The following is a 56,224-nucleotide window of genomic DNA, read 5'->3' on the forward strand; positions in this document are numbered from 1 at the left end:
CGGGATGCCGACGCGTTCGGGCTTGAGGGCGTTTTCGGGCCGGACGGGGTGTTCGGGCCGCAAGGTCTGTTCGGTCCCGGCGGGCTGTTCGGTCAGGTGGGCCGCCGCAGCGGCATCAACATCAATCTGAACGGCGGCAGGGGCGAGCATCGCGGGCCTCGGCATGGCCGTGGCGGCGATCAAGGTGGTCGGCGCAGGCGCAAGATGTTCGCGCCGGGCGAGCTGCGGCTGGTGCTGCTCGCGTTGATCGCTGAGGAACCGCGCCACGGCTACGACTGTATCCGCGCGATGGATGAGGCCACCGATGGGGCCTATACGCCGAGCCCCGGCGTGATTTACCCGACGCTGGCCATGCTCGCCGACGAGGGCCTGATCGTCGCGCAACCGAGCGAGGACGCGCGCAAGGTGTTCGAGGCGACTGAAGCGGGCCACGCCGAACTGGCCGATAATGCCGACGAGATCGCGGCGTTGCTCGAGCGGCTCGGCACGCGCGGCGAGCGGGCGCGGGCGGCCAAGTCGTCGGATATGATGCGCGCGCTCGGCAACCTTGCCAGCGTGCTCACCAACCGCGCGGCGGCGGGCCGGTTCAATTCGGAGAACAAGGAGCAGATCGTCGACCTGATCGACGAACTCGCGCGCAAGATCGAGAAGCTTTAAACCTTAAGCGGCGGCGCGCTCTGCCAGCAATTGCCGGTAGATCGCGCCGACCGCGAGGTTGATCCGCTCCCAATCGTAGGCCGAGGACGCTTCGGCAGCAGCGGCTCCGTGCGCCTTGCCCAGCGCCGGGTCTTCGCAATAGGCGGCCAGCGCATCGGCAAAGCCTGCAATGTCGGTCGGATCGACCAGTCGCCCGGTGCGGCCATCGTCGACCAGTCCGCTGGAGCCGGTCGCCTTTGCGGCCACCACCGGAACGCCTGCCGCCATCGCTTCGAGCGTGACATTGCCGAAAGTCTCGGTGACGCTCGGGTTGAACAGCATGTCCATGCTGGCAACGGTGCGCCCGAGGTCTTCCCCGGCGAGGAAGCCAGCGAAGGCGGCGCCGGGGGTATGGTCGGCAAACCAGCTTTTTGCGGGGCCTTCGCCCACCACCATTACCTGATGCGGCACGCCGCGCTTGCGCAGTTCGGCCAGCGTCTCGGCAAATACGCTGAGCCCTTTTTCGAGCACGAGCCGCCCGAGGAAGCCGATTACCGGCGGTTCGTCGGCCAGCCCGATGCTGCGCCGCCATTCCAGATCACGCGCGCCGGGATTGAAGATCTGCTTTTCCACCCCGCGCGACCATACTTCGACGCGATCGTTCATCCCCTGCTCTTTCAGGACACCGATCATCGTCGGGCTGGGGCAGAGCAGAATGTCGCAGCGGCGATAAAGCTTGCGCAGCCAGGCCTCGACCAGCCCCTCGGCAAAGCCGAAGCCGTAGTAGCGCGGGTAGGTCTCGAAGCGGGTGTGGATGGTGCAGACCACCGGCTTGCCGCGCTTGCGGCCCCAGGCGGCGGCCTGCCGTGCGGCCCGGTCGGGGCTGGAGATATGGATGACGTGCGGATCGAACTTTTCGAGATCGGCCCGCACCTTTGCCGAAAGGCCGATTGGAATGTGATACTCGCTGCGACCGGGGATAGCGAAGCTGGGCAGCGAGACCAGCGGGCCGGTCGGCGGGAACGGCGGGTTGGCGATGGTGGGCGAATAGACGCGCATATCTGCGCCATGCTCCATCAGCGTCCCGACAAGGCGGTTCTGTGCCTTGTTCGCGCCATCGCGCACGTAATTGTAATTGCCGCTGAACAGAGCCACGCGCAGGCCGGCAAGGTCGGGTCGGGTATCTGCCATTGCCACAGGCCTTAGGCGACGCGGCAGGATATGGCGAGAGGGGGCTAACACCTGTGCAATGCGATTTGCGGCATATCCACCGATCACAGCGCAAATGGCTCGCCAACAAAAAAGGCCCCCACCCGGTTGGGAGGGGGCCTTTGTAAAGAGTCGCCGAACGATTAGTCTTCGTTCTTGCGCGCGTGACGCTTGCGCTCGTGCGGATCAAGGTAGCGCTTGCGCAGGCGGATCGACTGCGGGGTGACTTCGACCAGCTCGTCGTTCTGGATGTAGGCGATGGCCTGTTCCAGCGTCATCCGGCGGGGCGGGGTCAGGCGGATGCCTTCATCCTTGCCGCTGGCGCGGAAGTTGGTCAGCTGCTTCGACTTGAGCGGGTTGACCTCCATGTCCTGCGGCTTGGCGTTTTCGCCGATGATCATGCCCTCGTAGAGCTTCTCGCCTGGCTTCACGAACAGGACGCCGCGCTCTTCGATCATGTTGAGTGCGTAGGCCTGCGCTTCGCCCTGTTCCATCGAGATCAGCACGCCGTTCTGGCGGCCTTCGATCTTGCCCTTGTGCGGGCCATACTTCTCGAACAGGCGGTTCATGATGCCGGTGCCGCGCGTGTCACTCAGGAACTCGCCGTGGTAGCCGATCAGGCCGCGCGACGGGGCCGAGAAGATGATGCGGGTCTTGCCGCCGCCGCTCGGGCGCATGTCGGTCAGTTCGGCTTTGCGCTGCGCCATCTTGTCGACGACCGTGCCCGAGAATTCGTCGTCGACGTCGACCACGACCGTTTCATAGGGCTCTTCGCGGCCATCGGGGCCATCGCGGAACAGCACGCGCGGGCGGCTGATCGACAGCTCGAAGCCCTCGCGGCGCATGTTCTCGATCAGCACGCCGAGCTGCAATTCGCCGCGACCCGCCACTTCGAAGGCGTCGCGTTCGGCGCTCTCGGTGATGCGGATGGCGACGTTGGTTTCGGCTTCGCGCTCCAGGCGGTCGCGGATCACGCGGCTCTGCACCTTGTCGCCTTCGCGCCCGGCATAGGGGCTGTCGTTGACCGAGAAGGTCATCGACAGGGTCGGCGGATCGATTTCGGAGGCGGCGATCGGCGTGCTCACTTCGGGCGAGCACAGCGTGTTCGACACGGTGGCGACGGTGAGGCCGGCGATGGCGACGATGTCACCCGCCTGCGCGCTGTCCACAGGCACGCGCTCAAGGCCGTCGTAGGCGAACACCTTGGTGGCGCGGCCCGCTTCGATCTGGTTGCCATTCACGTCGAGCGCCTTGATCGGCATACCCACTTCGAGCTTGCCGCTCTCGATGCGCCCGGTGAGGATGCGGCCGAGGAAGTTGTCGCGGTCGAGCAGGGTCGCCAGCATGGCGAAATCGGCATCGGCATCGAGGCCCGGCGCCGGAACGTGGTCGCGGATCAACTCGAACAGCGGCTCCAGCGTGCCTTCGCGGGCATCGGGATCGCTGCTGGCATAGCCGTTGCGGCCCGAGGCATAGAGCACAGGGAAGTCGAGCTGCTCGTCATCGGCTTCGAGCGCAACGAACAGATCGAACACTTCGTCGAGCACTTCGACGTGGCGGCCATCGGGGCGGTCGATCTTGTTGACCACCACGATCGGCTTGAGACCAAGGCCGAGCGCCTTGCCGGTGACGAACTTGGTCTGCGGCATCGCGCCTTCCGAGCTGTCGACCAGCAGGATCACGCCGTCGACCATGCTCAGAATGCGTTCCACCTCGGCGCCGAAGTCGGCGTGGCCGGGGGTGTCGACGATGTTGATGCGGATGTCGTTCCACACCACCGAGGTCGGCTTGGCGAGAATGGTGATCCCGCGTTCCTTCTCGAGATCGTTGCTGTCCATCGCGCGCTCTTCAACGCGCTGGTTGTCGCGGAAGGTGCCGGACTGACGGAACAGCTGGTCGACGAGCGTGGTCTTGCCATGATCGACGTGTGCGATGATCGCGATGTTGCGAAGCGCGGAGGACATTATCGATTTTTCCCGGGTTGGATGGGCACAGTCCGTGCTGCGCCTGCGAAGATTTCCGCGCCCGTAGACCATAGGGCCGCCTCCTGCAAGCTGTGCATTGACGCTCGCCAGCCTAACGTATAGGTTAAGTCTATCACCTAAACTGTGACTTGGGCGCAACAGGTAGTCAATGAAGCGCTAGTGATCGGGCACAAGGTCGATTGTGAAGGGTATGTTGAAGAGGCATTTGGGCCGATAACAATACGGTCGCCGGGCGGTACGTGCAGCAACAGGCACGATCTCCGGCAGGAGAGGATAAAGATCTATGACCACCAAGTTTTCCGGTGTCGCTAGTCTGTCGCGTTTGGCCTTGTGCGGAGCCTCTGGGCTCGCGCTGTGCGTTCCGTCTCTTGTCCAGGCGCAGGATACGAGCACCAGCGCTGATATCGCCTCGGGGAACGCCATCGTCGTCACTGCCACCAAGCGTGAGCAGACCTTGCAGGAAGTGCCCGTGGCGGTGACCGTCACCACCGGCGAAGTGCTCGAGCGCGAGCAGATTCGCGACCTGAAAGACTTGCAGTCGATCGTTCCATCGCTGCGGGTCAGCCAGCTGCAAAGCTCGGCCAACACCAATTTCATCATCCGCGGCTTCGGCAATGGCGCCAACAATGCCGGGATCGAGCCTTCGGTCGGCGTCTTCGTCGATGGCGTCTATCGCAGTCGCTCGGCCTCGCAGATCAACGATTTGCCCAACGTCAGCCGCATCGAAGTGTTGCGCGGGCCGCAGTCGACCCTGTTCGGTAAAAACGCCTCGGCCGGCATCATCTCGATTGTAACCGCCGAGCCGAGCTTCACGCCGACCGGGAACATCGAACTCTCTTACGGCAACTACGATGCTGTGGTCGCCAAGGGCTATCTCTCCGGGCCGGTCAGCGATAACCTCGCTTTCTCGATCGCCATGGGCGTGAACAAGCGCGACGGCTACGTTGAAGACCTTGCCATCGGCGGCACGACGAACGAGCGTGATCGCTATTTCGTGCGCGGTCAGGCGCTTTACGACAACGGCGAAAACGTGAAATTCCGCCTTATCGCGGACTATTCGAACCTCGACGAGAACTGCTGTGCCGTGGTCAACGTGCAGCCTTCCAGTTTCACGCAGGCGCTTCAGCTAATCGGCGGGCAGGTCAACACTCCTGCCAATGCCTTCGCCGATCAGGTTTATAACAATCTGGCCTCAACCAACGATGTGACCAACAGCGGCATCTCGGGCCAGCTCGACTATGACCTCAACGACAACCTGACCTTCACTTCGATCACCGCCTATCGCGAGACGCGCGGCGATTTCGCGCAGGATGTCGATTTTACCTCGGCCGACCTGTTGCAGCGCTTCAACGATCAGAAGTTCGAAACCTTCACGCAGGAAGCGCGTCTGACCGGCAACTGGGACCGCTTCTCAGGCCTCGTCGGGCTGTTCTACTTCGACGAATCGGTGAAGGAGAACCAGCGCGTTGCCTATGGGGACGATTTCAGAAATTACGGTGACGTGTTGCTTCAGGATCAACTTCAGGCGCCGCTTCTGGCTGCCGAGCAGTTGCTTGGCACGCTCTATTTCAACCCGACCCAGTATCTGGGAACGTTCTTTGCCCCCGGCACGGTGGAACAAGGCAGCTTCACCCTCGACAATCAGGCGCTGTCGATTTTCGCACAGCTCGATTTCGAGGTGGCGAACGGCCTGACGCTGACTCTTGGCGGCAACTACACTATGGACGACAAGACTGGCGTCACCAACTATCAGAGCAACGACGTCTTTTCTAATATCGACTTGGTGGATGCTGGCGAACGGCTGGCTGCCGTGTCTCAGAGTGTCGGAGCCATTGTGAACGGCGGTACGCCCGCCAGTTTAGCGCAGATCGGAGCTTTCGCCGCAAATCCGGCAAATGCCGCTACCTTCGGCCAGATACTGCAAGGCGCTGCAGTCTTCGCTGCCAACAACGAATTGCCGGCCGCGCTGAATCCGTTGCTCGCGGGGCAGGCCTTGCAGAACTTCCCGCGCTTCGTGAACATTCCCAACAGCGTGGAAAGCGGCGAGACGAGCGACGACAACTTCTCGTACACCGTGCGCCTGGCTTACGATATCTCGCCCGACCTCAACGTCTATGCGAGCTATGCGACGGGGTTCAAGGCCAGCTCCTTCGCCCTCTCGCGCGACAGCCGCCCTGCACCGGGCGATGCCGCCGCGCTCGGGGCTGCCGGCCTGCTTTACAACAACCAGACCTTCGGCAGCCGCTTTGCCGGCCCAGAGGAATCCGAGGTCATCGAAATCGGGTTCAAGGGCAACTGGGGAAAATACTCGGCGAATCTCACTGGTTTCCGACAGGATATCAATGGCTTCCAGTCCAACGTGTTTACTGGTACGGGCTTCTTCCTCGCGAACGCGGGCAAGCAGCGCACCTACGGCGTGGAGTTCGACAGCACGGCCAACCCGATCGACCCGCTGACGTTGAACTTCGCGGTGACATGGCTCGATCCGAGCTACGAGAGCTTCCCGCAGTCGCCCTATGGCGACATCACCGGCACCACTCCGGCAGGTATTCCCGAATGGACCGTGGTGGTCGGCGGCCAGTGGGCGCAGCCGATCGGAGACAACACCCTGATCCTGCGCGCGACCTATCACCACGAAAGCGAGGCTCAGATCATCGAAGGCCTGCCCGGCTTCCTCGATCCCACCTTGCCCGATGGCGGCACGGCGCAGGCGCTGGCCGCGGCGGCACCGTTCCGCCGCGAGGTCAACGATCTATCCGCATCGATGACTTTCGTGGTGGAAGATACAGGGCTCGAACTGTCTGTGTGGGGGCGCAACCTCACCGACGACCGCTATTTCCAGTCGCTGTTCGACAGCCCGGCGCAGCCCGGATCGATCTCGGCCTATCCGAATCAGCCGCGCACCTATGGCGGCACGGTGCGCTACAAGTTCTGATCGCGCGCATCACGCGAAGGGGGAGGGGCTGCCTGCGGGCGGCCCCTTTTTTGTTGCCTGCGGATCGTCGATGTGATTCCTGCAAGGAAGCAAGTGCAAAGCGAGGAGGTTGATAATGGAATGGATGCTGATGCCGCTGCGAAAATATGCGCAGTTTTCCGGGCGTTCGCGGCGGACGGAATTCTGGATGTTCGCTCTGCTGAACCTGATTATTTACTCGGTGGTATTCGCTCTGATGTTCGCAACATCCGGCGCATCGATGTTTGCAGGTGCCAATTCGGCTAATCCTCTGGCGATTTACGCCAGCTTGTTTTCCGGCGTCGGGGTGCTTCTGGCAGTCTGGGGATTGGCGGTAATTATCCCCTCGATTGCCGTGTCGGTACGGCGGCTGCATGATCGTGATATGTCGGGCTGGTGGTATCTCGGGTTCATCGTCGCATCCATGATCCCGTTGATCGGTTTCATCGCCTCGATCGCCTTCATCGTGGTGATGGCGCTTCCGGGAACGCCGGGCGCCAACCGCTTCGGCCCCGATCCCAAAGATCCGAGCAGCGCGGAAGTCTTCCGTTGATTTGATGGGACGGCGGGGCGCAGGCTCCGCCGCCCCGCCTAAAGCGCGCGCAGGCTCTGGGCAGGCCGCGCGCGCAGCAGCGGCAGCGAGGCGCCGATGGCAAAGCCGAGCACCAGCACCAGCCCTGCGCCGAGCACCATGATGATGCGCGGCCAGTCGGGCAGCCAGTCGAAGTCGAACACCTGGGTGATCACCAGCCAGGCCAGCCCCGTTCCCAGCGCCAGCGCCACCCCGGCCAGCACCGCAGCCAGCAAGCCGAACTCGGCCAGTAGCAGCCCCAGCAATTGCCGACGGCTGGCCCCGAGCACGCGTAGCACCACGGTGTCGTAGGTCCGTGCGGCGCGGGCGGCGGCAATCGCGCCCAGCAGCACGGCAAGTCCGGCCAGCACCGCCACGGCAGCAGCGGCGAGAATGGCCAGCGCGACCTGATCGAGAATGGCCCGCGCCTCGGTCAGAATCGGGCCGACCTCGATCACGCTCGAACTTGGGAATGCGTCGATCAGCAGCCGCAGCAGGCCGCTACCGCTTCTGCCTTCGGGCAGGTCGATGGTGGCGGCGAAGTTGTGCGGGGCATCCTCAAGCGCATTGGGCGAGAACACGAAGACATTGTTGAAGCCGAGGCTCTCCCAGTCGATCCGCCGGAAGCTGGTGATGCGCGCGGTGCGCTCCACCCCCAGCAGCGAGACGGTAATGGTGTCGCCGATCTGGAGGCCGATGGCCTGGGCCAGTTCTTCGTCGACCGAAACCTCGGGCTCGCCCTTGTGGTCGGCGGGCCAGAACGTGCCCGCTGTCACCGAATTGCTCTCGGGCAGGGTAGGGGAATAGGTGAGCCCGCGTTCGCCGCGCAGCGCCCATGCGCCCTCGGGCAGCTCCTTCAGATCCTCGACTCGCGTCTGATCGTCTTCCGGCCCATAGGCGATCACCGCGCCGCGCAGGGTGGGCACGGCGGTCACTTCGCTGCCGGGGGCGAAGGTCTCGATAGTCTCGCGGAACTCAGCAAGGCCCACCTTGGGCACGTCGAGCACGAAATAGTCTGGCGCGCGTTCGGGCACCGAGCGAGCGATATTGCCGGCAAGGCTGGTCTGCACGGCAGCGAGCAGCACGAAGGCGGACAATCCGAAGCCCAGCGCGGTCACTAGCGACCCGGTCGCCGCGCCGGGGCGGTGGAGGTTGGCAAGGCCGGAACGCAGGATCGGATCGGACGGGCGCGGCGCTTTCGCAGCGGCATGACGGATCGCGAGGCCGAGCAACCACAACAGCGCCAGCAGCACGGCGGCCCCGGCGAGGAACAGCGCCGATTGCAGCGGGGTGGGCGAGCCGATCAGCGTCAGCGCCACGATCCCGGCAAGCCCCAGCCCGACCGGCAGGGCATAGGTCTTCCACGCCCGCGCCAGCGGCGAGACTCGCGAACGCATCAGCGCCATGGCCGGAAAATCGCGCGCACGCAGCAAGGGTGGAGCGGCAAAGACCAGCGCCACCAGCAGCCCGAAGGCCAGCGCCCGCGCCAGGGCGAGCGGGTCGAACACCAGCCCGGTCTCGACCGGCAAGAGGTCGCCCAGCGCGCTCGCCAGCAGCGGCGTCACGGCGAAACCCGCCAGCAGCCCTGCCGCCGATCCGACAAGCGCGGCCGCACCGATCTGCAAGCCATAGATCGTGACAATGTCGCGCGAGGTCGCTCCGAGAATTTTCAGCGTCGCAATCGCGCGGCGGCGCGCTTCGAGGTAGGAATTGACCCCCAGACCGATGCCGATCCCGGCAATCACCAGCGCGGCCAGCCCCACCAGCGTAAGAAACTCGCCGAGCCGCGAGACGAACCGCTCGGCCCCCGGCGAGGCGCGTTCGGCGGTGCGGAAATCGTAACCGCGCCCCGGAAACTTCTGCGCTATTGCCCCTTCCACACCCTCGCCATCGTAGGGCGAATTGAAGGCTACGCGGGTCTTGCTTTGATACATCGAGCCCGGCGCAACCAGTCCGGCGGCCTCTGGCAGGTCAAGCGGCACGATCACCGTCTGGCCGAGCTGGAAGCCCTCGGAAAGCCGGTCGGGCTCCTCGGCGATGATCCCGCCCACGCGCACCTTGCGGGTGCCGAGCGTGAAGCTGTCGCCCACACTAACATCGAGCCGCTCGGCCGCGCCCGGGGCGAGCCATGCGGTGCCCGGCGGCGGCGCGCCGACCTGCTCGCCGCTTTCCAGCACCAGCGAGCCGACCAGCGGCCACTTTACGTCGACCGCCTTCAACTCGACCGGCGCAGCGGCATTGGCGGTGCTTGCCATGCCTTGCAGGCGCAGGCCTTCGGACAGCGTGCCGTATTGCCCGATAAAGGCCTTCTCGTCGTCGGTGAGCAGCCGCTGCCACACCTCCACTTCGAGGTCGCCGCCGAGGATCATGCGCCCCTCGGCCTGAAGCTGGCTGCGGATCGCGCCGGTCAGGCTGCCAATCGCGGCCAACGCGCCGACGCCGAGGAACAGGCAGACCAGCAGCAGGCGCAGCCCCGAAAAGCGCGCCGACAGGTCACGCCGGGCGATGCCCCATGCCGCGCGGAGCTGCATCAGGCGGCACCTGCGCGTTCGTCGCTGACGATTATCCCGTCCGCCAGCCGCACGATCCGGTCGCAGCGATGGGCCAGTTCCTCGTCATGCGTGATCATGACCAGCGTGGCCCCGGTCTCTTCGCGGCGGGTGAACAGCAGGTCGATGATCGCTTCGCCGGTGGACTGGTCGAGGTTGCCGGTCGGTTCGTCGGCAAACAGTAGCGGCGGACGCGGCGCAAGGGCGCGGGCGATGGCCACACGCTGCTGCTCGCCGCCCGAAAGCTGGGTGGGGTAGTGGGTGAGCCGGTGCCCGAGGCCGACCGCCTTGAGTTCGGCCCCGGCGCGCTCCCACGCGTCCTTTTCGCCCGCAAGCTCCATCGGGGTGGCGACGTTTTCCTGCGCGGTCATGGTCGGCAGGAGGTGGAAGGCCTGAAGCACGATCCCGATCCGCCCGCGCCGCGCCAGCGCCAGCGCATCCTCGTCGAGCACCGAGAAGTCGGCCCCGGCCACGTGCAATGCGCCGCCCGAGGCGCGCTCCAGCCCGGTCAGCACCGCCATCAGCGAGCTTTTGCCGCTGCCCGAGGGACCAAGCAGCGCGAGCGTTTCACCCGGCATCACGCGCAAGTCGATCCCGCGCAGAATCTCGGTGGCGGCACGGCCGTCGCCAAGGGTCAGGCGCAGGTCACGGGCATCGACGACGGGCGAGGCGGCCTGAGAAAGCGGTGTGGGGCTTGTCAAAGGGGTTCCATGGCATAGCTTGGCCAGATGACTATCGCAGTGCCAGAGCGGCAAGGAAGCATCATGCGGCTGATGAAGTTGGGTTTGGGGGCGGCCTCATGTTTCTTACTCCTCGCATGTGGGGAACAATCCAGCCCGCCTCAAGGTGAGCAGGTGCAACAAATTGTCGCAGATGCTCCGGAAGATGTGGTGGTCGAGGGGCCGGAACGGGTAATCCTCGCCTTTGGGGACAGCCTGTTTGCAGGCTATGACCTCGAAACCGAGGAGGGCTATCCCGAAGAGCTGGAACGGGTGCTGCGCGCGCGCGGGATCAACGCGCGGGTGATCGACGCGGGCGTTTCGGGCGACACCACGGCGGCTGGCCTGCAACGGCTCGACTTCGTGCTCGACAACCTGCCGGGCGAGGTCGACCTTGCGCTGGTGGAGCTGGGCGGGAATGACCTGCTGCGCGGCATCGCGCCCGAGCAGACGCGGGAGAACCTGTCGCAGATTCTCGAGAAGGTGCAGGCGCGCGGGCTGCCGGTGGTGCTGATGGGAATGCGTGCGCCGCCCAACGGCGGCGCGCAGTTCCAGCAGCAGTTTGACGGCATCTATCCCGCGCTGGCCGAGGAATATGGCGCGACGCTGGTGCCGTTTTTCATGCGCGAGCTGGCGGACAACCCGTCGCTGTTGCTGGAGGACCATATCCACCCGACGGCTGAGGGCGTGAAGGCGATGGTGGCGGCGCAGGTGGATACGATTGTTGGGGCGCTTCCGGCAGAAGACTAAACTTAACTCCCGCTCATGCTGAGCCCCCCACCTCACCCCGCTCGTCCTGAGCCTGTCGAAGGACTGCTTTCCTTGCGGGTGTGTAAGAGGCTTGAAGTGCAGGACGATCCTTCGCCAAGCTCAGGATGAGCGGGGTGGGTCTAAAAAGCCTCCACCGAGCCCCCACTAACCCGCCAGCACGCAGCCTCGACCAGAATGCCCTCGAACGGCGCAGGCTCCGTCCCCGTCAGCCAGACCTGCGTTCCACTTGCGCGCAAGCGCTCGAACAGCGCCTCGCGTCGCACCGGGTCGAGATGCGCCGCCACCTCATCGAGCAACAGTACACTTGCGCGCCCGCGCGCTGCCAAGGCCGCATGGGCAAGCGTGATGGCAACCAGCATGGCCTTTTGCTCGCCGGTCGAACACTGCGCCGCTGGGGCCTGCTTGCCCGCCATCGTCACCGCGAGATCGTCGCGATGGGGGCCGGTGAGCGTGCGGCGTGCGGCGATGTCGCGGCTGCGGCTGGCGGCGAGCGCCCCGGCCAGATCGCTTGCGCTCAGCGGCCCGCCCGCCTCATAAGCCAGCATGGGGCGGGCAAAGGGCTCGTCCGGCTCCTCAGCCAAGGCCCCGGCCAAAGCCTCGACCAGCGCAGCACGGCGGCTCGCGAGCGCCGCTCCGGCCTCGGCCAGCTGCGCCTCGTTCGCTACCAGCCAGCCGCGATCGGGGCCGCGCTCGTCGGCCAGCATCCGGTTGCGTTCGCGCAGCGCGGCTTCGAACCGTCCGGAGACGCGCGCATGATCGGGGAAAATCGCCAGCGCCAGCCGGTCCATATAGCGCCGCCGCTCGCCAGGGCTCGCCATAAACAGCCCGTCCATTGCCGGGGTCAGCCAGCCCATGGCGATCCACTCGGCAAGCGCGGTGGCGCTGGCATTGGCGCCGTTGATCCGCAGCAGGCGGCGACCGGGTCGGTCGGCGGCAATTCCGGTGCCCAGCGCCAGCGGCTCGCCATCGTCGCCCGCAGGCGCAAGCGTGGCGCTCACTGCAAAGCTGCCGTTCCCGCCCGCCAGCGCCATGTCGGGCAGGGGCGCGCGGCGCAGGCCCCGCCCGGGCGCGAACAGCGAGATGGCTTCGAGCACATTGGTCTTGCCCGCACCGTTTTCGCCCACCAGCAGGTTGATGGCGCGCGCCCCGTCAAGCCGGGTTTCGGCATGGTTGCGGAAAGCGGTGAGGAGGATGCGGTCAAGCGCCATGAGACGAGCACGGCATTAGCCGACCAGTGCCGGATAGGTCATGCAAAAAGTCCTCTGCCATGACTTGGTGAAATTTCCCAAGTGTTGGCATTGAGCAAATCCTGAGCTTGTCGCGAGGTGAACAAGATCGGCAGTTTTCTGCAATTTTCTGCAAACTGGCACGCCCCCTGCACAGGTGGTGGCATCGAGCGGATGAGCCGCTCACACGACCAAACAAGGGGAATTATCATGTTTGCCAATTCGGAACTCGCCAACCGCCTCTTCGCCGCTTTCGGCGCACTTGCGATCACCACCGGCCTGCTGGTGGCCAGCTTTGCTCCGCCCGCTACGACCGCTGCCACGATGGTGCTGGCATGAGCGATCTGAACATGTCGAACGAACCGCAGACCCCGCGCAAGTTCCACCTCGACCGGGGCGACAAGCTGATCGGCGGCGTCTGCTCGGGCATCGCCAACTACGTCAACGTCGACCCGCTGCTGGTGCGACTGGTCTTCGCCGTTGGCGCGGTGGCGGGCTTCGGGAGCTTTATCGTGATTTACCTGCTGATCTGGCTGCTCGCCAACTGAGCAACAGTCAGGAATGCCCGAAGGGGGAGAAATCGGTCTGTTCGTCGAACACATCGACCCCCTCGCGGCGCTTCAGGAAATTCACCGCCCAATAGGTGAAGGGGGTGAGCAGCGCCTCCCAGGCAGTCTTGATCGCCCACTGGGAGAGGATCACCTGCCACAGCTGCTCAACCGGCCAGCCCGCCAGCCCGTAGAAGGCGAGCGGATAAAAGATCAGGCTGTCGAGCCCCTGGCCGACCACGGTTGAACCAATTGTGCGGGTCCATAGCATCCGTCCCTTGGTCAGCAGCTTCATCTTGGCGAGCACGAAGGCGTTGGCGAACTCGCCCGCCCAGAACGCTGCCATCGAGGCAAGCACGATGCGCCAGGAGTTACCGAACACGAACTCGTAAGCCTCCTGCCCCGGCCATCCTTGCGCGGGCGGCAGCGCCACAACCACTGCGGACATGAACGCCATGAAGGCAAGGGCGGCAAATCCCGTCCAGATCACGCGGCGCGCGTTGGCATAGCCATAGACCTCGGTCAGCACGTCGCCGATGATGTAGCTGATCGGGAAGAACAGCACGCCCGCGCCGAATGCCCATTGCCCGCCGCCCGGCAGCGGCAGGTAGCTGGGCTTTGACGCGCCGATGATGTTTGACAGCAGCAGGATCGCGACGAAGGCTGCCATTACGTATGGATAGTAGCGGAAAGCCCCGGCGGCTTGGCGACTGGCGGTGATGGGGCGGGGCGCTTCATGGTCCATGGCGCGAAGCTAGCGCGGTCTGCGGCGTAGAGGTAGAGGGCTATCGGCGGATTATGCATGGTTGCCGATTTGCGTACTCCGCAAACATCGCTAAGTGCCGAAACCGACGCGCCCATAGCTCAGCTGGATAGAGCACGGGACTTCTAATCCTGAGGCCGCAGGTTCGACTCCTGCTGGGCGCACCATTTCCGTTCAGCTTTGGGCACCATGTGCGGAGCAGTGCCACTCGCCGCCCGTGCGAGGCACGATCTTCTCCCGGTAATGCGCACTAGCGTGTCGCCGACCTCGACCTTATCGACGAGAAGATCTACGTATTGCTTGCGCAGCGGGCTAGCTCGATCGCGCATGGTCGAGCCAACGAGGTTACTAAATCTGTCGAGGATGTCGGGAGTGATCGCGCGTGCCGGGTCGGCGAGCTTGCGTTCGTGAATATCGATATCAGCTGCCACCGCGCGCTTTTGTGCGGCGATCTGACCCAGCTCCTTCTCGATCTGCGGATCGTCCGCGCTCATGAGACCCTTGCGCACCAAGCCGATGACGTTGGCGCTTTCCCCGTCGAGCATAGTGAGTCGAGAGCGTAGCGATTTCAGTTCGGCGCGATCGCGCGCTTCGCTTTGTGAACTGTGTTCCAGCCATGCGGACAGCAAGCTAGAAAGTCTCTGGGGTTGCAGCACATGCTCGATCACATTCTCGACAACAAGATCGTCCAGCATCTTCATGTTGGTCCAGCGCCCCTTGCACTGGGTCTCACCGGCGGTCTTACGTGTGTTGCAGGCGTAATATTTGTGCTGACCAGATTTCCCCGTGGCGGTGGTCATGCCTCCGCGACATCCGTCCTCGCTGGTGGTGCCGCAAGTCACTTTGCCGGTGAGTAGATTTGCGTTCGTTTTTGCGGCGCTTGCGCCCATTTTAGGATCGCGAGCCGCCATCTGAGCCTGCGCTTGGTAGAACAGGTCCTCATCGATGATGGCAGGGACGGGTATCGGAACCCATTCTGATTCAGGACGCATCTTCTTCGCGCGCGAGTCCCGCTTGTTGAAGAAGGCGCAGCCGCAATAGGCGGTGTTGGTCAGGATCGCATGCACGTTGGATACATGGAACCTGCGGCCATCGAGCGTTTCGCCGCGCTTATTGAGGAGGTCGGCGAGCTTTGCGATGCCGATCGGGCCTTCGGCGGTTCCGTAAACGTAGGTTTCGAAGATAAAGCGCGGGAGGTAAGCCCTCTCCTCATCGATCTCGAGCTTCTTCCGGTCCTTGCCCTTGGGCTGCGGCACTGAGACTACCTTGAAGCCGATAGGCGGCTTCTGACCGTTCCAGTAACCTGCCTTGGCATTCGCGACCATGGTGCGTTTGACGTGCTTGGCGTTCTCAGCTGACTGGTATTCGTCGAACAGGGCGACCATCGAGAGCGCGAGTTCTCCGGATGGATCGTCGGCAAAATCCTGTGTCACACTTACCAATTTCACGCCCGCTGATCGCAGTTCGGCACGCGCCTTCATGTAGTCGAGCGCATTTCTGAAAAGTCGAGATAACGAAAATGCGACTATCACGCTGAAGTTGCCAGCACGTGCGTCCGCTAGCATCTTTTGATATACAGGTCTCGACGTGGTCGTGGCGCTTGCGCCAGGCTCGATGTAAGTTTCGACTACGGTGCCACCCTTGTCGGTTGCGAAAGCTTCACATCTCGCAGTCTGATCTGGGATGGAGACATCGTTCTCGGCTTGGCGGGTTGTGCTCACCCGCGCATAGATCGCCACGTTCTTATCCAGAAAGTCTTTCATATACGCCTCACAGCATTCAACTGCTGCCGAATAAGGCTGCGATTTCCTTGCCCAGCAGTCGATCAAGCATTTCTGCCTCTTCCTTTAGAATGCTAACCGGGAGGCCACAGACCCCGACGTTCGGGAATTCCGGGAGCAGGCTCGCAGTCTTGTTTTGACGAGTAGTTATTGCATTGGTCTGGTGATTTCCATCAAGCCCGACGAGGCCGTCCTGCGATGAGTCATTCGCGCGGCACTTGTCGTTGGAAGATGGGTCACTCCGGCTCATGCCAGAGGTATGCGGCGAATACACACTGCGCCGCCAACGACCCAAAAGGTGTCATGAATTCAGTTGGTTAAGGCGCAGCTACTCGATGGACGCATCTTATCCTAGAATCACCTCCGACGAAGAACACGAGGTGACAGGAATGAACGCCGAACAGGACCTGATCGAGAACGCCATCAATATCTGGCGAAGACTGCTTGCGAATGAAAGGAACGCGGGACGGTGCGATATCGTAAAGCGTGCCGCCGATCTGATCGCCCTCCAAGACGGAAACAAGTTCCCTTCCGAACTCGAGCTCACTTCCAGCGAGAAGGCCCTTGGCCGCTGGATCGCCGATACCATTGGGGTGCCAAAACTGGCCTGCGATGAAGCCATCCCGCCCGGCTGCAAGCTCGCGCCGTTGGTGTTTTCGCCATCCTATCAATTTCACTTGGCCCTAGCATCGCCACGGACATCTTGCCGACCGCCTCTCCAACATCTCCCACGCACGGCGGGCGAGATCGAAGAGCACCTGCACCAGTGGACCGGCAATTCGTTTCAATACAACACCGCGCTCGATGCCGTCACGGGCGTCGGCATCAGCGCGATTGCCGGTTTTCTGGAGTCGATCCGGCGATCGCACCCGGCATTGTTCCTTCTCCTGCTGAGCGAGGAAGTGGAGGAGGCGATCCGGCTGCTCCCGGCATTGCAATGGCCGAACGCGCCTGGTCAGGTTGCCGAATGGCGCGCGGCATATTTCGGCGACGCCAAGTGCTCGATCGCTGCTTTATTCCGCGCGCTGCGGATCACGAGGCGCATTTTCCGCATCCTGCAAAAGCTGAATGCCGATGACGGCTTCAACCTTGCCGCGATCAAGCATTGCGGCAATCATCTGCCCACTGCTCGGAGCGCCCCGGAGATGCGGCGTGTTCTCAAGCGGACCAACATGACGGCTTTCTCGCTGCACAAGATCGTCCTAATGGATATCGACCACCACGTCGACCCGAACCATCCGCAAGGCGTTTATCACTTTCACAAGGCCGAAACCGACATACGGACTCTGGCCCGGTATCGCTGTCTGGATGGTCCGGATACCGATTACGCGCAGAAGGCTCTTAAAGACTTTCCCAGGCAACTCGAATTAACCCTGCCGGTGGCAGACGGTCCACCGGATGAGTGGCCGGATTCCAGTGATATCGATGTGACACGTGTGGGCGGCAGAGGCGGAACGCGATACGGGCCGCTCGCCAACTATTACGGACTGCTCCCGACCGATCTGGTCGCCCATGGTGCGCTTTGCGTCGAGGAGACTTGTGAAGGTAGCGCGAAACCTGCTCGATTGGCCGAGTTCGCCAATGCGCTATTGTTTGCGTCCGGCTACGATGCGAGAGGAGAGGTGTGGATCCGCCCCGAGCATATCCGGCGGCAAGCCAAACTGGCCGCGTCCGTCTTTCCTGTGCGGGGTCAGTTCGGCCACGCAACTGGGTTCGGGCAAACGAGCTGGCAAGACTTGGAAGGCGATAGTCTACTTTGGACGTATCTGGCCAAAGAAACATGCAGCGACGATCCGCTTGGCACGATGTTCCTAGAGTTGCGGGAGCATCTGCTGAAGCATACCGATGATGTCAGAAAGCTCGACCGCATCGACGATGCCACTCGTGTCTTTTGCCACCTTGGCCAGAGCACCGGACTGCTTAGCGGCGACCCTGTATGGCTGCGCCTACAGGAGCGCACCCGGGCGATGCTCGGAGTGACCCTGGGCGGCAAATCGAGGTTCAAAGACAAGGTGAAGCCATTCGGGGACGGCCCCAAGACACTAGCCACTCTGGTAGCGGTCCTTGGAGCCAGTCCGGACAGGGACGGGCGCGGCGACGTAATTCACTGAGCAGGATTGCAGCCTAATCGTCCCGGCACATGCGCGCCATTTCCTTGATAGCCCGGGCGCGCTCGATGTCGGCAGCCTTTCTTTCGGCGAGCTGTAGTTCCTCATCGGCTTCCATCGCCTGCCACACCTCGTAATTGGCGTTCCATCGCGTAGCTATGCGCTGGAGGAAGGCGAACGGCTCGTCCTCAACCGATTTAGCTCCATCGATTTCTGCCAGGAATTTGTCAACGAACGGCTCGAAACCGGCCATGATCTGTTTTGCCTGGGCGAGGTTTGACACCGTAATCCGCTCGCCCTTTGCTTGGTGCATCTCGTAAATCTTCACGCCTTACCCTCCTCAAGCCGCAGCACCACGTTGGCGTTGTTGGCGTCGAGCCAGTCAGCGGCAGCTCCGCGGTCCATGTCTTCAGGTATCTCGATCTCGAGCAGCGCAGCAGTATCGGCGATCAGGTAGCGCTGGCCGCGCGTCATGGGCAGATTGCGCCATGCCGGATCGCACGTTGGCTCCGCCGCTTTCCACGCCAAGCAGTCGCGTTCGTAGGCTGCCTTGCGCTGCTCCCACTGCAGCGCCGCGGCCAGCCCGGTCAGATCGTCCCAGTTGCACTCGATGATGTTCACCAGCAGGCTGAGTAGCGGCATCGCTTTCGCCTGCGGAAAGCCGCCCGCATAGCTAGCGAGATCGTCAAGCGTGCCGCTCAGCAGCGCCTTGAGAGCATCGGCGTCCTGCGGGCCCAGCCCGGCATCGACCATTGGCCCGGCGAGGCAAGCACAGGCGTAAAGGCGGCGGTTGTTTGTCATCGAATTCTCCTTTCGATGACCGGATTACCGATTCGCCAGATGCCCCTCATGCGACCCAAAAACTTGCGCGATATCATCGGCGATTGGCGCTCCGCCAATGAACCTATTGGATACTACCGACACTTCTCAGAAGCAGACCGGGCTGAACGCCTTCGGGGTTGAGGTGGGCCGAGTATCAGGCATGGTTGCGCGCGAAGCGCAGGGTGTCGTCGGTGCGGAGAAGCTGCACCGCGCGCCAGGGAGCCGAAGCCAGCGCGGTGCGAGACAGTATGGCACCGGCCCGTTCCAGGTAGCAGATCGCGCTGTTCATCCGCCGCGGTTCCCAACCCAGTTCCCCGGCCATCCGCGCGGTATCGCAGGCGCGCTCGCCGCCCGTCACCATCCTGTTCGCGAGCACGATGGCATCCTCGCGCGGACTGAACGGCATGAAGGCCTCGTCGAACTCGACGAACAGCGCAGGCTGCGGAGCGTAATGCCCGTGCATGTTCATCTCTCGGAGATACCCGCCGTCATGCAGGTCGAGTAATGCGATGCGAAGATCGTCCGGCTGAAGCTCGAGCGCGTCTTCAAGACAATCCAGCGTGACGATCGGATCGACCGGCATCGCCTGTTCGCTGGTCTCCACGATATGCCGGCCGACCTCAATGGCCGCAGGCGACCAACCCTCAAGACCTGCAGGCACGCTTTGAACATGGCGCGGCGCGGACCCCATTGCAGGCTTGCGGCTGATCCCGTGCAACCGATCCACCAGTCCTTTTCGCTGTGCCTCGTCAGCAGGATCGAGTGGCAGATAAAGCATCGTTTGCAGAAATGGCGAGAGTTTCGCCGGGTCCAAATCGATAAGAAGCGGAACGAACCGGCTCTGGTCTCCGATCTGCCTAACCAGTCCGACGCCGATCTCCTTCGCCACCCAGGGTTTGGTAATCGACGTCTCGGTCAGCGCGACGACGAAATGGGTCATCGCGCCAAGGCCTTCCTCCATTTTCTCGCGCAGGCTGTCGCCGGGTTCGATCTCCCATTCGTCGAACCAGACCTCGACGCCATTAGACATAAGGTATTCGGCGAGTGGCCGTATGCGCGCCTTGTCTTCGCTGGCATGGGCAAGATAGACTTTCGGGTGCTGGGCACCATCGGCTGCGTTCATAACTTCTACTTCTCCACGACCGACACCCAGGCGCTTCTCGAGCAGCCGGGCGAAGGTAGGCGAACCCGTCGTCCGGATGGCAACCGCATTCTCGGGTAACCGATCGACAAATACGTCGGCGTGACGACCCGTCTCGGGATCGACGATCGAGGCCGCGGCGCCGCGCGCTTTCTGCTCCATGGCCTCCATGGCCATGTCGATCATTTTCGTTTCCAGGTCCCGCGTAAAACGCTTCGCATCGAAGGGACGCCCATTATAAGTCATCTTCACCATCAGCTGTGATCGCGCACATAGCGTTGAAGGGCGACGAGGTCTTCGTCGGCCAGGACGAAGCCTAGAACGGGATATTGGTTCTGGATCGGCTTGCGTGTCCGGCCATCGGCAATGTGCGGCACTAGCAAGGCGAACGCCGGATTGAACCGGCGGCGTGACCACCCCGCCGCATCTTCCAGCATGCTGGCATTCCCGCCCAGGTCGGGATTCTCGATCAGCAAACGTGCAAGCTCTACGGAATCCACAACGGGATCGTGGCCAGTGATCGCGGGGTCGCACGCGATGAATAATTCCCAGGTTGTCCGCACGCGCGGCAGGTGAGGCCCGAGCACGTGCGAAAGTGTGACGAGACCGTCGGCTTCGAGTTTCGCCAGCGCGATGCCGAGGGACTTGCGATCTTCATCCGGGAAATCGACGAGCAATTCGTCACCGAAGTGGCCGCGCAAACCTTCGGGGCAGCCTCGCGCCATATACATGCCGAGCCGCTGCGCGAGGTCACTCAGATGGTCATACATTTTCACGCCTCACCAGCCCCGCTTAAACGCTGCAGGTAGCTTCTCATAGGTTCATGCCGAATTCGCGCACCAGCAGCAATCGATCGGCCTGTGGTTTACCCGCCATTGTTTGCTCCGCGCACCCGCGTGGCTCCCGCCTGCTATGTAGGCCCATATACTCGTACCGGAAAGTACGCGGCCGCGATGAGCGCAATGAGTGCGCCAACATTTTTGGGTCGCGTGAAACGGTAAGGGCGATGTGGCAGAAGGAAGGTGTGGGGGGTCTTAGCGAGAGAAATTGTTTAGCATGCGCCAAACGAAAAGGACCCCCACGCCACCCACAGCCCAGGAGCGCGATCATCTCGCGCGCACATTCTCACATATGCTCGACGGGACCGTCCTTTCGCTCACAAGTGCGGCGCTCAAACAGAGGATGATCCACCGCCGCGACGCGGGTTCCGCAAGCCGCAGCGAACGCCGGCGGATGGCCGCGATCCTGCGCAGCGACAAGCTCCAGGCACGCCTCAACAAGGCCATCCAACGCCAGCTTGATAGGGTCGAAAAGCGCGCGCCGCCCAGAAAATTGCGCGTCCATATCGAGCCGCAAAACCGCCGAAAATACCAGCGCAAGCAGCGCACGATCACGGCGAGATCGCGCATCCCGCTGCCCTCCTACGAGGGACCGGTTGTCGACAGGCAGGGGCGCCGCGGGATCGTCATGGTCATCGATTACGATGGCGCGAAGCGGCATACCTTCGGCATTGCAGGACGGCGCATCGTCTATCTTTCAGACCCAGAGCATTGTGAGCTCGACGCGTCCGGACAGCCGATTATCGCCAGCAATATCGGCACCGATCTCGACGAGATCCTGATGGCGGCGGACCTGCTCGAGCTTGGTCAGCGCGAGAGCCGTGCGGACGCCAAGATCAATGCCAACATCATCATCCAGTTGCCCCATGACGTGCCGCAGGAGGTCCGCGCGGAAATCATGAAAGCCGTGGCACATGAACTTTTTGGACGCCACGGATTGCCCTATGCCGCTGCGCTCCACCAACCCGATCCGGACGGCGACCAGCGCAATTACCACGCCCATATCTGCGGCAGCTGGCGTCCAATGACGCGCGTCGCGCCGTATCAATGGGACATCGCCGAAGACTATCGCAGCGACCTCGATGGCGCCGAATACTGGCGCCATGCGCGCCGCCGGGTGGCCGAGATCATGACATCAGTTCTCGAGCGAGGTGGCACCGAGCGGCATTACACGCATCTCTCGAATGCCGCGCGGGGAATGGTGCACAAGCCCCAGAAGAAGCTCGACAAGCGCAAGACGCGCACCGCGCGCGAGGGCGAGTTCGTGGCCGATGTCGAGGCCAATCGCAGGATCATGGATGCCAATCTCGCGCTCGAAAGGGCGCTCGAAGCGAAGCGCAAGCAGCGCCGCGAGCGGGCCCGCAGACGCGCTTTGGCAGCTCTCGCGCGGGTCGAACTGGCGGTCAGGCCACCGGTTGATCTGCGCCCCGGTGCGCCCGTCGCACAAAGCGCCGTTCCGGCATCACTCGGACCGGTCGATGCATACTCGCCCGGTGCAAAACCATCCGCCACGACAGTCCAAATGCTGCGCGATCGCTCGCCTGCCATTGCCAAGGTTGGCACTGCGGAAGCAGCGCCCTTCACCCTCAGCGCAAGGCTCCGAACGGTCGCGCCGGTGCCTAGAAATGCGGAGCACGTGCGACCGATCAAGCCGGTCTTTGTCGGAGCTCTTTCGGTATCGGCAGAGAGCATTCGAACGTTTTCTCCATCACCATCCTCTCGCGCCGGCGCTGCGATCCGTGCGGTGGTGCCCTTGCCGTCGCCGGGCGCCGTTTCGCTCCATCCGGTCACACCGGAGACGCTGGTAGCCGCGCCGGAACTGCGGCCGGTATCGACTGGCTCTGCACCGGCGGTGGACCTCCGGCGGGTCGAATCCCTGCAACCCATTGCCGCATCGCTGCGACCGGTGGCACCGGCACCTAGCCTCTCCGTGTCGCTTCGACCGGTGGCTACGGCGAGCCCGGAGATGACAACTCCGCGCCTCGCAAAAGTGGCAGTGAACTGGCCGCCAAGTATCAACCCACCAACGCTCCGCCGCGTGACGACAACCCCGGTTCGCGCACCCGTCTTGAAACAGATTGCCGCGCCCACCGAACGCGAGTGGCCAGTTCTGCGCCCCGTTGCTGCAGAGCCGATGGCGCCGAGAATGGTTGCCGCAGATAAAATCGTATTCACGCCGCTCGCCGCAGTGGGCGGGCAAGGCGATGTGCGGGTTGTGCTGCGCCCCGTTGCCCCGGCCCGGTCGCTGGAACGCAGGCCGGTTTGTCGCCGGGTCGAACTCTCGCGGCCTGGGGATGCTCCCGTGATCCGCCGCGTGTCGCCAGCGCCAGGAATGCCTCCGATTGGGCCGGTCGCGGTGCCATCCCCGGACAGGAATGCCGGCTCCACCATCACCCTTCGACCCGTAACGACGCGCATGCCGAAAAACCGTGATCCGGCATTGGCTGAGACCATGCGTATATTCGGGGAGCGGCTCGCAGCAATGGCGGCCTCACGCTCCGACAGGGAGGCGAAGGCCGACCCGGGCACGGCCGATGACAGCGCTGCGACACAGCCGCCTGATGCAACCGAAACTGCATTGTCTCGTGCAGCCGACGTGGCTGCCTTTGCCGATGCGATGCGGCGTCGACCCTCCGGACTGTGCCTGTGGAACGACAACAGCGTGCATCCCGTGGTAGCGATCGCTTCGAGCTGGGGCTTAAGCAAGGCGGACTTGGCCAGCAGCATAGCCAGGCGCGAACTCATACCACTCTATGTCGAACAGGAATTGCGGTTCGAGCGGCTAGAGACGGAGCTCAAATTCATCGATGCGAGCGAGGAGGATCTTGGCGATCCGCATCGTAAACTCGCCGTTCGCCTGTCACGCGAAGCAGCCGAAACGCTCGAAATCTACCGCCGCTCGGAGCTTCTACTTGTTGCGCTTGGGCGCGTTGATCGCGAGCTTCGGCAGGGCAGCACTGCCGTGAGCCGCACAAGCCAGATGAGCGCGCGGGGTATCGACTGGCGCGCCATCGACCGGGCGACGAGACAGCGCCGTAGGGCTCTTACGGCAGCCGCGCAGCAAATCGGCGCGCAGCATAACGGCATTGGCTGATCGCGAGAGAGACGCGCCCGGCATGGATCGCGGTGAGCATGCAGAAGCCGCACCCATGCCGCCGCATTTGGAAAAGCCGGACCGCGTGACCGGCGGAGCAAAGATCCTGTTGGCTGACGGACAGCCGAGGACGGTTGAGGGAAGGGAAAAGGCCCGGACCGGCAAAGCCGTCCTCGTGAACCTATAGCGAGGATATTGCATGAATACCCAAAACACACCTGTCTCGCAGGAGGCAGGCGACAGCTTATGCGCAGCTGCGCATACGCGCATCTTGCGCCGGATCACCAGGCTGGACGACTGGCCGGTCATTGCGAGGCCAAGCGAGCCGACGAGGCTGGTCGCGGTCCTGGATGTCGAGACCGAAGGCCTCGATCCGGATGATTGCCAGGTGCTCGAAATTGCGGTCGCGCTGGTGCGCGTCGATGCCGAGGGGCGCATCGTCGCCATCGTCGACAAGGCCTATGGACTGCAGGATCCCGGCAGGCCGCTTACTGCCGCGATCACGAAGATCACCGGCCTCACGGATGAGAAGCTGGCCGGCAAGGCAATCGATATCACCAGGGTAACGCAGGTGATTGCCCGCGCAGAGGCGATCTTGGCACACAACGCCTTGTTCGACTCCGCCTTATGCCGCCGCTTGCTGCCGGGGATCGCGCATCTACCCTGGGTCTGCAGCTACAAGGACGTCGATTGGGCCGGGTATGGTTACGACGGCGCCAAGCTGGGCCATCTGCTCATGCAGCAGTCTATGTTCGCGCTCAAGGCTCACAGCGCAGGCGACGACGTCACCGCGCTAGTAAACCTGCTCGCCAGCGCGCTGCCCAATGGCAGGATGGTGATGGGCGAGGCGCTGGACAAGGCCCGCACACAGACCGTTCGCGTCGAGGCAAAGGACGTGCCGCCCCGCGACAAGGGCGAGGTTAAGCGCCGCGGATACCGGTTCGACTGGACCAGCAAGGTCTGGTGGATCGAGGTCAGCCAGTTCCAGGCGGATTACGAGCGCAGCTGGCTCGAGCGGCATTTCGCGCGCGTTCGCGTGACCTGCGTTCCCCTCGACTGGCACAACCGCCACGTTCGGTAAATCGACCGCAGAAATTGGCGCGCGCGGCAGGGCGAACCGGACGCTCTGCATCTCATAAGACGAAGAACGGTGAACCGGTAAGCTGAAAGAAAAAGGCTCGGTTCTGGCCAGAAGGCCGCCATCCAACAAAAAGGAATACGATATGAACACTTCCACCACCGGCGGGCACGACGCCCGCCGGGCCAATGCCTACGCCCTCCATCTGGAACTCGGCCTCCTCACCGGGGAAACCGTCCCAGCAGCAGTCAAATTCGCTTCGGTCACTGGCATCGATATGGGCATTCTCAACGTTGCGGCATGCAAGGTTGCTGAGAGTGGCTGGGCCTGTGTGATTGCCATCTATGCGGATGAGCAGGCAGCCGCACCGCACTGGTATTTGGTCCTGATGCCACATGCAGAGGGTGTAATTGCAGCCAAGGTCATTCCGGCAGCGATCGGCGATAATGAGCCTCTTGTGCTGATGGCCGAGGATCGAAGGCAGCAATTCGCCGTAAGCGAATGCGGTCGCCTCATTGCGGTGCCTGTCGAAGCGGCGGCTCGGCGAACCCGTTCGCATCGAAATGCTGCCAAGAGGATTGCCGCGACCGCCGAAACCCTCGCGCCCTTTTGCATGGGCGGGCCCACTCCGGGCGACCTCTTTGTCGATAGCGCTGGCAATACCAGGGCTGCTGCGCCTTTCGCAGTCTGATCCCCGCAAACTTATGATCATGCAGGCGGCGTCTTCCTCGGGAGGCGCCGCCTGTTTCCTTTCACGAACAGGAAACCCACATGAACTTCTCTCCCAGGCACCATCCGCAAGTGCTGACCGCACTGGAAATCGTGCGCGACCGACCGGCGAGCTACCGCTCAACCATCCGCAGTATCGCGATGTTCACCGTCACTAAGTGCAACGAATACGGTGCTCGTTTTGCCATCGAACATTACGCCTTCGACCGCGAAACGAAGCGTTCGGATATCATCGGCGGAATCACCAGAAGCATTCCGGATAATGCCACCTTGATTGCGAAGGCACAGCCTTCCCAGATGCGCGAATGGCGCATGGCAATGCACGCAGGGATGCCATTTGCGCCCTCGGACCTTCAACTCATCCGGCGACAACGGAGTGACCTCGTGATCATGCCGCTGGAGTGCCGAGAAGCTGCTCTCGACGAAACCTCAGCATTTTACGCGATCCAGCGCGCGGGCCCAGGGTCGTCGATCCGCGCAAAAGCTCGCCGAGCTGCCGACGAGGCGCAGGTGCTCTGGTTGACCTTCCTTGCGACCTGCTGCCGCGAGAACGACCAAACCTCGTTGGGCTCGGCCTACCAGGCATGGCGGGCGATCGAAAATGCTCGCCCGCTTCCCTTCTGACGAAGCGTGATTGTGCCAATAACCAAGGAAAGGAAAACATAAATGGCGAAGCAAAGCTACATCGCGCTCGACTGCGAATTTCACTGGGACGAGGAACTTCACGAGGCCCATCGAGCGATGGATAAGAGATCGAAGCGAAGGGCAGTGGCGGTCAAGAAGGTCATGGCAGCAGCTGCGTTCCAGTTTTCTATCGACGACGAAGGCAAAATCTCCACCGGCGAGGTGGCAAGCTGGAACGAGTTCCACTTGGGCGATGAGGAAGCGGTAGTCACCCAGATCTTCGACTACCTGCGTGCGCACAAAGACAAACCGATCGTCACATTCGGAGGGCTGGCAACGGATATCCCCGTGCTGCTACTCGCGGGTCTGGCGCATGGCTTGCGTCTGCCTCCCCAGATGATCGATCAGCCAGGCAGGCGCGGGCCACGACCGCACCTTGACCTCGGCTTGATGTTGAAAGGCGGGGGCAGAACCTGGAGCCACCTGTCACAGGTGCTGCTCCGAATGGGCGTGCCGTTCAACCTAGTCGCGGCGAAGCCCGGCGTGCGGCGACCGGTGAGCGCCGGCGCATGGCAAGATCTACGGGACCACGTTGAGCTTGACTGTCTGCTACTGTCGGTCGCCAAAGTCGGCTGGTTGGTCGCACAAGGCACAGAGGGCCTGCGGTTAGAGCCGGCCATCACCGCTTTGATTGAAGGGTTCCTGCGTCGCCGCCCAGACCACTCGTTAAGTAACGAGTTGCGGACCTATTCTAATCGATTGCAAGAGGAGCTTGCCAGCGGGTTCGATCTCGCGGCCTGAACCACGCGTCAGAATGCGCCGGGCCGACGGAATTCAAGCAGCGTCGGTCCGGCACTTCATGTGTCATCCCGTGTTTAAGGCTCCAGCCCTTGTGCTATTCGGGCTCGGAGGTCAGATCCCACCCGCTTAAACCCCAGTAGTCTCGCGGTAGCACGAATAAGATCATCAGCTTCAGCGCCCGCATTGTCCGCCAGCGCGATTTTCAAAGCCGCACGGATTTCAAGCAGCGAAATCGCCTCTGCTTTGAGAGTGGCGCCGGCTTCATCCGTCCGGTCTCGCACAGGCGTCTCATCACGCTGCGCCTGCGTAAAATAGAAACCATCATCATAGAGAATCGAACCGCTGCTTTTGAGAGTTTGAAGCGCATCGAGCGCTATAGACTGGACGCGTCTGCCTGCACGTTCGCGACCGAAACAAGACGATATTCTTCGTGCCGTCTCTTCTGCAGAAATCGGTCCCTCGAATTCTACAACCTTCAATGCCAATTCGCGCAATTCATAAGGATGAGCCTCATGTGGTTCACAGTTCGATGCGGTGGGGAAGTATGCCCGCTTATACCTAGGCATTTGTCGTTCTTCCACTTCAGGAAGTGGCGCAACAGGTTCTTCGTGATTCGGGTTTGGCGCAGCTTCGGGTTTCTCGATAGTCTTCGGAGTTGAACCGTTCTCTTGGTCTCGCTTGGCGCTTTCCAATGCTTCGCGGAGGCGCTTGATTTCACGTTCGCGATTATAAAACCAGTCGGTGCTCCATATCCTATGGAAGCGCCATCCCAGATGCTCCAGCACACTTTGACGGAGGCGATCGCGCTCGCGCGCCCACAGGGCCGAATGGTATGTGGCTCCGTCGCACTCAACCGCCAGCAAATAACTCCCCGGTCTGTCGGGATGGCGAATGCCCAGATCAATCTTAAAGCCTGCTGATCCCACCTGTGGATCTGCAAGGAAACCGAAGGACCGTATGGTGTCCGCGACATCTTCCTCGAAGGGGGTGTCGGCTTCCTCGCCAGTCGGCATATGCTCGACAAGCTGGCGGTGCTTCGCAAATTCGAGGAAGCGCTTGAGAACGCGTGGCCCTTCGCGTGAAGCGCGACTTACATCGAGTTCGCCTGGGTCGAAGGAAGCGAAAATTTCACACCTGAGCCTTGCCCGCGTAAAAAGCACATTAAGCCGACGTTCGCCTCCTTCCGAATTGACCGGGCCGAAGCTCGCGCCGATCATTCTTCCGCCAGGTTCGGTCGGGCCATAACCGACGCTGATGAAAATCACGTCGCGCTCGTCACCCTGAACGTTCTCGATATTCTTGACGAAGACATCCTCAGCGCCGCCTTCGCGGAGGAAATCGTCGAGAACGGCATCGTTGCGACGAGCAAGTTCAAGGAGTTCGGTGATCGTGTTCTTTTGCGTTGCAGAGAACGTAACTATTCCAAGTGACTGGTTCGGCATCGTCCGTGCGTGATTTTCAACGGCTTCCACTAGGGCTTCGCCCTCCAGCCGATTATCGCGACGACCACCCTTGTCGTATGCGCCTGGGACCTGGGTGAAAACGAGGCCGTAAGCTGGATCTTTCTCCAGTGGAGAAGGTGGGAGGATCAAGCGGTCCGCGTAGAATTCGCGGTTGGACACACGAATGAGCGAAGGATCCCGCGATCGATAGTGCCATTCGAGCAGGCGGGCACCGAGGCCCCGCGCCTCGCAAAGGGTCAGGATGCTTTCCAGCTCTGCCAGCTGGGCGGCGCCGCCAAGCAAATCCTCGTCTTCGAGCTGTTCATCGTCGTCTTCATCTTGGTTGGCACTGGTGAGACGGTCGAAGAAGGACGTCGGTGGGAGCTGTTTTTGATCGCCGACGACGACGATCTGGCTAGCACGGGCGATCGCGCCGAGCGCATCCTCGGGGCGCACCTGACTGGCTTCGTCGATCAGCAACAGATCGAAAGAAAGCGTCCCTGGTGTCAGATATTGCGCTACCGAGATAGGGCTCATCAACAGCACCGGCTTTATGCGCTGGATGGCATTTGGCGCCTCCGAAAATAGGCGACGAAGTGCTTTGTGACCCCGCCTCTTCCCCATCTCGCCGCGCAACACCCTCATTTCTCCCAACGCACCGCGCGGGAGTTGGCCGAGATGATTGGCAACGATATGCGTTACATTGTCCCGCAGATGTTGCTTTTCGAGTTTGGCAAATTCTGTAACGAGCGCGTTTCGGTCGACGTTGCTGAGTTCCCGCAACGCCTGTTCGGCCTCTAGTGCCCGTTCCCAAATCGCCTCCGCCCTTGAGAATTTGAGTTCAACGACAGCCGCATCGGCATCGCATTCCCCGGCTGCCATCCGATCGGCAAGACAGCCGATGCCGGCGGCGTCCGCCTTTGCGCGAGCATCAACGAGTGCGGCCCATTCTGGATATCGTTCTATAGCCTCCGACATCGTTTCCAGAGCGCCGACGATCTCGGCTAGTTGCGCATCGTCCCATCCTTCGTCGAAGCGGTCATCAGCTATCCCGAGTCGATCGCGAACAAGCGCGATTGATGTCCGTGCTGGGCTGTGCAGTCGTTTGATCTCATCGGCCAAGTTCTCGCGCTCCCCAGCAACAGCAGTCGAAACGAGGAATTCGGCTTCGGCATCAAGATCGGCATTGGCCAACGACACTCGCGCGGCCCATGCCTGGACAGCCTCGATGCCCTCCCAATCGGTCCGCTCGCCGCGCCAGCTTTCGCCAAGCGTAGTCCGACAGAATTCTTCCTCTTGTCCCCATTCATGGCGCAGCCGGGAGACCTGCAACAGTCTATCCACCAGCTCCACACGCTCATCGGCGGATTTCGGGAGCTGATCGTTTAGCAATCCCGCAAGTTCACGTGACGCATTGCGGTAAGCACTGCCCCAGCGAGTAAAGAATGATGTTGTCCCTGCAATAAGCGGCCCACGAAGGTGCGCCACATCAACCGTGAAGGCGTGATCAATAAAGTAATCACTGGCCGCATCGCGTTCTTCGCGCCACTGACGCCCAGATGCGAGCGCTTGAGACAGGCGCTCCATGTCACGGCAATGCAGAACCTCTTTGGCTAGATTGCCTTCGCTCTCGTTCAAACCGGAAAGTGCAGCCAAGAGTTCTTCGACCGGCGCGACCAAGTCGAACCAGCCGCCTTCAGCCAACCCGAGAGAATCCAAAGCGACATTGAGGGCGCTATCAAGGGCCCTTACCGCTTCTCGCGCCTCATCCAGCATCGGCCGCAATCTTGCTTGATCGACCGGCTGAAGCTGCGTCACGGTTACTGACCGGAACGGATGGTCGGCTGGATCGCCAGTCTCCTTCAGTGCGGCACCATAAACCTTGAGCGCATCCACTGCTTTGCTTTCGGCAGCTCGATCCATTTCGGCGAGGCCATCTGCAGCGAAAGTCGGCGGAGGCGCTTTCAAGCCCATGAAGCGCGCTTGGCGGCCCAGCATCCCGAACGCCGTTTCGCCTGTATCGCCGATAGGCGAATGGAGAGCCTTGGTAATGGCGTTGAGCTTATCTCGGCTATGCTGCAGAGCTTCGGGTCGTTCTGGAATTGCAGGCACGGCGGCACCTGCGTTGAGTGTGCGCTTCAGCTCCTCGAGCACTTGGCGCTTGTTTGCGCTGCGGGAATGCAGCTCAAGGCAGATATCTGCCAAACCCACTTTCACCAATCGGTCGTGCACGACCTCCAGTGCGGCCATCTTCTCGGCCACGAACAAGACGGTTTTGCCCTCCTGCGCGGCAGCCGCGATGATGTTGGCGATGGTCTGACTTTTCCCCGTGCCCGGCGGCCCCTGCACGACAAGGTTGCGACCAGACCGGGCCTCTTCGATTACCCGGGCCTGGCTCGCATCGGCATCGACTACGTGGAAGATTTTGTCCGGCGGCAAGACATCATCAAGCTTGTCATCTTCGCCAAAAATTGCGTCGTCGTCGCCCTCGAACCCTTCATAAAGGAGGCCTTTGACGAGCTCGTGGGTTTCCAGCGCGCTATCGGGCCATGCATCGATATCAAGGTCGCGATACATGAGCAGTTTCGAGAACGAGAAGAAGCCCAGTTGAATGGCATCGCGGTCGATTTCCCAGCGATCACGTTCATCGACAATTTCCTCGACCTCGTCGAAGTATTGCGACGGCTGCCAGTCCTCGCCGATTTCAAGTTCGGGAAGAACCAACCCGAAATCGTCCTGCCATCGCTGCTGAAGCGGAAGGTTCGTGATGAGATCCTCACCGCGCATGCGAATGTCATACGTTGACGTGCGCTGGTTGCGGACAAGTTCCACCGGGAGCAGGACAAGGGGCGCTTCTCGGCGAATGTCGGACTTCTCATCCTCAAACCAGGTGACGAAGCCGAGTGCCAGGTAGAGTATGTTTACCCCTTGCTCCTCCTCGGCGGTGCGCGCATCCCGCGCGATCTTCAGGAGCTTTTTGGCAAGTGCGTCCGGCCCTAGCGGGCTTTCCAGCAAGTTGTCGGTATAGCGGTTATCATCGAAGGTCTCCGCGTTAGCAGTATCCTCTGCGAGCAGGATCTCACCCTGCTCGTGCTTATCCTTGCCAAGTGCGCGGAAGCGCATCGTTTTGCCACTCGCAAGGATGGCATAGACGTCATCTGAGCGTTCGTTGATGATGTTGACGACCGCGCCGCGGGTGTTAGCTCTGTTGACGTGCACGAGCCGGTTGCGAGTGCCTGTTTCAACCAGCCTGCGCCGCGTCTCATCGAACAGCTTGCGCACTTGCGGATTGGCCTCGGCGTTCATTCAAATTCCCCTGTTCTATCCCGTGATGGGTAGTCAGTTTACTTGCTGAAAATCAATATAATGCTGCGTGATTGCGGTAGCTTTCTTCAGTCTTTACCGGTCAGCCACAGCATGATTGTGCCGATTTGCTTGTTGAGCGTAGCGAGACCGTCACAGCCTTGCTATCGCAACCGTAGCCGCACGGTTCGAGGGGTGAGAATGGCAAAGAAAGCAGACAGTTCTAAGGGCGGGGACCTCGGTTTCGAGGCCGAGCTGTTTAAGGCGGCGGACAAGATCCGCGCCAATATGGAACCTTCGGATTACAAGCACGTCGTGCTCGGCCTGATCTTCCTCAAGCATATTTCCGATGGCTTCATGGCCAAGCGCGCTGAACTCGAAAAAGAGTATCCGGACGGCGTCGAGGACGAGGACGAATACCGGGCTGACAACGTCTTCTGGGTGCCCAAGCCCGCCCGCTGGGCGCACCTGCAGGCCAGCGCCAAGCAGCCGGGTATCGGAAAGCTGATCGACGAGGCAATGCTCGAAATCGAGAAGGTGAACCCTTCACTCAAGGGTGTGCTGCCAAAGGACTACGCCCGCCCTGCGCTGAACCCCGTCATGCTGGGCGAACTGATCGACCTTATCTCCGGCATCGGTTTCAAATCCGATGAGGGGCAGAGCCGCGATGTGCTCGGCCGCGTCTACGAATACTTCCTCGGCCAGTTCGCGGGCGCTGAGGGCAAGCGCGGCGGCGAGTTCTACACACCGCGCTCGGTTGTGCGCACGATGGTCGAGATGCTGCAGCCGCATGATGGCCGCGTATACGATCCGTGCTGCGGATCGGGCGGCATGTTCGTGCAGTCCGAAAAGTTCGTCGAGAACCATGGCGGGCGCATCGGCGACATTGCGGTCTATGGTCAGGAATCAAACCATACGACCTGGCGGCTCTGCATGATGAACCTCGCGGTGCGCGGGATCGATGCCGACATCCGCTGGAACAGCGACGGCAGCTTTCATCGTGACGAATTGTCGGACCTGCGCGCCGATTACGTGCTCGCCAACCCGCCGTTCAACGTGTCCGACTGGGGCGGCAACCGGCTGCGTGAGGATGGGCGCTGGAAGTTCGGCATACCGCCTGCGGGCAATGCGAACTTCGCTTGGCTGCAGCACATCCTGCACCATCTGGCGCCTGCGGGCACGGCGGGCGTTGTGCTGGCCAACGGCTCGATGTCCTCCACGCAGAGCGGCGAGGGCGAGATCCGGCAGGCGATGGTCGAAGGAGACGTGATCGACTGCATGATCGCGATGCCCGGCCAGCTGTTCTATTCGACGCAGATCCCGGTGTGCCTGTGGTTCCTTGCCAAGGACAAGTCGAATGGGCTGGTCGGCGATGCCAAGCTGCGCGACCGGCGCGGTGAAATCCTCTTCATCGACGCGCGCAAGCTCGGTCACATGGTCGACCGCACCCGGCGCGAGTTTTCGGACGATGACATTGCGCGGATCACCAGCACCTACCACGCTTGGCGTGAAGGCAAGGATTACGAGGACGTGCCGGGCCTCGCCTATTCGGCGAGCCATGAGGAGGTGGCGAAGCACGGCTATGTGCTGACGCCGGGACGTTATGTCGGCGCGGAAGATGTCGAGGATGTCGGCGTGCCGTTTGCCGAGAAGTTCGCGACGTTGCAGGCTACCCTCGAGGATCAGTTCGATGAGGGTCAGCGACTGACCAACATTATTCGAGAGAAGCTATTGGGGCTCACCGTCGATGATTGATATCAGGCAAGGCGGCACTCTGGGAGATTTCGCGGGGCTACAGCGTGGCACTACCTACAAGAGCAAGTTGCTAGGGACCGAAGGACCGTGGCTTCTGGGACTGGCCTGCATTGCTCGCAATGGTGGTTTTAAAGCTGATAACCTCAAGACCTACGGCGGTCCCAGTGATCCGAAAATTCTAGTCGGCCCTGGTGATATTCTCGTCTCGCTCAAAGATGTAACACAGGCGGCTGATTTACTCGGATCGGTCGTGACCGTTCCAGCCTCCATTGATCAGGGGCGTTTGACGCAAGACACCGTTAAACTCGTGTTCGACGACGACTTTTCCGAACGGAAATACGTCTATTGGTTGCTGCGGACACCGCAGGCACGTGATCACTGTCGGCGTCATGCAACCGGGACCACGAATCTCGGCTTGGCGCGAGAGGATTTCCTCGCGATTGAGGTGCCGCCTCTCGACGAAGGTCGTGAACTTCTCCTGCAAGTCCTTCAGGCCCTCGACGACAAGATCGAGTTGAACCGGCGCATGAACGAGACGCTGGAGGCGCAGGCGCGGGCGCTGTTCCGCGACTGGTTCGTCGACTTCGGCCCGGTCAAGGCCAAGATGGCCGGCGACACCCCCTATCTCGCGCCGGACCTCTGGTCCCTCTTCCCCAATCGCCTCGACGACGGTGGCGTGCCGGAGGGGTGGCTAAGTCAACCGCTAAAACAACATGTTCGGGTTGAACGGGGGTTGAGTTATAAGGGCAGTGGTCTGGTTGAAGCTGGTGAAGGCCTGCCCCTTCACAACCTCAATTCGGTAATCGAAGGTGGTGGATACAAACAGCATGGCCTCAAGCATTATGATGGGGACTACAAGCCAAGACATCGCGTTGAGGTTGGCGATGTTCTGGTAGCCAACACCGAGCAAGGCTTCGATCACTTGTTGATAGGGTTTTCGACGTTAGTCCCGGCTTGGGTGGGGGAGAGCATCTTCAGCCACCACTTATACAAGATAATTCCGCTGGAGGGATCTGTCTTAACTCGACCCTGGCTGCATTACGCTCTTTCCTCGTCTCCCATTGGAGAACGCATCCGAAGATTTTCAAACGGCACTACCGTTAATATGCTGCCGAAAGATGCTTTTGAAATTTCCGAAGCTGTGATTCCATCCGAGGGCCTAATCCAAGCATTTGATGATTTCGTTTCGTCGGCGCTGAGGCGGTCCGAGAAAGCCGAAGATGAAAGCCGCACCCTCGCCCAAACCCGCGACCTGCTGCTGCCCAAACTGATGTCCGGCGAAATCCGCGTCGGCGATGTGGCGAGTGAAGAGCTTTCCGCTGCATGAGCAACGATCTGGACTCGACACTCTGGAAAACAGCGTGGCGCTTCTCGGACACCCGTATCCAGGCTCTGACGCGCAAAGTAATCCACGGCCTGCAGCGTATGCCGGCAAGCGGCATTTTCGGGGACGATTACCGGTTCAAGTCCGTCTGGGACGAGTATTGCCGAGAGGTGCAGGAAGGCCCGCATCCGATGCTGGAAGCGGCGTTCGCCCAAACTGTCGATCCGATGATAGCGTGGCACATCGACCAGCTGGATCATTCCGAACGCCAGCTGTTGGAAACTGCGCTGGCCGAAGGCGCAGAAGAGTGGGGCGACATCGCAACAGCCGTCCGTAAATCCTTGCAAGGGATTGCGATTGATCGCGATTTACGCAAGCTCGAAAACTATTGATTACGCAGCGGGAGATGCGCGCGTGAATAAACTAACGATCTTTTTCACGCGCCCCCTGTTGCGAGCTGCTCCCACATGTCGTGTGAGCCATGCAGACGCTGGTAGAGAGGTCATCCTTTGACAAAACGGGAGAATCCGGTCGCCGATCAGCTTGGTCCCATGGCAGCGGCCTTGGCTCCCATCCGGCAAAATCTACCGGGCATGGCTAAAGAGCGCGAAATCCTGCGTGTTGTAGCGACGATTCCGGCGCACGAAGATCACGACCTCCTGGACGCGGCGCGGGATGAAGTTCTTCGGTGGGCCCGCAGACGCGCAGCAGGCGAATTGCCGAAAGAAGCCTGGGAGGGGCAATCGTTCGAAGCGCTGGCGGCTGGTCGAACAACGATGGCTGCTTTGGTCACGGCGGGAGACAGCGTGCTCTGGTCATTGCGCGGAGACGACCCGGACAAGGCCGTTCCTGGACGGATCTGGTCGACCGAAGTTAGCCTTGGGCGCAAAAGCCCGGCGGACGATATCCAGCTTGGCGTTCGCCTCGTGGTCAACTCGGCTGAGCCGGAGTTGACCATCGAACCAGCGGTCCCCGGACTTGTTCGGCAGGTGGTCGATCGGTGCGGACTGCGGGACGGCGATGTGCCGATGCACAGCAGCGCGAACCATGCTGCCAAACCGGAGCACGTGGCTACACTCCTCGAATGGCTCCATTCAGGAACCCGGCGTCTGCCCATTATCGTAGCCACTGAGGATGAACGCGCAGACAACTCGCGCAACGCGTGCTTCGATGTCGACGATCTCGCTGCAAAAATGTGTGGCCTTGCTCACGTAGTATGGGTCCCTGCCGATCTTACGTTCGGACTAAGTGATGCCCTCGGCAAATCGCTGTCGGTCTTTCACGGCGGTGTGCGGGTCTATGAACCCGGTCTTAGCCTGCTTGATGACCCGCGTGACCATCGCCTAATCCTCGGTCAGGTTGTTGACCGTGACCCTCAGAGCGTGGCTTCAGAGCTCCGACGCGTAATAGCGCGTGAAAGTCTGCGCCGCACTCGGCTTGGGCACGATGTCCTCTCATTCGCCGCCGTGCGTAGCGCGGCGACGCGTGCGACAAAGGAAGCTCGCACGAGCGAAGGCGCCGGTGATAGCGAAAAGCTGAGTGCCGCACTGGCCCAAATTGAAGCGCTGACGAAACAAGCTGAAGAGCTGCAATCGCAAGTCGATCAAGCATGGCAATTGTCGGAAGATGAAAGCAGCCGTGCCGAAGCCTCAGAGCGACAGTTGCACGCATCATGGGCGCGAATCGAAACGCTGGAGGATGCTCTATCGAAATCAGAAACTGCGCTCGATGCCGCGCCGGATCCGGAGACTTGGGACGAATTTGGCGAGTGGTGCGATGCTGCCTTCTCGGGCAAGCTGGCATTGACGCCTTCAGCCCGGCGCGGCCTTCGGAAAGCACTTTTTCAAGATGTCGCTATTGCGGCAGAATGCATTCGCTGGCTGGCCGGAGACGCTCGCAAGAGGTTCGTCGAAGGCGGCGGGGCGCTGGCAAACATTCCGGTCTTTGATGGTATCACGAACGCCCCCTGTGGCGGCGACGAATACGTTTTCGATTACCAAGGGCGGCGGTTGTCTGCCAATTGGCACCTGAAGAATGGGGGGAATACCCGCCAGCCCGAACGATGTTTGCGCATATATTATACGTTCGACGCGCAATATCGGCAAATAGTCGTGTCCGATATGCCGGCGCACATTAGAACCGCTGCCAGCTAAGGTCGCATGTGAAGTTTCTCAGGGGGAATTGGGTGTCGACACAATCGATTGATTCAAAAGATCTTCAGATCTCGGATGTCTTCAAGGACTTTTACCGCGTTCCTGATTATCAACGCGAGTATGTCTGGGGCGAGTCCGACCGCAAGGGAGAGCGCGGTGACGAGGTCGATAAATTCCTCGACGATATCTACCGGGAATTGGATGCCGCGGATGGAAAGGAGCCGCCGGAATACTTCATTGGCACGATCGTAGTGTGCAAAGGCGAAGATGGCGTGTTCGACCTGATTGATGGTCAGCAGCGTATGACTACGTCCTTCGTGACCCTTTGTGCGATCCGTGATGCGCTCGAAGATCTCGACGCGGACATCCCTGATACGCTGACGTCGCAAATCGCGGCGGCATCGACAGACTGGAAGGGTGACACCGTCGGTCGCATGCGCCTCGATCTACAATATGAAGACGCACAGGGCATTCTGGCCAAATATGGCGAAGGTGAAGGCTTTGATGCGCCCGCGGAAGGCACCCGTTCAATCACCAATCTCGCGAACGCCTACAAGGCAGTGCGCGAATTTCTGGCTGCAGAACTTTCCGATGACCGGCAGAAGATTCGGCTTTTCTACGGCTATTTCACGAACAAGGTGAAGCTGATCCGCATTGAAACGCCAAATGTAAGCCGCGCGTTGAAAATCTTCGAGACCATCAATGATCGCGGCGTCGGGCTCGATGCGATGGATCTGCTCAAGAACCTGCTGTTCATGCATGCCGATGCGACGCAGTTCGATGCCCTCAAGAGCGTTTGGAAGGACCTGACCCAGACCCTCTACGATGCCGGCGAGAAACCACTCCGCTTCCTTCGCTATTTCATCATGGCCAACTACAGCAGCGACGAGAAGCTCCGGGAAGACGAAATTTACGGCTGGCTCTCGAGCCATGCCAAGGAAACCGGGCACGAGAATGACCCAGTCGGTTTCGCTGACAAGCTCAAGGCCGCTGCGACTGCCTATGCATACTTCCTCGATGGAAGGGGACCGGACGGGAAAGACGTTCGCGCTGTTGCGAACTCACGTAAGCTCGGTGGCAGTGCCATCAAGCAGCACTTCATCCTTTATCTGGCCGGTCGTCATCTGAGCTCGCCGATGTTTGCGAGACTAGCGCGCGAAATTGAGAACCTACTGTGTGTATGGTTGATCGCGGGCGTTCCTGCCAAGGATTACGAGCGGCAGATCGCCAAGGCCGCAACAAAGCTTCAATCTGTATCGACGCAAGAGGATCTTGATGACTTCATTAGCGAATACATTTCGTCGCAAAAGCGTCGACACCGGGACGATTTCCATCGCTGGATGGCTACCATGCACACGTGGGATTTGCGCCAGTATCGCCTCAGGTATTTACTGGCCAAGATAACGCAGCACGTCGAGATCGAAGCGCGAGGTAGCGACGGGCTGGAAGACCTCGGTCACTTTCTCGATACGAGAAACGACATCGAGCATATTTACCCGCAAACACCCACCGATGCTGCATCGGAAGAATTCGGCGAGATAGGCGAAGACGAGGACATCGTTGAGCGTCTTGGAAATCTGCTGTGGGTTGAGCAGGCGATCAACCGGGCGGCGGGCAATAAGCCATACTCAAAGAAGCTCCCGCATTATGACAGTTCGTCATTCATTTTGGCTCGATCTCAGGGGACCATCAAGCTCAACGGGGTGAATGATCAGATAACCCAGACCGTCAAACGCCTGCGACCTGAAACGGAATGGAACGTCGAAGCGATCGAACGGCGGCAGAACTGGATGGCTGACCGGGCGATGGAAGTTTGGGAGGTGCCGGCGAAGGCGGAATCCCCGGACGAAGCGGCAGAGTAATTCGTGAGTAAGTTCGTTGAAGACTACGTCGAGGAGGCGGCGCTCGAATGGCTCGGTGAACTGGGCTGGACGATCGCGCACGGACCCGATGTGTCTCCGGACAGCCAGCAGCCTTTGCGCGCTGCCTACCAGGATGTGCTCTTGCTCGACCGTCTGCGCGATGCTGTGGGGCGGTTGAACCCATCAATCCCCGCTGACTCGCGCGAAGAGGCCATTCGTCGCATTCTAGCAAGCGAAACGCCATCGCTGATAGAAGAGAACCGGCGGCTTCATCAATATTTGGTCGAGGGCGTGCCCGTCGAATTCTACGACGATGGCAAGATGCGCGGAGACCGGGTTCGCCTGATTGATTTCGGCGGTAGCGACGGGTTCGATCACAATGACTGGCTGGCAGTGAATCAATTCACGGTCATTGAGCAGGGACACAATCGCCGCCCGGACGTGGTGTTGTTCGTCAATGGCCTGCCTCTAAGTGTTCTCGAACTGAAAAACCCGGGCGATGAGAACGCAACCTTGTCCGGCGCCTTCAACCAGCTCCAGACTTACAAGTCACAAATACCTTCTCTGTTTCGAACCAATGCTGTGCTGGTCACGTCTGACGGCATCAAGGCGCGAGCCGGTTCTCTGACTGCAGATGAAGAGCGCTTCATGCCCTGGCGTTCGGTCGACGGTGAAACCATCGCGCCTACAAGCGATCCCCAGCTCGAAACTCTCATCAAAGGGGTATTGGACCGGGGCAACCTGCTTCGTCTGCTGCGCGATTTCACAGTTTTTGGCGATACAGGCAGCGGGATTGTCAAAATTGTCGCGGCGTATCACCAGTTCTTCGCTGCCCAGAACGCCTTGTCAGCAACGCTTCGTGCTTTGCCCTATGCGACTGCTAGAGGCGACGGCCCGTTACGCGAAAGTCCGCTCAACTATGGTTTGCCAAGTCAGACAGAGCAGGCGCCGGGCGACAAGAAGATCGGGGTCATCTGGCATACGCAGGGTTCGGGCAAGAGCCTGCTGATGGCGTTCTACGCAGGTCTGCTCGTTCGCGATCCTGCATTGGAAAATCCCACCGTTGTAGTCATCACGGACCGTAATGACCTCGACGACCAGTTGTTCGGCACCTTCTCCATGTGCAGCGATCTCATCCGTCAGAAGCCGGTTCAGGCCGACAGCCGCGATGATCTGCGCGTGCAGCTTGACCGGGCGGCGGGCGGGGTGATCTTCACTACGATCCAGAAATTCGCGGCGGCCGAGGGTGAGGACGAACTCGCACCTGTTAGTGAGCGGCAAAATATCATCGTGATCGCGGACGAAGCGCACCGATCGCAATACGGCTTCCGCGCGCGCATCGACACCAAGACAGGCAAACGCGCTTATGGTCACGCTAAGTATCTGCGTGATGCCCTTCCGAACGCATCCTTCATTGGGTTCACCGGAACGCCGATTGAGAAGGACGATGTGAATACGCCAGCGGTGTTCGGCGACTATGTCGATATCTACGATATCAGCCGCGCGGTCGAAGACGGTGCCACAGTGCCGATCTATTACGAAAGCCGATTGGCGCGCATCGAGCTGCCGGAAGATCAGGTGCCACTTATCGATGCCGAGGTGGAGGAACTGACTGAGGATGAGGCTGCCTCGGATCAGGAAAAGCTGAAAGCGCGTTGGGCTGCAGTCGAGCGCTTGGTGGGCAGCAAGGCGCGGTTGAAGCTCGTCGCTGCCGACCTGGTCGAGCATCTCGAGCGGCGTCTGGAGGCTTTGGACGGCAAGGCAATGGCGGTATGTATGAGCCGCCGGATCTGCGTGGCTCTTTACGCTGAAATCGTGGCCCTCCGTCCCGACTGGCATTCGGATGATGTATCGCAGGGTGCCGTGAAGGTTGTTATGACCGGGAGTGCTTCGGACCCGCAGGAATGGCAAGCGCACATCGGCGGGAAAGCACGCCGGGATGAGCTGGCGAAACGCGCCAAGGATCCGACTGACCCGCTTAAGCTCGTGCTGGTGCGCGATATGTGGCTGACCGGCTTCGATGCTCCGTCGATGCACACGATGTATATCGATAAGCCGATGCGCGGCCATGGTCTGATGCAGGCCATCGCGCGCGTGAACCGCGTTTTCCGCGATAAGGAAGCCGGGCTCGTTGTCGACTACATCGGTATCGCCCAAAACCTGAAAGCAGCGCTTGGTATCTATTCGCCATCCGACCGCGAAAAGACCGGTATCGACGAAAAGTTGGCGATCCGCGTGATGCTCGAGCGCTTTGAAGTCGTAAGTAACATGTTCCATGGTTTCGATTGCGGGCCGGGAATGCGAGGAACACCGCGCCAGCGATTGAAGTGTCTCGCCGAAGCGCTCGAGTGGATTTTGGCTCGTCAGCAAGAAGCGGCGCAGAAGGAAACGACCGATGAGGCAAGGAAGGCTGCGCATCGCCGTTTCCAGGATTCGGTCTTGGCCTTAAGCAAGGCCTTTGCCTTGGCCTCCGCAAGTGATGAGGCAAAGGCCATCCGCGATGAGGTGGCTTTCTATCAGACTGTGCGAGCCGCACTGGTCAAAAGTAGCGGTGCTACAAAATCCAAGAAGGATCGCGAACTCGCGGTTCAACAGCTGATCGACAGATCGGTCGTCTCGACGGAAATTATCGATATCCTGCAAGCGGCGGGTATGGCCTCGCCAGACATCTCGATCCTATCCGATGAATTTCTGGCAGAAATGCGCGATAGCGAGCGGCCCAATCTGGCGCTTGAAGCCCTAAAGAAGCTGCTGGCCGACAAGATCCGGTCGAGGTCGCAAACCCACGCTGTCGAAAGTCGGAAATACTCCGAGCGGCTAACGGCCGCCATCGCGCGCTATCATACGAATGCGGTCAGCACTGTCGAGGTGCTGCAGACGTTGATCGAACTCGCGAAAGAGATACGCGAGAAAATGGCGAGAGGCGAGGACCAAGGGCTCACCGACGAAGAGATCGCCTTCTACGAAGCGTTGGCGGACAATGAGAGCGCGGTCGATATCATGGGCAACGACAGCCTAAAAATCATCGCCGCTGAACTGGTCGAGAACCTCAAGGCGAACGCGAGTGTCGATTGGGCGCACCGTGAATCGGCACGCGCGAGAATGCGAGTTCTGGTGAAACGCATCCTGCGCAAATACGGTTACCCACCAGACCTCCAGGACGCGGCTGTGCAGACTGTTATCCAGCAGGCCGAGCTCCTCGCAGCGGCGTGGTAGATAGCGCAAACGATGGGATCTGCGACAATTCGCCGTAATGTTGCAGCCTTTGCCGGACTTACAGTTGCAAAGCCATGATTGACGATCACCATACATCTCTTGCGGGCCGATTTATACACGGATCGACTGACGGGCTTTTTATTGGAGATTGGGCCATTGTCTGAAGGAAAGGCATATGTTGTAGCTGAAAAAGCTCATTGCCTCTACGAACCGCATCGGGAAAGCGCCATCCGTTGCACGCCGCCGCTAGGAACAGAAATAGCGGTAATTCGCGAAGAAGGCGACTGGGCTCTCGTAAATGTCTTTGGGAAGAAAGCTTGGTCACACAAACATAATATTTCCCAACACCCCGGCGAGATTCGAGAAACAGAGCTTGTCGGAACGGAGCCCAAGTTCAACAGGGATTATTCGGCATCGAAGATGATCGAATATGGCCCACGTGGAGGTAGGTTTGTTAGATCACCCTCCGGTTTTAAGCGATACCTATAGGATCCACATCGCAATGAGATGATCGCATACCATCGCCATACCCCTTTATCTAGATGATGGAAGCTGGTGGGACGGCGCAATGCCGGACTACCCGCCAGACCGGTAATGCACTGGTGCCAAGATCGGTATTTTGACGCCTCATCTTACTGGCGTCCTAGTCGCGAGGCGTCCGATCTTACAAAAGATCTAGCCGCCATAGATTCTCACAATAATTTCCCAGTGTTTTAAGTGCCCATCTTTGTCAGGTCGGGCGCGCCATTTTCCCCCAAGGTTAACGTCGGCAAGACAACGGAACGGCAATGTGTCGGGTTTTTTGACAAGCTGCGCGGTTGTTAACTTTTCGAAAACCATCGTCTTGAGCCGGATTGTCGGACTCGCGTGAACTGGCACGCGCCATGCTTCTTTTCCAATGTACCTTTCGAGGTCTTCGTTAGAGGCGGGGCCGTTCCCCATGGTCCCCACCTGTCTCCCGGCCCCGCCTCGCCCGAGCTTTCCTGACATCAACCGCTCCCCTGCAGCGCTGCCAGACGCGGCTGAAGCATTGCGATGACGCAACGAAAAATCCGCCGCCGAGCGCAAGGCCCGGCAGCGGATCGGAATGGGCAGTTGGCCCCCGAAGGGGCGGGTAAATGTCAGGAAGCCTTCGCGACCTGCTTTTCGTCGAGCAGGGCCTGCAATTCGCCTGCTTCGTACATTTCCATCATGATGTCTGAGCCGCCAACGAACTCGCCCTTCACATAAAGCTGGGGAATGGTCGGCCAGTCGGAAAAGGCCTTGATGCCCTGGCGCACTTCCATGTCCTGCAACACGTCGACGCTGTCGAAGGCGACGCTGCAATGGTCTAGGATCGCCACCGCGCGGCTGGAAAAGCCGCACTGCGGGAACAGCGGCGTCCCCTTCATGAACAGGACGACATCGGAATCGCCGACGATCTTGGCAAGGCGGGCGTTGATATCAGACATGGGGGCACTCACTGGTAAATTCGATCATGACAATCACTTGGGCACGGCAGTGGTCACTTGCAAGGCGTGGAGTTCGCCTCCCACCCGCTCGCCGATCGCGGCATAGACCATCTTGTGCTGCGCCACGCGGCTCTTGCCGACGAAGGCCGCGCTGGTGACGCGTGCGTGCCAGTGATCGTTGTCGCCCGCCAGGTCGATCATCTCGACCTCGGCATCGGGCAGGGCGGCGCGGATCAACGCCTCGATTTCGGCTGCGGGCATTGCCATCGGCTTTGGCCTCAGCTTTCGCTCATCAGTTGGCGGCGCGCTTCAACCGCACATTCGGCAAGCTGCGCGCGCACCGTGGCTTCGTCGACATCGCAGCCGGCCTGGGTGAGATCGCCGAGCACCTTGCGGATCACGTCCTCGTCACCTGCTTCCTCGAAGTCGGCCTGAACGACCGCCTTCTTGTAGGCTTCGGCTTCCTCGGGGGTGAGGTTCATCAACTTGGCGGCCCATTCGCCCAGCAAGCGATTGCGGCGCGCGGCGATGCGGAAGGTGGTGTTCTCGTCGAGGGCGAACTTGGCCTCCTCGGCGCGTTCGCGGTCGTTGAAACTGGTCATGCGTGGGTCCCCTCAGGAAAAAAGCTAGGCGGCAGCCTTCGTGCCGCTTGCCACCCACGGTTGCTCGCGGCGCAGGCGGTCTTCAAAAGCGCTGATTACGGCATCGCTTTGCATCGTCAATCCAACTTCGTCGAGCCCTTCGAGCAGGCAGTTCTTGCGGAACGGGTCGATCTCGAAGGTCCAGCGGTCCTGGAAGGGCGTGCTCACACTCTGGTTTTCGAGGTCGATGGTGATGGGATCGGTCTGGGCGACTTCCATCAGCCGGTCGACCGCTTCTTGCGGCAGGGCCACGGTAAGAATACCGTTCTTGAACGCGTTGCCGCTGAAAATGTCGGAAAAGCTCGGCGCGATCACGGCCTTCACGCCCATGTCGAGCAGGGCCCAGGCGGCGTGTTCGCGGCTCGACCCGCAGCCGAAGTTGTCGCCTGCGATAATGATCGGGGCACCGGCGAATTCGGGATTATCGAACACCGAATCGCCGTCTTTGCGCAGTGCCTCGAACGCGCCTTCGCCAAGCCCGTCGCGCGTAACGGTCTTGAGGAAGTGCGCGGGGATGATGATGTCGGTATCGACGTTCTTCATCCCGAACGGATAGGCGCGGCCTTCGACCTCGGTCACTTTCTCCATCAGTCGGTCTCCGGTGCTTCGCCCGAGGGTATCGGTGGCAACTGCTCGGCCTCGTTGACCGACTTCTTCTTGCGCGAGGTGAACAGGAGCGCTGCGGCAATCGCGGCCGAGCCGATGGCAGCGCCTGCAAGGGCGGCCTTTCCGCCAGGGATCTTCGTCTTGGTCATAATGAGGCCAGATGCGCGCGCGGCGGCCCGGTTGCAAGGGTCAGCCGAGAAAATTGCGCAGTGTGAGCCAGCGCTCGGTCTTTTCTGCAAGCGGCATGGCGGCATAGGCGGCGCTGGAGGAGGGCAGGTCGACCAGCTCGGGCGCGGTCTGTCCGGCCAGCTGTCTGCGCCCGATCCTGGCGGACTTCGCGCCGTTGAAGGCGAGGGCGCGCAGATGGGGCAGGCTGGCGGCGAACTCGGCTAGCGGGTTTGCCTCGTGAGATCGAATGGCGGTGTCGAGGCTGCCGCTGCGCTCCGCCGAGGCGACAGTGTCCCACAGGCCAATGCGATGGGCGCGCAGGGTGGCGATCCGGGCCTCATAGTCGAGCGACACCAGATCGCACCCGATCACCGCGCCGACGAGATGCCAGAAGCCATTGCCCGGATGCGCATAATAACGCCGCTCGGCGAGCGAGCGTTCACCCGGTAGCGAGCCGAGGATGACGAGGCGCGTATCGCTATCGACGACCGCGCCGAAGCCGCTTTTACGCAGGCTCACGCACCAGTTCGCGCACGTCGGTGAGGCGTCCGGTTACCGCCGCCGCTGCGGCCATGGCGGGCGACACGAGGTGCGTGCGCGCGCCCGGACCCTGCCGGCCGACGAAGTTGCGGTTGCTGGTCGAGGCCGAGCGTTCGCCCGGAGGAACCTTATCGGGGTTCATGCCAAGGCAGGCCGAGCAACCCGGCTCGCGCCATTCGAGGCCCGCCTCGGTGAACACCTTGTCCAGCCCTTCGGCCTCGGCCTGCAGCTTCACGAGGCCCGAGCCGGGCACCACGATGCCCCACTTGATGTTCGGGTGAACCTTGCGCCCGCGCAGCACTTCGGCGGCGGCGCGCATGTCCTCAATGCGGCTGTTGGTGCACGAGCCGATAAAGATGTTCTGCACCTCGACCTCGGCCAGCTTCTGGCCGGGCGTCAGGCCCATGTATTCGAGGCTCGCCTGCGCCGCGCGCTGCTTGTTCGGATCGGCAAAGCTCATCGGATCGGGAACCGCGCCCGAAATGCCAACGGTGTCCTCGGGGCTGGTGCCCCAGGTCACGGTCGGCTCGATCACCGAAGCGTCGATCACCACCGACTTGTCGAACGTCGCGCCGTCGTCGGTGTGGAGCGTCTTCCAGTAGGCAACGGCCTCGTCCCACTCGGCACCCTTGGGGGCCAGCGGACGGTCCTTGAGATAGGCGAAGGTCGTCTCGTCGGGCGCGACCAGGCCTGCGCGCGCGCCGCCCTCGATGCTCATGTTGCAGACGGTGAGACGCGCCTCGATGCTCATCTGTTCGAACACCTTGCCGCGATACTCGATCACGTGGCCGGTGCCGCCAGCGGTGCCGATGGCACCGACGATGTGCATGATCAGATCCTTGGCGGTGACGCCGGGGCCGAGATCGCCCTCGACGCGCACTTCCATCGTCTTCGACTTGCGCAGCTGGAGCGTTTGCGTGGCGAGCACATGCTCCACCTCGCTCGTGCCGATTCCGAAGGCCAATGCGCCGATGCCGCCGTGACAGGCGGTGTGCGAATCGCCGCAAACAATTGTCGTGCCGGGCAGCGAGAAACCCTGTTCGGGGCCGACCACGTGGACGATTCCCTGCTCGCGCGCCGTGGCGCCGAAATATCGGATGCCGAATTCGGGCGCGTTCTTTTCCAGCGCCGCGAGCTGCTGCGCGCTCTGCGGGTCGGCGATCGGAATTCGCTTGCCCGCCGCATCGACGCGCGGGGTGGTGGGCACGTTATGGTCAGGCACGGCCAGCGTCAGCTCGGGGCGGCGCACCGTGCGGCCAGCCATGCGCAGCGCCTCGAACGCCTGCGGGCTGGTCACCTCGTGGATGAGGTGGCGGTCGATGAAGATCAGGCAGGTGCCATCCTCGCGCTGAGCGACGACATGGGCATCCCAGATTTTTTCGTAGAGTGTTCTGGCGGTCATGATGCGGGGCAGATAGCGATCCTTTGCCCCCTCGCCAAGTCGGCGCTCGCCATACGGGCGGTGATCGGGCATAATAGACACCTTGGCAAAAGTGCCTCCGGTAGCTATTTGAAACTTATGGCAGCAAATTCCCACACCATGCCGATCACCATCGAAGCCGACGACATCGACTTCATGGGGCACGTCAACAATGCCCGCTATCTGGGCTGGGTGCAGGACGTGGTGCTGGCGCACTGGAACAAGTTGGCCCCGGCGGAAGAGGCCGCGCGGATCGCCTGGGTCGCGCTCAAGCACGAGATCACCTACCGCAAACCCGCCTTCCTGGCCGACGATATCAATGCCACCACGGTGCTGGAAAAGGTTGCCGGCGCGCGCGCGTTTTACAACACGGTGATTGCTCGGGGTGAGGAAGTCCTGGCTGAAATCAAGAGCATGTGGTGCTGTCTTGACAAGGATAGTTTGCGCCCCTCGCGGATCGACCGTGACGTGGCCGAACAGTGCTTCGGCCTGCCGCGCAAGCAGGATACCTATCGCGGCGATTGAGACGCTCGCATCTGGCAAGGTGCAACGGATGGGCCTATAGCTTGGCCATGACCGATGTTCTCCTCCCCGCGCTGATCGTGCTGGCCACCGTTGCGTGGATGGAATGGGTCGCCTGGGCGAGCCACAAGTACATCATGCATGGCTGGGGCTGGGGGTGGCACCGCGACCATCATGAGCCGCATGCGAATCCGCTAGAGAAGAACGATCTTTATGCCGTGGTCGGCGCGGCGATGAGCATTGCCATGTTTGCGCTCGGTTCTCCCATGGTGATGGGCGAGCATGCCTGGTGGCCTGCGACGTGGATCGGGCTCGGTATCCTGTTCTATGGCATAATCTACACGCTGGTTCACGACGGACTGGTGCATCAGCGCTATTTCCATTGGGTACCCAAGCGCGGCTATGCCAAACGGCTGGTGCAGGCGCACCGGTTGCATCATGCGACCGTGGGCAAGGAAGGCGGAGTGAGCTTCGGCTTCGTCTGGGCGCAAGACCCGGCAAAGCTCAAGGCCGAACTGCGCCGCCAGCGCGAGGCGGGGATCGCCGTGGTCCGTGAAAGCGCGCAGCCGGTAGGACGCAACCTCTAGCCGCTTACGCCTCGGCGCGGGTCCAGAGCCATGCAGCTACGGCCGCAAGGCAAGTTAGTGGGATCAGCGCAATCGGAAAGCCGACCGTGGCCGTGGTGATCGCCCCGGCAATCGCCATGGCGATCACTGCCGATTTCTTTGCCTTGCGCGAGATCGCACGCCTTTCGCGCCAGTCGCGCAGGGGCGGGCCATAGACCTTGTGGTTCTGCATCCGCTCGGCCCATTCGGGATGGCCGCGCAGGAAGCAGAACAGCGCCACCAGCAGGAACACGAAGCCCGGCATAAGCGGCAGCACGATGCCGATCCAGCCAAGGCAGAAGAAGAACGCTCCGGCGAGGGTCCAGAGCCGGCTGTTCATGTCAGGCGCTCGCTATTCGCGCCGCATGCTCGCGCACCAGTGCGATCATGTTGGGGACGCCTTGCGTGCGGTTGGAGGAAAGCTGGTTCTTGAGGTCGAACGGTTCGAGCGCTGCGGCTACATCCTTAGCGGCGACTTCCGCGGCCGGCTTGTCCTGCACCGCCGATACCACCAGCGCGACGATCCCCTTGGTGATCGCGGCGTTCGAATCCGCGAGGAAGTGCAGTTTTTCGGCATCGCCCGTGGGATAGACCCAGACCTGCGCCGAGCACCCGCGCACCAGCGTAGCGTCGGTTTTGAGCGCGGTGGGCATTTCCTCCAGCTCGCGGCCCAGCTCGATCAGCAGGCGATAACGTTCGTCGGCATCGAGGAAGTCGTATTCCTCGTGGATGTCTTCCAGACTTCTCAAAACAATCTCCGCTCACCCTGAGCTTGTCGAAGGGTTGCTCTTCTTCTTGCGACGCAGCATTTGAAGGAAAAGCAGTCGTAGGCCTACCGGCCAGCTTCGCTTCCCACAAGCTCAGGACGAGCGGGACAAATTGCAACCGGCGGGGCAAGAAATCACAGATCAACCCCGCTGGCGATGGCTTCGAGCTTGCGAATACGTTCCTTGAGGTCGGCAATCTCGATTCGTGCCGCGCCTTCGCGCGATCCACCGAAGCGCTCGGGCGATCCGTGCGCCGTCTCCAGCTCGCGCAGCTTCAGCGTCAGCCAGCCCTGCCACATCACCAGGGCCACCCCGGCGAGGATCGCCAGCGACAATACCGCGCTCAATGCCATCAGCATGCTCTCGCTCATTGCGACTTGCTCCTTTCGTCACGCAGTTGCTCGATTTCGCGGGCGAGGCTGAGGCTTTCGCGGTCCTCGGTGGCGATCCGTTCGAGCACCTTCACCCGGTCGCGCAGCTCAGCCAGTTCGCGGGCCATTTCCTCTTCGCGGGCGCGGTCGGCGTTACCGTCCGAGACGGGATTGCCCCACATGTCGCGCACCACACCCTGTTTGCTTTCCTGATGCCTGTTCCAGGCGGCATAGGCCATGCCGCAGATTGCCAGCAGGAAGATCATCGTCCACAGGCTCATTGCGTGCGCTCCTTTGTCTTGGTCGGCAGGTCGAGTGGAATGCCGTTTTCGCGATCCTCGACCTTGCGGGTGTCGCGCAGGGCTTCGATCTGGGTGGCGACATCGTAGCCGCCGTCGGTCACTATGCGTTCGAGCACGCGTACCCGGTCCTCCAGCTGCTGCACCTGCGAGGCATATTGCGCGGCGCGTTCGGCGGTATTTTGGGCGGTGGTATCCACCTGCAATTGCGCGATCTTCTGCTTGTGCTTGGTCCAGATCACCATGATCGGGATGCACAGCGCGATAATCGGGATCATCACGCCGATCAGTCCTGTCAGATCGCCCATTGTCTTGCTCCCTGTCTTGCCTTCAGATTTGCCCGACTCAGCGCAGCCGCTCGATTTCGGCGGACAGGCGCGGATTGCTGCTCACATAGTAGCTCTCCACATCGGCCAGGCGGCGGTCGACATCCTTCATCCGGGCGCGGATTTCGCGCGCGGTGCGCTTCGGGCTCTGGCGAACCGACTGCCAGTAGCGTGTCTCTTCCGGCTCGGCGTAAAGATAAGGTGGCTTCTTGTTCAGGATCACGCAGGCGATAACATAGGCCGGGATCGTCCAACCGCCGGTGGCAAAGGTCAGGAACACCGTGGCGATGCGCACCCAGAAGGCGTCAACGCCGGTATAATCGGCAATCCCTGCGCAAACACCAAACAGCTTGGCGTTCTGCTTGTCGCGATAGAGCTTGGTGCGGGGCGAGTTCATGCGCGGGTTCCTTTCTTCTCGGCGAGCATCTTTTCGAGTTCGTTCAGCGGGACATTATCGATTTCGCGGTCGGCGTGGATGCGCGCGGGCTTGAACTCGGGGTTGTCGGAGGCGACCAGCCGTTCGACCGTGTCCATCCGTTCATCGAGGCGCTTGGCAAGCTGATAAAGCTCTTCCAGCAGCACTTCGTCGTCGGTGGTGATGGTGGCGGCGGTTTTCCACTTGGTCACGTAGTGCAGAACGATCCAGGGCAAGCCGATGAAGATCGAGGCAATGGCAAAGGCGGGCATCAGATCATCCATGGCTTATCCTTCCTTATTCGCGCTTTTGCCGAGCGCGCGCTTCAATTCTTCCAGTTCTTCGTCGACCTTGTCGCCGCCTTCCAGTTCGGCAAATTCGTCGGCGAGCGTTTTCTTGCCCTTGCCGCCGATCTCGAGCGAGTCGGCGCGGCCTTCGGCATAGTCGACCCGGCGTTCGAGCTGGTCGAACCGGGCGAGCGCCTCGTCGACGCGCTCGTTCGTCATCAGGTTGCGCAGCTTGAAACGGTTTTCCGCGCTTTCAAGGCGGGCCGCGATCTGGCTCTGGCGACTGCGCGCTTCGCGCAGGCGGCTCTGCAACTTGGCGATGTCGGCCTCGTAGGCGCGCAGCGCATCGTCGAGCACGGCGATCTCGGCCTTGAGCTGATCCGACATTTCGGCCGCCTTGCGCCGCTCCATCAGCGCGGCGCGGGCGAGGTCCTCGCGGTCCTTGCTCAGCGCGAGTTGGGCCTTGTCGCCCCAGTCGGCCTGAAGCCGGTCGAGCTTCACGGTGTGGCGGTGCATTTCCTTCTGGTCGGCGATAGTGCGCGCGGCAGAGGCGCGCACCTCGACCAGCGTTTCCTCCATTTCGAGGATGATCATGCGGATCATCTTCGCTGGATCGTCTGCCTGATCGAGCAATTCAGAAAAGTTCGCGGCGATGATGTCGCGGGTACGAGAAAAAATTCCCATCAAGGTGTCTCCGGTATGGATCGCACGGGCGACCGGCGTGGGAGTGGTGCGCAAACGTTCGATCTCGCGATCGAGCCGGGTGCCCTTATCGGCCTTCACGTCCACGCTGCCAAGCGCGGCAAGGTTGAAGGGTGGCTTATTGCTCACGCGAGTGCCGCCGAGGTAATGGGCACCGCCATAGAGGTGGCTGAGGCGCTGCCCGGGGCGAGCGCGGTGAAGGTAACGAAGGCCACCATGGCCGCCACGCTGACGAGCGCGGCTTGACCGAGTTCGCTGGCGAAGAAGCGGGAAGGGGACATGGCGAAAACTCCTGATTGCTGTACGGTCCATGAATTGCAAATGCCGTGCCAAACTGAGATTTACCGAAATTTCATGGACTTGTGAAAAATCCAACGCAGGTGCGATTGGTAATTATTGCCAAGGCTTGGGAAAATTCGCTAGAAATCGGCCATGGAGCGGGCAACGCAATTTATCGGGCAATCGAGTGCCTTCCTTGACGCGGTCGAGCGCGCCAGCCGCGCCGCGCCTATGCGCCGCCCGGTGCTGGTGATTGGCGAGCGCGGGACGGGCAAGGAACTGATCGCCGAACGCCTCCACCGTCTTTCCGACCGTTGGGAAGAGCCGCTCGTAACCATGAACTGCGCGGCCTTGCCCGAAACGCTGATCGAGGCCGAGTTGTTCGGGCACGAGGCGGGGGCCTTCACCGGCGCCACCAAGGCGCGCGAGGGGCGCTTCGAAGAGGCCGACCGCGGTACTCTGTTTCTCGATGAGCTTGGCACCTTGTCGATGGGGGCGCAGGAGCGGCTGCTTCGTGCGGTGGAATATGGCGAAGTCACGCGGATCGGATCGAGCCGGCCGATGCGGGTGGATGTGCGGATCGTGGCTGCCACTAACGAGGATCTGCCCGCGCGCGCCGATGCCGGGACCTTTCGAGCGGACCTGCTCGACAGGCTGAGCTTCGAGGTCATCACCTTGCCGCCTTTACGCGTGCGCGAAGGAGACGTGCCGGTGCTGGCGGACTATTTCGGACGGCGTATGGCCGCCGAACTGGGGTGGGAGGAATGGCCCGGCTATGCCTCTCACGTGGCCGAGGCGCTGGAGGACTTCCCCTGGCCGGGCAACGTGCGCGAACTGCGCAATGTGGTGGAACGTGCGGTCTATCGCTGGGACGACTGGAGCAACCCGATCGGGGACGTGGTGTTCGATCCATTCCAGTCGCCATGGAAGCCGGCCGCGATGCCTGTGCCCTCGGCAAGTCCGGCTCCGGCCGCGTCGGCTGTCGCTTCAGCTCCGGCGCCTGACCGTTTTGACGAGATCGACGATCTGCGTGCGGCAGTTGACGAGCATGAGCGGGCCATTCTCGTCCATGCGCTGGGCCGCAACCGCTGGAACCAGCGTCAGACCGCGCAGGCGCTCGGCCTGAGCTACGACCAGTTGCGCCATTGCATCCGCAAGCACGGGATCGACAAGCAGGAGTGACGCTGCGCGGACTTAACCTCCCGCAAACTCTATGGCGCTAGAAACCCCATGGTAAGCAAGAAAGCAGAGAATTTGAGCGGGATCGGTGTGCCCGTCAGACGAGCAAGGGTCAGCAACAGCCTATGAGACAGCGGATGTCGGTTCCTCGCAGGAGCAGCGCGAATCGCCAGGTGACGAATTCGTCTGCGTTCGGCGGCAATATCGCCCGTTCTGCGTCCCGCCAGACCGACAAGAGCTCTGTAGTGCTCCGCGCGATGGCCTATTTCGGCGCAATCTGCGTGATCGGCTGGATCGTTATGACCTATGGCGACTCATCCGACGAGGCGGCCGCCGATGTGCAGCAGGTGGTCAGCTCGCCTGCGCCAGCCCCGACTGTTGCGCCCACGGTAGCACTCCCGGGCTATATCGACGATGGTGACGCGTTCGATCCGGGCGATGGTTCCCAAACTGCCGATTTCTGGACCTCCGGTCCGAATCCAGCCATTCCGCCATCGCAGGATCCGCTTACGCGCCAGCACTACTGAGTGGCCGTCCGGCGCTCGGTAAAAACTTGCCCATTGCAATTTTGGTCGGGCGGGTCTATCCCGCTGGCATCCCGACATTGTCGTGACATGGTTTGGATGCTGGCGCCTTCGGGGGCCGGCCCAAAAGGTCATGCTGCGATGCGATTGTAATGGAAAGTCTGTTTGCCCGATCTTGCCCGCCTGATCACGATTATCGAACCCGAAGCCGAAGCTCTCGGCTTCGAGCTGGTGCGCGTGCGGATGGTCGGTTCGGGTGAAGAGCGCACCTTGCAGATCATGGCCGAGGATCCTGCCACCGGGCAGATGGTCGTGGAGCAGTGCGCCACGCTGTCGCGCGCCATTTCCAACCGGATCGACGCGGTCGAGGAGGAAGAGGGCGAACTGATTGAGGGCGCCTATATGCTGGAAGTGTCCAGCCCCGGCATCGACCGTCCGCTGACCCGTGCGAAGGACTATGCCAACTGGGCCGGGCACGAGGCGCGGATTTCGCTGGTCGAAAAGATCGGCGATATGCGCAAGCTCAAAGGCGAACTGCTCGGGATCGAGGGCGAGACTGTCACGATCCGGGATAACAGGGCCGGAGAGATTGCGGTTCCGCTCGCAAACATTCATTCGGCCCAGCTCGAGCTGACCGACAAGCTTATCGCTGCCACCCTGCCGCTCGATGCGGAAGGTGCGGACGAATTCGAAGAGATCAACGAGGAAGAAGAGGCTAGTAACTGATGGCCAGTCCGATTTCCGCCAACAAGGCCGAGCTGCTCGCAATCGCCAACGCGGTCGCGTCCGAGAAGATGATCGACAAGTCGATCGTCATCGAGGCCATGGAAGAGGCGATCCAGAAGTCCGCGCGCAACCGTTATGGTGCGGAAAACGACATTCGTGCCAAGCTCGACCCGATGACCGGCGACCTGCGCTTGTGGCGTGTGGTCGAGGTGGTGGAAGAGGTTGAAGACTACTTCAAGCAGGTCGATCTGGCCCAGGCGGAGAAGCTGGAGCCGGGCAGCAAGGTGGGCGACTTCATCGTCGATCCGCTGCCGCCGGTCGATCTGGGGCGCATCGACGCGCAGAGCGCCAAGCAGGTAATCTTCCAGAAGGTCCGCGATGCCGAGCGCGAGCGTCAGTATGAAGAGTTCAAGGATCGTGCGGGCGAAGTCATCACCGGCGTTATCAAGTCGGTCGAGTTCGGCCACGTGATCGTGAACCTCGGCCGCGCCGAGGGCGTGATTCGCCGCGACCAGCAGATCCCGCGTGAGGCCGCTCGTGTGGGCGAGCGTGTGCGGGCGCTGATTCTCAAGGTGGAGCGCAACAACCGCGGTCCGCAGATCTTCCTCAGCCGCGCGCACCCCGAGTTCATGAAAAAGCTGTTCGCGCAGGAAGTGCCCGAGATTTACGACGGCATCATCCAGATCAAGGCCGCCGCCCGCGATCCGGGCAGCCGCGCCAAGATCGGCGTGATCTCGCACGATAGCAGCATCGATCCGGTCGGCGCCTGCGTCGGCATGAAGGGCAGCCGTGTGCAGGCCGTGGTGCAGGAACTGCAGGGCGAAAAGATCGACATCATCCCGTGGTCGGAAGATACCGCCACCTTCGTCGTCAACGCATTGCAGCCCGCTACCGTGGCGCGCGTGGTGCTCGACGAGGAAGAGGGCCGGATCGAGGTGGTCGTGCCCGACGATCAGCTCAGCCTTGCGATCGGCCGCCGCGGCCAGAACGTGCGGCTGGCCTCGCAGCTGACCGAAAGCCAGATCGACATCATGACCGAGGAAGAAGCCTCGGAAAAGCGCAGCAAGGAGTTTGCCGAGCGCTCCAAGATGTTCGAGGAAGAGCTGGACGTCGACGAGACGCTGTCGCAGCTGCTGGTGGCCGAAGGCTTCACCGAGCTGGAAGAAGTGGCCTACGTCGAGCTGTCCGAGCTGGCGATGATCGAAGGTTTCGACGAAGAGTTGGCCGAAGAGCTGCAGAGCCGCGCGCTCGAAGCGATCGAGCGGCAGGTCGAGACCTATCGCGCCGCCCGCAAGGAGCTGGGCGTGGAAGACGCGCTGGCCGAGATCCCGCACCTCTCCGAGGAAATGCTGGTTGTGCTCGGCAAGGCCGGGATCACCACGCTGGACGACCTCGCAGACCTCGCCACCGACGAACTGATCGCGAAGAAGCGCGAAGCGCCGCGTCGTCGCCAGAACGCCGATGGCCCGCCGCTGCGTCGCCCGCAGCGCGAGCAGGATAAGGGCGGTGTGCTCGGCACCTTCGGCCTGACTGAAGAGCAGGGCAACGAGATCATCATGGCGGCCCGCGCGCACTGGTTCGAAGACGAAGAACCGGCCAAGGCTGAGCCCGCCCAAGCTGAGGAGGCCGCTGATGCGGAATCCTCACAATGAACCGCTAGGGTCCGACAGCTCTGACGCGCGCGCTTCCGGTCCTTCCGGGAGCGAACGCCGCTGCATCCTGACCGGTGAGACCGGCGGGCGTGACGATCTCGTGCGCCTCGCCATCTCGCCGGAAGGGTTGGTGCTGCCCGACGCCCATGCGAAGGCGCCGGGGCGGGGCGCTTGGCTCGGCACCTCGCGGGCTGCGCTCGAAGAGGCGATGGCCAGCGGCAAGCTGAAAGGAGCGCTGGCGCGCGCGTTCAAGGGCGCGCCGCTTGAAATTCCCGCCGAGCTTCCCGACATGATTGAGCAGGCGCTGATCAAGGCGCTGACCGACCGGCTGGGTCTTGAAATGCGCGCCGGGCGCGTGGTTCTGGGCTCTGATCGCATCACGAACGAAGCGCGTAGCGGTGCGATTGCCGCGCTTTATCATGCGCGCGATTCGAGCGACGATGGTTGCCGCAAGCTCGATCAGGCCTATCGCGTCGGGCTCGATGCGGAAGGCTCGGGAATTGTTGGAGACAGGCTGCCACTGGACCGGCTAGCCCTGTCTGTGGCATTGGGCCGCGAGAATGTCGTCCACCTGGCATTGGCCGATCGCAAGTCGGCCGAGCGGGTCGCGGTTCCGCTGGGGCGTTTGCAAACCTATCTGGGCGCCGCCACGGCGGCCAAGAACGGCGGGCAGGGGAAAGCGATTGGCGCTGATCCCGAAACCGCCGCGAATATGTGATTTGAAGGAATAATCGAGGCTTAT

General features: G+C 61.5%; 54 protein-coding genes and 1 tRNA gene (2 of these 55 cut by a window edge). 27 read left to right on the top strand and 28 right to left on the bottom strand.

Going from position 1 to position 56,224, the window contains the following annotated elements; translation table 11 throughout:
• Window positions 1–657: the 3' portion of a PadR family transcriptional regulator gene (locus tag ABDJ38_RS05255; protein ID WP_346784034.1), read on the top strand. Its footprint begins 102 nt before the window's first position; the window shows 657 of its 759 coding nt (coding positions 103–759); its start codon lies off the left edge, out of view; the stop codon is at window positions 655–657.
• Between the two features lie 3 nt (window positions 658–660).
• Here the strand turns inward: ABDJ38_RS05255 and ABDJ38_RS05260 are convergent, their stop codons facing one another.
• Both ABDJ38_RS05260 and typA read right to left on the bottom strand, forming a co-directional pair.
• Complete coding sequence (locus ABDJ38_RS05260) at window positions 661–1,827, bottom strand: glycosyltransferase family 4 protein (RefSeq protein ID WP_346784035.1); 1,167 nt, start codon at window positions 1,825–1,827, stop codon at window positions 661–663.
• 161 nt (window positions 1,828–1,988) lie between these two features.
• Window positions 1,989–3,809 (bottom strand): translational GTPase TypA, encoded by a 1,821-nt coding sequence (gene typA / locus ABDJ38_RS05265; protein ID WP_346784036.1) that lies wholly within the window; start codon window positions 3,807–3,809, stop codon window positions 1,989–1,991.
• Window positions 3,810–4,113: 304 nt separating this feature from the next.
• Here typA and ABDJ38_RS05270 point away from each other — a divergent pair, with 304 nt between their 5' ends.
• Together ABDJ38_RS05270 and ABDJ38_RS05275 are read left to right on the top strand one after the other, a co-directional pair.
• Entirely contained in the window at window positions 4,114–6,765 is a 2,652-nt protein-coding gene (locus ABDJ38_RS05270; protein WP_346784037.1) for a TonB-dependent receptor, read from the top strand.
• Window positions 6,766–6,880: 115 nt separating this feature from the next.
• Entirely contained in the window at window positions 6,881–7,336 is a 456-nt protein-coding gene (locus ABDJ38_RS05275) for a DUF805 domain-containing protein (protein ID WP_346784038.1), read from the top strand.
• Between the two features lie 38 nt (window positions 7,337–7,374).
• Here the strand turns inward: ABDJ38_RS05275 and ABDJ38_RS05280 are convergent, their stop codons facing one another.
• Window positions 7,375–9,885 (bottom strand): ABC transporter permease, encoded by a 2,511-nt coding sequence (locus tag ABDJ38_RS05280; protein ID WP_346784039.1) that lies wholly within the window; start codon window positions 9,883–9,885, stop codon window positions 7,375–7,377.
• Window positions 9,885–10,604, bottom strand: coding sequence for an ABC transporter ATP-binding protein (locus tag ABDJ38_RS05285; RefSeq protein ID WP_346784040.1), 720 nt, complete (start codon window positions 10,602–10,604; stop codon window positions 9,885–9,887). The genes ABDJ38_RS05280 and ABDJ38_RS05285 overlap by 1 nt, the downstream gene beginning before the upstream one ends.
• Window positions 10,605–10,757: 153 nt before the next feature.
• Between ABDJ38_RS05285 and ABDJ38_RS05290 the strand changes: the two genes are divergently transcribed.
• On the top strand, window positions 10,758–11,372 hold the full coding sequence (locus ABDJ38_RS05290; protein ID WP_346784041.1) for an arylesterase: 615 nt from the start codon (window positions 10,758–10,760) through the stop codon (window positions 11,370–11,372).
• 140 nt (window positions 11,373–11,512) lie between these two features.
• Here ABDJ38_RS05290 and recF read toward each other — a convergent pair whose 3' ends face one another.
• The gene (gene recF, locus ABDJ38_RS05295) at window positions 11,513–12,601 is read right to left on the bottom strand and encodes a DNA replication/repair protein RecF (RefSeq protein ID WP_346784042.1); all 1,089 of its coding nucleotides are present in this window, start codon (window positions 12,599–12,601) and stop codon (window positions 11,513–11,515) included.
• A gap of 228 nt (window positions 12,602–12,829) precedes the next feature.
• On the opposite strand from recF, the gene ABDJ38_RS05300 reads away from it, so the two are divergent.
• Both ABDJ38_RS05300 and ABDJ38_RS05305 read left to right on the top strand, forming a co-directional pair.
• Complete coding sequence (locus ABDJ38_RS05300) at window positions 12,830–12,958, top strand: hypothetical protein (protein ID WP_346784043.1); 129 nt, start codon at window positions 12,830–12,832, stop codon at window positions 12,956–12,958.
• Window positions 12,955–13,167, top strand: a complete 213-nt coding sequence (locus ABDJ38_RS05305; RefSeq protein WP_346784044.1) for a PspC domain-containing protein — start codon at window positions 12,955–12,957, stop codon at window positions 13,165–13,167. Before ABDJ38_RS05300 ends, ABDJ38_RS05305 begins: the two co-directional genes overlap by 4 nt.
• Before the next feature lie 7 nt (window positions 13,168–13,174).
• On the opposite strand, the gene ABDJ38_RS05310 is transcribed toward ABDJ38_RS05305, so the two are convergent.
• A complete protein-coding gene (locus tag ABDJ38_RS05310; protein WP_346784045.1) occupies window positions 13,175–13,912 on the bottom strand; it encodes a queuosine precursor transporter in 738 nt (245 codons plus the stop codon).
• A 108-nt stretch (window positions 13,913–14,020) separates the two neighbouring features.
• Between ABDJ38_RS05310 and ABDJ38_RS05315 the strand changes: the two genes are divergently transcribed.
• A tRNA-Arg gene (locus ABDJ38_RS05315) sits at window positions 14,021–14,097 on the top strand.
• On the opposite strand, the gene ABDJ38_RS16940 is transcribed toward ABDJ38_RS05315, so the two are convergent.
• Window positions 14,056–15,693, bottom strand: a complete 1,638-nt coding sequence (locus ABDJ38_RS16940) for a recombinase family protein (RefSeq protein ID WP_429771096.1) — start codon at window positions 15,691–15,693, stop codon at window positions 14,056–14,058. The two genes, ABDJ38_RS05315 and ABDJ38_RS16940, sit on opposite strands and share 42 nt — an antisense overlap.
• A gap of 353 nt (window positions 15,694–16,046) precedes the next feature.
• On the opposite strand from ABDJ38_RS16940, the gene ABDJ38_RS05325 reads away from it, so the two are divergent.
• A complete protein-coding gene (locus ABDJ38_RS05325; RefSeq protein ID WP_346784047.1) occupies window positions 16,047–17,822 on the top strand; it encodes a hypothetical protein in 1,776 nt (591 codons plus the stop codon).
• Between the two features lie 13 nt (window positions 17,823–17,835).
• On the opposite strand, the gene ABDJ38_RS05330 is transcribed toward ABDJ38_RS05325, so the two are convergent.
• From ABDJ38_RS05330 to ABDJ38_RS05345, 4 genes are all read right to left on the bottom strand, one after another.
• Window positions 17,836–18,147 (bottom strand): hypothetical protein, encoded by a 312-nt coding sequence (locus tag ABDJ38_RS05330; RefSeq protein WP_346784048.1) that lies wholly within the window; start codon window positions 18,145–18,147, stop codon window positions 17,836–17,838.
• Window positions 18,144–18,620, bottom strand: coding sequence for a hypothetical protein (locus ABDJ38_RS05335; RefSeq protein WP_346784049.1), 477 nt, complete (start codon window positions 18,618–18,620; stop codon window positions 18,144–18,146). Before ABDJ38_RS05335 ends, ABDJ38_RS05330 begins: the two co-directional genes overlap by 4 nt.
• Window positions 18,621–18,795: 175 nt before the next feature.
• Window positions 18,796–20,037 carry a toll/interleukin-1 receptor domain-containing protein gene (locus tag ABDJ38_RS05340; protein WP_346784050.1) on the bottom strand — a complete coding sequence of 414 codons (1,242 nt, stop codon included), beginning with the start codon at window positions 20,035–20,037 and terminating at the stop codon, window positions 18,796–18,798.
• Window positions 20,037–20,552 carry a hypothetical protein gene (locus tag ABDJ38_RS05345; protein ID WP_346784051.1) on the bottom strand — a complete coding sequence of 172 codons (516 nt, stop codon included), beginning with the start codon at window positions 20,550–20,552 and terminating at the stop codon, window positions 20,037–20,039. Before ABDJ38_RS05345 ends, ABDJ38_RS05340 begins: the two co-directional genes overlap by 1 nt.
• Before the next feature lie 286 nt (window positions 20,553–20,838).
• Between ABDJ38_RS05345 and ABDJ38_RS05350 the strand changes: the two genes are divergently transcribed.
• The 5 genes from ABDJ38_RS05350 to ABDJ38_RS05370 all read left to right on the top strand — a co-directional run bounded on the left by ABDJ38_RS05350 (window position 20,839) and on the right by ABDJ38_RS05370 (window position 26,947).
• Complete coding sequence (locus ABDJ38_RS05350; RefSeq protein WP_346784052.1) at window positions 20,839–23,715, top strand: MobA/MobL family protein; 2,877 nt, start codon at window positions 20,839–20,841, stop codon at window positions 23,713–23,715.
• 199 nt (window positions 23,716–23,914) lie between these two features.
• Window positions 23,915–24,796 carry a 3'-5' exonuclease gene (locus ABDJ38_RS05355; protein ID WP_346784053.1) on the top strand — a complete coding sequence of 294 codons (882 nt, stop codon included), beginning with the start codon at window positions 23,915–23,917 and terminating at the stop codon, window positions 24,794–24,796.
• A 142-nt stretch (window positions 24,797–24,938) separates the two neighbouring features.
• Window positions 24,939–25,484, top strand: a complete 546-nt coding sequence (locus tag ABDJ38_RS05360) for a hypothetical protein (protein WP_346784054.1) — start codon at window positions 24,939–24,941, stop codon at window positions 25,482–25,484.
• Between the two features lie 80 nt (window positions 25,485–25,564).
• A complete protein-coding gene (locus ABDJ38_RS05365; RefSeq protein ID WP_346784055.1) occupies window positions 25,565–26,146 on the top strand; it encodes a hypothetical protein in 582 nt (193 codons plus the stop codon).
• Between the two features lie 42 nt (window positions 26,147–26,188).
• Window positions 26,189–26,947 carry a hypothetical protein gene (locus tag ABDJ38_RS05370; RefSeq protein WP_346784056.1) on the top strand — a complete coding sequence of 253 codons (759 nt, stop codon included), beginning with the start codon at window positions 26,189–26,191 and terminating at the stop codon, window positions 26,945–26,947.
• 74 nt (window positions 26,948–27,021) lie between these two features.
• Here ABDJ38_RS05370 and ABDJ38_RS05375 read toward each other — a convergent pair whose 3' ends face one another.
• Window positions 27,022–31,695 (bottom strand): DUF3320 domain-containing protein, encoded by a 4,674-nt coding sequence (locus tag ABDJ38_RS05375; RefSeq protein ID WP_346784057.1) that lies wholly within the window; start codon window positions 31,693–31,695, stop codon window positions 27,022–27,024.
• A 198-nt stretch (window positions 31,696–31,893) separates the two neighbouring features.
• On the opposite strand from ABDJ38_RS05375, the gene ABDJ38_RS05380 reads away from it, so the two are divergent.
• From ABDJ38_RS05380 to ABDJ38_RS05405, 6 genes are all read left to right on the top strand, one after another.
• Window positions 31,894–33,447 (top strand): class I SAM-dependent DNA methyltransferase, encoded by a 1,554-nt coding sequence (locus ABDJ38_RS05380; protein ID WP_346784058.1) that lies wholly within the window; start codon window positions 31,894–31,896, stop codon window positions 33,445–33,447.
• Window positions 33,440–34,774, top strand: a complete 1,335-nt coding sequence (locus ABDJ38_RS05385) for a restriction endonuclease subunit S (protein ID WP_346784059.1) — start codon at window positions 33,440–33,442, stop codon at window positions 34,772–34,774. Before ABDJ38_RS05380 ends, ABDJ38_RS05385 begins: the two co-directional genes overlap by 8 nt.
• The gene (locus ABDJ38_RS05390) at window positions 34,771–35,163 is read left to right on the top strand and encodes a hypothetical protein (protein WP_346784060.1); all 393 of its coding nucleotides are present in this window, start codon (window positions 34,771–34,773) and stop codon (window positions 35,161–35,163) included. Before ABDJ38_RS05385 ends, ABDJ38_RS05390 begins: the two co-directional genes overlap by 4 nt.
• 201 nt (window positions 35,164–35,364) lie before the next feature.
• On the top strand, window positions 35,365–36,924 hold the full coding sequence (locus ABDJ38_RS05395) for a hypothetical protein (RefSeq protein ID WP_346784061.1): 1,560 nt from the start codon (window positions 35,365–35,367) through the stop codon (window positions 36,922–36,924).
• A gap of 32 nt (window positions 36,925–36,956) precedes the next feature.
• Window positions 36,957–38,786: a DUF262 domain-containing protein gene (locus ABDJ38_RS05400; protein WP_346784062.1), complete on the top strand. Its 1,830-nt coding sequence runs from the start codon at window positions 36,957–36,959 to the stop codon at window positions 38,784–38,786.
• 3 nt (window positions 38,787–38,789) lie between these two features.
• Window positions 38,790–42,002: a type I restriction endonuclease subunit R gene (locus ABDJ38_RS05405; protein WP_346784063.1), complete on the top strand. Its 3,213-nt coding sequence runs from the start codon at window positions 38,790–38,792 to the stop codon at window positions 42,000–42,002.
• 1,121 nt (window positions 42,003–43,123) lie between these two features.
• Here the strand turns inward: ABDJ38_RS05405 and grxD are convergent.
• From grxD to leuC, 7 genes are read right to left on the bottom strand one after another with little or no spacing between them, the layout of a single operon-like run.
• On the bottom strand, window positions 43,124–43,453 hold the full coding sequence (gene grxD / locus ABDJ38_RS05410) for a Grx4 family monothiol glutaredoxin (RefSeq protein ID WP_346784064.1): 330 nt from the start codon (window positions 43,451–43,453) through the stop codon (window positions 43,124–43,126).
• Window positions 43,454–43,486: 33 nt separating this feature from the next.
• Window positions 43,487–43,720, bottom strand: coding sequence for a BolA/IbaG family iron-sulfur metabolism protein (locus ABDJ38_RS05415; RefSeq protein ID WP_119592731.1), 234 nt, complete (start codon window positions 43,718–43,720; stop codon window positions 43,487–43,489).
• An 11-nt stretch (window positions 43,721–43,731) separates the two neighbouring features.
• Window positions 43,732–44,055 carry a DUF1476 domain-containing protein gene (locus ABDJ38_RS05420; RefSeq protein WP_346784065.1) on the bottom strand — a complete coding sequence of 108 codons (324 nt, stop codon included), beginning with the start codon at window positions 44,053–44,055 and terminating at the stop codon, window positions 43,732–43,734.
• 24 nt (window positions 44,056–44,079) lie between these two features.
• Window positions 44,080–44,682, bottom strand: a complete 603-nt coding sequence (leuD, locus tag ABDJ38_RS05425; RefSeq protein WP_346784066.1) for a 3-isopropylmalate dehydratase small subunit — start codon at window positions 44,680–44,682, stop codon at window positions 44,080–44,082.
• Window positions 44,682–44,849: an isopropylmalate isomerase gene (locus tag ABDJ38_RS05430; protein WP_346784067.1), complete on the bottom strand. Its 168-nt coding sequence runs from the start codon at window positions 44,847–44,849 to the stop codon at window positions 44,682–44,684. Before ABDJ38_RS05430 ends, leuD begins: the two co-directional genes overlap by 1 nt.
• A gap of 40 nt (window positions 44,850–44,889) precedes the next feature.
• Window positions 44,890–45,387 (bottom strand): DNA-deoxyinosine glycosylase, encoded by a 498-nt coding sequence (locus ABDJ38_RS05435; RefSeq protein ID WP_346784068.1) that lies wholly within the window; start codon window positions 45,385–45,387, stop codon window positions 44,890–44,892.
• Window positions 45,374–46,813: a 3-isopropylmalate dehydratase large subunit gene (gene leuC, locus ABDJ38_RS05440; RefSeq protein ID WP_346784751.1), complete on the bottom strand. Its 1,440-nt coding sequence runs from the start codon at window positions 46,811–46,813 to the stop codon at window positions 45,374–45,376. The genes ABDJ38_RS05435 and leuC overlap by 14 nt, the downstream gene beginning before the upstream one ends.
• 114 nt (window positions 46,814–46,927) lie before the next feature.
• On the opposite strand from leuC, the gene ABDJ38_RS05445 reads away from it, so the two are divergent.
• Window positions 46,928–47,353 (top strand): acyl-CoA thioesterase, encoded by a 426-nt coding sequence (locus ABDJ38_RS05445; protein WP_346784069.1) that lies wholly within the window; start codon window positions 46,928–46,930, stop codon window positions 47,351–47,353.
• Between the two features lie 47 nt (window positions 47,354–47,400).
• Complete coding sequence (locus tag ABDJ38_RS05450; protein WP_346784070.1) at window positions 47,401–47,937, top strand: sterol desaturase family protein; 537 nt, start codon at window positions 47,401–47,403, stop codon at window positions 47,935–47,937.
• A gap of 4 nt (window positions 47,938–47,941) precedes the next feature.
• Here ABDJ38_RS05450 and ABDJ38_RS05455 read toward each other — a convergent pair whose 3' ends face one another.
• The 9 genes from ABDJ38_RS05455 to ABDJ38_RS05495 form a co-directional block, all read right to left on the bottom strand.
• The gene (locus ABDJ38_RS05455) at window positions 47,942–48,295 is read right to left on the bottom strand and encodes a YbaN family protein (protein ID WP_346784071.1); all 354 of its coding nucleotides are present in this window, start codon (window positions 48,293–48,295) and stop codon (window positions 47,942–47,944) included.
• A gap of 1 nt (window position 48,296) precedes the next feature.
• Window positions 48,297–48,704, bottom strand: a complete 408-nt coding sequence (locus tag ABDJ38_RS05460; protein WP_346784072.1) for a SufE family protein — start codon at window positions 48,702–48,704, stop codon at window positions 48,297–48,299.
• Between the two features lie 152 nt (window positions 48,705–48,856).
• Entirely contained in the window at window positions 48,857–49,093 is a 237-nt protein-coding gene (locus ABDJ38_RS05465; RefSeq protein WP_346784073.1) for a hypothetical protein, read from the bottom strand.
• Window positions 49,090–49,374: a hypothetical protein gene (locus tag ABDJ38_RS05470; protein WP_346784074.1), complete on the bottom strand. Its 285-nt coding sequence runs from the start codon at window positions 49,372–49,374 to the stop codon at window positions 49,090–49,092. The genes ABDJ38_RS05465 and ABDJ38_RS05470 overlap by 4 nt, the downstream gene beginning before the upstream one ends.
• Window positions 49,371–49,700: a hypothetical protein gene (locus ABDJ38_RS05475; protein ID WP_346784075.1), complete on the bottom strand. Its 330-nt coding sequence runs from the start codon at window positions 49,698–49,700 to the stop codon at window positions 49,371–49,373. The genes ABDJ38_RS05470 and ABDJ38_RS05475 overlap by 4 nt, the downstream gene beginning before the upstream one ends.
• A gap of 37 nt (window positions 49,701–49,737) precedes the next feature.
• On the bottom strand, window positions 49,738–50,115 hold the full coding sequence (gene pspC, locus ABDJ38_RS05480; RefSeq protein WP_346784076.1) for an envelope stress response membrane protein PspC: 378 nt from the start codon (window positions 50,113–50,115) through the stop codon (window positions 49,738–49,740).
• Window positions 50,112–50,417 (bottom strand): envelope stress response membrane protein PspB, encoded by a 306-nt coding sequence (gene pspB, locus ABDJ38_RS05485; RefSeq protein WP_346784077.1) that lies wholly within the window; start codon window positions 50,415–50,417, stop codon window positions 50,112–50,114. Before pspB ends, pspC begins: the two co-directional genes overlap by 4 nt.
• A 3-nt stretch (window positions 50,418–50,420) precedes the next feature.
• Window positions 50,421–51,167, bottom strand: coding sequence for a phage shock protein PspA (gene pspA, locus ABDJ38_RS05490; protein ID WP_346784752.1), 747 nt, complete (start codon window positions 51,165–51,167; stop codon window positions 50,421–50,423).
• Window positions 51,168–51,247: 80 nt separating this feature from the next.
• Window positions 51,248–51,403, bottom strand: coding sequence for a hypothetical protein (locus ABDJ38_RS05495; RefSeq protein WP_346784078.1), 156 nt, complete (start codon window positions 51,401–51,403; stop codon window positions 51,248–51,250).
• A 151-nt stretch (window positions 51,404–51,554) separates the two neighbouring features.
• Between ABDJ38_RS05495 and pspF the strand changes: the two genes are divergently transcribed.
• The 6 genes from pspF to infB all read left to right on the top strand — a co-directional run.
• Window positions 51,555–52,583, top strand: a complete 1,029-nt coding sequence (pspF, locus tag ABDJ38_RS05500; protein WP_346784079.1) for a phage shock protein operon transcriptional activator — start codon at window positions 51,555–51,557, stop codon at window positions 52,581–52,583.
• Between the two features lie 170 nt (window positions 52,584–52,753).
• A complete protein-coding gene (locus ABDJ38_RS05505; protein ID WP_346784080.1) occupies window positions 52,754–53,107 on the top strand; it encodes a hypothetical protein in 354 nt (117 codons plus the stop codon).
• 162 nt (window positions 53,108–53,269) lie between these two features.
• Window positions 53,270–53,830 (top strand): ribosome maturation protein RimP, encoded by a 561-nt coding sequence (gene rimP / locus ABDJ38_RS05510; RefSeq protein ID WP_346784081.1) that lies wholly within the window; start codon window positions 53,270–53,272, stop codon window positions 53,828–53,830.
• Window positions 53,830–55,482, top strand: coding sequence for a transcription termination factor NusA (gene nusA / locus ABDJ38_RS05515; RefSeq protein WP_346784082.1), 1,653 nt, complete (start codon window positions 53,830–53,832; stop codon window positions 55,480–55,482). Before rimP ends, nusA begins: the two co-directional genes overlap by 1 nt.
• Window positions 55,463–56,200, top strand: a complete 738-nt coding sequence (locus ABDJ38_RS05520) for a DUF448 domain-containing protein (protein ID WP_346784083.1) — start codon at window positions 55,463–55,465, stop codon at window positions 56,198–56,200. The genes nusA and ABDJ38_RS05520 overlap by 20 nt, the downstream gene beginning before the upstream one ends.
• 22 nt (window positions 56,201–56,222) lie before the next feature.
• A protein-coding gene (gene infB / locus ABDJ38_RS05525; protein WP_346784084.1) for a translation initiation factor IF-2 crosses the window boundary here: on the top strand, window positions 56,223–56,224 show a 2-nt sliver of it. 2,581 nt of this gene lie beyond the right edge of the window; only 2 of the gene's 2,583 nt are visible here; only part of the start codon is in view: it crosses the right edge, with 2 bases visible at window positions 56,223–56,224; its stop codon lies beyond the right edge, outside the window.

The sequence above is a fragment of the Aurantiacibacter flavus genome (assembly GCF_039710615.1).
Classification (GTDB): Bacteria; Pseudomonadota; Alphaproteobacteria; order Sphingomonadales; family Sphingomonadaceae; genus Alteraurantiacibacter; species Alteraurantiacibacter flavus.

What these genes read in the sequence shown, in the direction of transcription:
- pspF (WP_346784079.1), top strand. Translation starts at nt 51,555, where the DNA reads ATGGAGCGGGCAACGCAATTTATCGGGCAATCGAGTGCCTTCCTTGAC.
- ABDJ38_RS05470 (WP_346784074.1), bottom strand. Translation starts at nt 49,374, where the DNA reads ATGAGCCTGTGGACGATGATCTTCCTGCTGGCAATCTGCGGCATGGCC.
- ABDJ38_RS05275 (WP_346784038.1), top strand. Translation starts at nt 6,881, where the DNA reads ATGGAATGGATGCTGATGCCGCTGCGAAAATATGCGCAGTTTTCCGGG.
- typA (WP_346784036.1), bottom strand. Translation starts at nt 3,809, where the DNA reads ATGTCCTCCGCGCTTCGCAACATCGCGATCATCGCACACGTCGATCAT.
- ABDJ38_RS05475 (WP_346784075.1), bottom strand. Translation starts at nt 49,700, where the DNA reads ATGGGCGATCTGACAGGACTGATCGGCGTGATGATCCCGATTATCGCG.
- ABDJ38_RS05385 (WP_346784059.1), top strand. Translation starts at nt 33,440, where the DNA reads ATGATTGATATCAGGCAAGGCGGCACTCTGGGAGATTTCGCGGGGCTA.
- pspC (WP_346784076.1), bottom strand. Translation starts at nt 50,115, where the DNA reads ATGAACTCGCCCCGCACCAAGCTCTATCGCGACAAGCAGAACGCCAAG.
- ABDJ38_RS05370 (WP_346784056.1), top strand. Translation starts at nt 26,189, where the DNA reads ATGGCGAAGCAAAGCTACATCGCGCTCGACTGCGAATTTCACTGGGAC.
- ABDJ38_RS05445 (WP_346784069.1), top strand. Translation starts at nt 46,928, where the DNA reads ATGGCAGCAAATTCCCACACCATGCCGATCACCATCGAAGCCGACGAC.
- ABDJ38_RS05305 (WP_346784044.1), top strand. Translation starts at nt 12,955, where the DNA reads ATGAGCGATCTGAACATGTCGAACGAACCGCAGACCCCGCGCAAGTTC.
- ABDJ38_RS05375 (WP_346784057.1), bottom strand. Translation starts at nt 31,695, where the DNA reads ATGAACGCCGAGGCCAATCCGCAAGTGCGCAAGCTGTTCGATGAGACG.
- ABDJ38_RS05465 (WP_346784073.1), bottom strand. Translation starts at nt 49,093, where the DNA reads ATGAGCGAGAGCATGCTGATGGCATTGAGCGCGGTATTGTCGCTGGCG.
- ABDJ38_RS05360 (WP_346784054.1), top strand. Translation starts at nt 24,939, where the DNA reads ATGAACACTTCCACCACCGGCGGGCACGACGCCCGCCGGGCCAATGCC.
- ABDJ38_RS05355 (WP_346784053.1), top strand. Translation starts at nt 23,915, where the DNA reads ATGAATACCCAAAACACACCTGTCTCGCAGGAGGCAGGCGACAGCTTA.
- ABDJ38_RS05325 (WP_346784047.1), top strand. Translation starts at nt 16,047, where the DNA reads ATGGACGCATCTTATCCTAGAATCACCTCCGACGAAGAACACGAGGTG.
- ABDJ38_RS05350 (WP_346784052.1), top strand. Translation starts at nt 20,839, where the DNA reads ATGCGCCAAACGAAAAGGACCCCCACGCCACCCACAGCCCAGGAGCGC.
- nusA (WP_346784082.1), top strand. Translation starts at nt 53,830, where the DNA reads ATGGCCAGTCCGATTTCCGCCAACAAGGCCGAGCTGCTCGCAATCGCC.
- ABDJ38_RS05520 (WP_346784083.1), top strand. Translation starts at nt 55,463, where the DNA reads ATGCGGAATCCTCACAATGAACCGCTAGGGTCCGACAGCTCTGACGCG.
- ABDJ38_RS05270 (WP_346784037.1), top strand. Translation starts at nt 4,114, where the DNA reads ATGACCACCAAGTTTTCCGGTGTCGCTAGTCTGTCGCGTTTGGCCTTG.
- ABDJ38_RS05365 (WP_346784055.1), top strand. Translation starts at nt 25,565, where the DNA reads ATGAACTTCTCTCCCAGGCACCATCCGCAAGTGCTGACCGCACTGGAA.
- ABDJ38_RS05310 (WP_346784045.1), bottom strand. Translation starts at nt 13,912, where the DNA reads ATGGACCATGAAGCGCCCCGCCCCATCACCGCCAGTCGCCAAGCCGCC.
- ABDJ38_RS05450 (WP_346784070.1), top strand. Translation starts at nt 47,401, where the DNA reads ATGACCGATGTTCTCCTCCCCGCGCTGATCGTGCTGGCCACCGTTGCG.
- recF (WP_346784042.1), bottom strand. Translation starts at nt 12,601, where the DNA reads ATGGCGCTTGACCGCATCCTCCTCACCGCTTTCCGCAACCATGCCGAA.
- ABDJ38_RS05455 (WP_346784071.1), bottom strand. Translation starts at nt 48,295, where the DNA reads ATGAACAGCCGGCTCTGGACCCTCGCCGGAGCGTTCTTCTTCTGCCTT.
- ABDJ38_RS05380 (WP_346784058.1), top strand. Translation starts at nt 31,894, where the DNA reads ATGGCAAAGAAAGCAGACAGTTCTAAGGGCGGGGACCTCGGTTTCGAG.
- ABDJ38_RS05390 (WP_346784060.1), top strand. Translation starts at nt 34,771, where the DNA reads ATGAGCAACGATCTGGACTCGACACTCTGGAAAACAGCGTGGCGCTTC.
- ABDJ38_RS05280 (WP_346784039.1), bottom strand. Translation starts at nt 9,885, where the DNA reads ATGCAGCTCCGCGCGGCATGGGGCATCGCCCGGCGTGACCTGTCGGCG.
- ABDJ38_RS16940 (WP_429771096.1), bottom strand. Translation starts at nt 15,693, where the DNA reads ATGAAAGACTTTCTGGATAAGAACGTGGCGATCTATGCGCGGGTGAGC.
- ABDJ38_RS05395 (WP_346784061.1), top strand. Translation starts at nt 35,365, where the DNA reads ATGGCTAAAGAGCGCGAAATCCTGCGTGTTGTAGCGACGATTCCGGCG.
- ABDJ38_RS05495 (WP_346784078.1), bottom strand. Translation starts at nt 51,403, where the DNA reads ATGTCCCCTTCCCGCTTCTTCGCCAGCGAACTCGGTCAAGCCGCGCTC.
- ABDJ38_RS05415 (WP_119592731.1), bottom strand. Translation starts at nt 43,720, where the DNA reads ATGGCAATGCCCGCAGCCGAAATCGAGGCGTTGATCCGCGCCGCCCTG.
- ABDJ38_RS05430 (WP_346784067.1), bottom strand. Translation starts at nt 44,849, where the DNA reads ATGACCAAGACGAAGATCCCTGGCGGAAAGGCCGCCCTTGCAGGCGCT.
- ABDJ38_RS05335 (WP_346784049.1), bottom strand. Translation starts at nt 18,620, where the DNA reads ATGACAAACAACCGCCGCCTTTACGCCTGTGCTTGCCTCGCCGGGCCA.
- ABDJ38_RS05340 (WP_346784050.1), bottom strand. Translation starts at nt 20,037, where the DNA reads ATGGTGAAGATGACTTATAATGGGCGTCCCTTCGATGCGAAGCGTTTT.
- ABDJ38_RS05300 (WP_346784043.1), top strand. Translation starts at nt 12,830, where the DNA reads ATGTTTGCCAATTCGGAACTCGCCAACCGCCTCTTCGCCGCTTTCGGC.
- ABDJ38_RS05345 (WP_346784051.1), bottom strand. Translation starts at nt 20,552, where the DNA reads ATGTATGACCATCTGAGTGACCTCGCGCAGCGGCTCGGCATGTATATG.
- grxD (WP_346784064.1), bottom strand. Translation starts at nt 43,453, where the DNA reads ATGTCTGATATCAACGCCCGCCTTGCCAAGATCGTCGGCGATTCCGAT.
- pspB (WP_346784077.1), bottom strand. Translation starts at nt 50,417, where the DNA reads ATGGATGATCTGATGCCCGCCTTTGCCATTGCCTCGATCTTCATCGGC.
- ABDJ38_RS05260 (WP_346784035.1), bottom strand. Translation starts at nt 1,827, where the DNA reads ATGGCAGATACCCGACCCGACCTTGCCGGCCTGCGCGTGGCTCTGTTC.
- leuD (WP_346784066.1), bottom strand. Translation starts at nt 44,682, where the DNA reads ATGGAGAAAGTGACCGAGGTCGAAGGCCGCGCCTATCCGTTCGGGATG.
- ABDJ38_RS05420 (WP_346784065.1), bottom strand. Translation starts at nt 44,055, where the DNA reads ATGACCAGTTTCAACGACCGCGAACGCGCCGAGGAGGCCAAGTTCGCC.